Genomic DNA, 57,671 nt, shown 5'->3' on the forward strand with positions numbered 1-57,671 from the left:
TGCCAGAACGCGTCCCCCGGACAGCACGAGTGCCTCGGCTTCCGGGGTGTTCGGATCGAGCGTGCGTACCCGCCCGGTGATGATCGTGTTGGTCAAAGCTGTCCTCCGCTGCCAACCAGTTGTGTTCACTGCTGCGCACACCGTACCTCAAAATTTCTCCAAACGGAGAAGTTTTTGATTTCCGGTCGCCAGTACGATGACCCCATGACGACGCCCATGCGCGAGCCGCGGATGGCCCGGGGGGCCGCCCGCCGCGAGGCCCTGCTGGAGGCCGCGATCCGACTACTGGCCCGCGAAGGCGCCCGCGCCGTGACCCACCGCGCCGTCGCCGCGGAGGCGGGAACCACCCACGGCAATGCCCGCTACTACTTCGGCACCCTCGACCAACTGCTCGACGAAGCCCTGCGCCAACTGGCCGCCCGGCAGATCGACGAGGTCCGCGCCCTGGTCGACAGCCTGCCCGACGTAGATGTCCCCCAACGAATTACGCGGCTCACCCGGTACATCGCCGGCACCCTGACAGGCGACCGCGATTCCAGCATTGCCCGTTACGAGTTCTTCCTGGAAGTCGCCCGCCGCCCCAACCTCCGGGCCAGCCTCGACGAATGGGGAGCCACCCAGCGCGCCGCCTTCGCCGGCGAACTCCGCGGCGCCGGAGCCGCCGACCCCGAGGCCGCCGCCGCCGACCTCCTCAACCTCGTCAACGGCCTGATCCTCGAGCAACTCGCCCTGCCCACCGACGATTTCGAATCCGCCCGCCTCCGACCGGCCATCGCCCGCTTCTTCCCCTGAGCTGCCATAACCGGGCGGCTGTGGAGGATCATTCGATCTCCGAGGGTGGACCTGCAGGTCAGTCAGGGGTAGCCGCGTTCGCGGAGCTGGCCTCAGTCGGCCTGAACGAAGCCGCCACCAGCGAACACTATGGCTCTTGTACCACAACGGTTTACGATCTCGCAGGCAACGGAAAGAGCTAGATCCTCCGCACCACCGGAGGCGTGCAATTCGTGCGCGGGCGAAGAGGGCCCGATAGTCGGCATCCATATGGTCGGCGAAGCCCGAGTGGCAGTCGCCTGAGAAGCCCTCCCCATCGACTCGCCACCTTCATCCACGCCCACCCACCCAGAACGAAGCCATGCTCGCCCTAGCCTGCCGGCCACTGCACAGCCGCACGCAGGACAGCCAAGTGACACCTGCTTCCGGCAGGTCGAAAACTACTGCGGCGAAGGGAGACCCGCCCATGAGGGCAAAACAGCGACCGCCAGCACAGGACCCGCGGTTCGTCGCCCGCCGACACCTTCAGACACTCGGCCGGGCGCGGTCGTGATGCTGATCTGCCACGTGCGGTGGGATGGAATGCAAGGTCAGAGATAAGGGTATGCGTGGCGTGCGATGTAGACCTGGTCCTGACCGACAACCATCGACACTGAGTTGAACTATTGATTCAGTGTCTGTACCCCAGTTCACTTTTCTGTCGGTAGATATACTGCGTTGAGCAGTATCGATTTGTCTACCCGAGAGCGCGTCGCGGCCCCTCCGATTGACAACCTCGACTCAGCCCCACTACTCTCGCCCGCTGTCAGATCACGCTGCCGAGAGTGTTTCCGGGCTCCGACACGCGTTTTCCCCCAGTTGCTTTCCTGTCGCCAGTCACTTCCATGCAGTCGGCACCGTTCCGGTGCTCGACTCACGGCACGACTCGAGCAAGGAAAAGTGTTGAAGTATCCGATCTCTGCCAGGCAATGCGGGCTGTCCTCACGGATTCGACTGTCCTGCAACAGGAGTGCACGATGCACCAAGGCGTAGAAGCGCACGTCGACCCACCCGATCTCAGGACGCGCTACCGCGCTCTCTTGCGATTTCGACCGCCCACTAGCATACGGATCAGGGTGCTCGCGATCGCGCTCGTTCCAAGCATTATCTTGCTCATCACCGGCGGCTTGGTGGTGGCGTCCTTGGCACTCCAGGCACAAGCGGCGCACGACTGGTCGGAGTATCAAGGCAAGGGCACCGAGCCCATCCTGCGATACATCACTGCGACCCAAGACGAACGGACCGTCAGCCTGATGGCGCTGGCGGGATCCCAGTCTGCCGTTGCAGAACTGCCGAATCTACGTAATCAGACCACGGTATCGGTTGCCGACCTGGGCCGCGCACTGGCTGGACTGCAGCACATCAATGCCAGCTCCATCGCGCAATCCAGCGCCAGTGTCAACGACCTGTCACAGCAGTTGCAGCTTATGAGACAGTCCATAGACACGAAGAGTACCGACGCTGGAAAGATCGACAACTTCTACTCCCGGATGGTGGCAGTAGTCTCCAACGGCCTCTTGGAGGGCGCCGCACGCAACGCGCCCAGCTACGAGAGTGTCACGCAGCAAAACACCATTGCGGCGATGCTGCAAGTCGCTGACCTTCACTCCCGCGCGGTTGGTTTGGCAGCTTTCGCGGCGGTCCAGGGCAATCCGGATCCAGCCCAGCAACGCAGGATTGTCGCCCTCGACGGTGCTTTCGAAGAACAGGCCAACACCGTCCTCGCTCAGCTGCCCGAGCAGACCGCGAACTCCTATCACGAACTGTCCCGCGACCGCCAATGGCAGCTGGCTGCCCTTGGCCGCGCAGATCTGGCGGAGTCCGGCACGCTGTCGATGCCGTATCAAGATTGGTTGACCGCTGAAAAGGCGGTCGACGCGGGATTGCTCGGATTGCTGCGCGACTTCAGCGCGTACACCTTCAAGGCGGCCGATACCGCTGCCACCAATGCGTTCACACGATCGATCGTCGGTGGGGCGGCGTTGGCCGCCCTGACGTTGGCGGCACTATGGGTGGCCGCCGCTCTCGCGAATCGGCTCGTTACCAGACTCCGGAATCTACGTTCACGCAGTCTTGAGCTTGCCGAGGAGACGCTGCCGGCGCTGATGCATCGGATTCAGAAAGGTGAGGACGTCGATATCGAAGCCGAGACAACGGCTTTCGATACCCGCCGGGACGAAATCGGTCAGGTTGCCACAGCATTCATCAGTGCGCAACGCACAGCTCTCGCCGCGGCTGTCGACGAAGCCCGCACACGATCCGGGTTCGGCCGGGTCTTCCTCGACATCGCCAATCGCAACCAAGCTGTGGTACGCAGGCAACTTCAGGTGCTGGATGCCGCCGAGTCCAAGGAGAACGATCCTGAGCAGCTGCAACACCTGTTCGACCTGGATCATCTCACCACGCGCGCTCGAAGAAACGCCGAAAACCTCCTCATCCTGGGTGGCGGCGAGGCAGCTCGGCGATGGCGACACCCCGTCTCACTCGAAGAGCTCGTCCGCAGTGCGGTTTCCGAGACCGAACACCTAGCCCGGGTAGGTGGGGTGCGCGTACCGGAGATCTGGGTAGAAGGCCGAGCTGTCGCGGATCTCATCCACCTGCTTGCCGAGCTCATCGACAATGCGACCGGGTTTTCCCCGCCGGAGGCGCCGGTATCCGTGTACGGCAACATCGTTGGGCGCGGAGTAGCAATCGAGATCGAGGATCAGGGTCTCGGCATTCGATTCGAGGAACGTGAGCGCCTCAACGAGCTACTGCGGAATCCGCCGGACTTCCACGAGATGGCCTTGGCGGGCCGGCGCAACCTCGGTCTCTTCGTTGTCGGGCGGCTTGCGCGCCGGCAATCTCTCGCCGTCAGCTTGCAGGAATCCGCTTACGGTGGGGTCAAGGCCATAGTTTTGATCCCCGAAGAGTTGCTGGGCGAATCGCCCAGCCGAACAACTCCTGTCGAGGCCCCCAAGATCGCCGCAGTCGATGGTGGACGCAGCCGAGTCCGACCTACCCACGCAACCAGGCGATCTGGAGTCCGCGACGATGGCGCTGCCTCAACATCGACCTCGTCCTGGGACATCTCCGGCACATCGACAGTTGTGGTGAACGACAAGGGATTTGCCCCCTCATTCCCGGCTGGCGGCCTGACTTCCACTGGCGCTGCCGTCACCGAAGGCCGCCTAGGGCTGCCTCGGCGGCAACGACAGAAGCACCTGAAGCATGAGTTGAGGGTCGATGGTCAGAAGGCGACACCTGTTGACCAGACCGCCCACCCGGTCCGACGGACCCCGGATGCCGCACGGGGTGCGATGTCTTCATTCCAGCGCGGAACACGACAGGGCCGTGCCTCCTTCCCAGGCTCCACCGACTGAAACGAGCAATGAACGATGAACGATGAAAACCCCGCTCGGCTCGCCTCGCACAGTTTGGACTGGCTGCTCGATGGGCTCGTCGACCGTGTCCCGGGCGCCGAGAACGCCGTGGCTCTTTCGACAGACGGCCTCCCTCTCGCCGCATCCCGTGCACTCGATCGTGAACAGACCGAGCATCTGGCGGCGATGGCATCAGCCCTCTACAGCTTGGGCCGCGGAGTCGGTTCGCGATTCGGAAAAGGCAATCTGCAGCAAACCGTGGTCGAACTCGACCAGGGCTACCTCGTCGTCACGTCTGCGGGTTTCGGCACCTGCCTGGCGCTTCTCGCGGATTTGAACGCCGATCTCGGCATGATTGCCTACGAGATGAACGTCATCGTGGGACAGGTTCGCGACCAACTCTCGACCGGAACTCGCGTGCCCTCGTCCGGCAATTCCCTTCGGACACAAAACCACCCATGAACGACAACAACATCGATTTCTGGCAGGAAGACGAGGATCCTGGTCCTCTGATCAGACCGTTCGCAGTCACCCGAGGCAGGGCCGGCTCAGGATCGCACAACCTTGACCTGCTCACGCTGGTTGTCACCGTGGGCTCGGAGACAGACGCTGTCACATTGGAGCGCGAGTACGGCGCCATCGTCCACATGTGCCAGGGCCGACCACTATCCATCGCGGAGATCGCCGCTCATTTGAATCTATTGGTCGCTGCAGTGAAAGTACTCATCAGCGATTTGATCAACTCGGGGTATGTCATCGTGAGATCTCCTGTCACAACAGGCAATCGCCCCGATTCCCTTCTCCTACAGGCGGTACTCGATGGCGTTCGCAAGCTCTGACCCTTTCGGTTCTACCTGGCTGCAGACGGTTCAAGTGGCAAAACTTCTGATCGCAGGTGGGTTCGGTGCCGGAAAGACCACAATGGTCGGTGCCGTCAGCGAGATCATGCCGCTCCGTACCGAGGAGCAACTTACCGACCTGAGCGTCGGCGTTGACGATCTCGCCGGTGTCGAGAACAAGACGACCACGACAGTGGCCTTGGATTTCGGTCGCATCACGCTCAGCTCACAGGTAGTCCTGTATCTTTTCGGAACGCCTGGCCAGGACCGGTTCTGGTTCATGTGGGACGAACTTGCCACGGGTGCGCTGGGCGCAGTCGTTCTCGCCGATACCAGACGCTTGGAGGATTGCTTCGCACCGGTGGACTATTTCGAATCCCGCGAGCTACCTTTCATCGTCGCGGTCAACTGCTTCGACAACGCCGATGTCTACTATGAGGAAGAGGTTCGCGTCGCGCTCGATCTGCCGCCGGAGGTGCCTGTGGTGCTGTGCGACGCCCGCAGCCGGGAATCTGTCAAGAACGCACTAATTTGTTTGCTCGAGTACGTTCTGTCGGCAGGTGCGAAATACGCCTAAGAACTCCTGACAGGTTCGGTGGAGTGGCAGTGAGTTTGGTTGCCGTGCACGATGTTTCATCATGGCAGCGCCGTGGATCGTGGACGACCGGTTGTGGGCAGTGATCGAACCGCTTCTGCCGCTGCGACCGCCGGGAACGCCGGGAACGCCGGGAATGCTGGGAATGCTGGGACCAGACCGGATGGACGACCGGCTGGTGCTGCAAGGGATCTTGTTGGTGCTGATCACCGGCATCGGATGGGAAGACCTGCCCCAGGAGCTGGGGTTCGGGTTCGGCATGACCTGCTGGCGGCAAGTCCCCGACGGGCAAACCGCCGGTGTATTCGAGGCCCTGCACGAAACCGTGCTCTCCCGTTGCCATTCCGCGAGGTTGATCGATTTCGACCGGGTCATCGGCGACGGCTCGCACGTACGGGCGAAAAAAGGGGGGCGCCGACACCGACCCGAGTCCGGTCGACCGCCGCAAAACCGGGTCGAAACACCACGCCCTGACCTGCAGCAACGGGCTCCAGCTCGCGGTGACGCTGTCGGGAGCCAACGTCAACGACCACCTGATGCTGGCCGAGTTGCTCGACCGGGTCCGGCCCCTGCGCGGACGGGCGGGCCGGCCACGTCATCGGATCACCATCCTGATCGCGGACAAGGGCTACGACTACCCACGTGTGTATGACCTACTGCAGCAAAGACATATCCGCGGCTACATCCCCCGCCGCGGCACCCGCGACAAGGTCACCGCGGGACGCTGGATCGTAGAGCAAACCCTGGCGCTGCTCCACCAGTACCGGCGCCTGGCCGTGCGCTGGGAACGCCGCACCGACATCCATCACGGATTCCTCGACCTCGCTGCCGCACTCATCTGCTGGCGAAGACTCCGCAACCGAACCCGATAGGAGCACTAAGCCTCGATCCGTGGATGTGCCCGGTGCGGAGGGTGTGCCGAAAATGGGAAAAGTGCCTTCCGAGCTGCGATGATTGATGTTCTCACGCAACAATCGAATAGCAGATCGGGAAGACACTTTCAGTGCGATTGTTCCACACCTTCGCCGGGGATTCGGCGCGGTTCGACGATGACAACCTCGTGTCGGTGGCTGGGCTGGTCCCGGTGATGGCGCTGGCCGAACAAACCGGCTTGACCAGCATGTTGGCCGACAAGGTGAGGATCGAGGCGCCCCGGATCAGGGCCGGGTCGGCCAACTCGGCACCGAAACTGGCGACGTTGATCGCGGGGATGTGTGCGGGTGTGGACAGCATCGACGACATCGACCTGTTGCGCAGCGGCGGGATGACCGAACTGTTCGACGGAGTGTATGCGCCCTCGACGGTGGGGATCCTGTTGCGGGAGTTCACCTTCGGACACGCCAAGCAATTGGAGTCGGTGATGCGTGAGCATCTGCTCGCGCTCATCGCGCGGGCCGGTCTGCTGCCCGGCGCCGAGGCGAGGGCGTTCGTGGACATCGACTCACTGCTGCGGCCGGTCTACGGCCATCAGAAGCAGGGTGCCTCCTACGGGCATACCAAGATTGCGGGGAAACAGGTTCTGCGCAAAGGGCTTTCACCACTGGCAGCCACGATCAGCACCGATCTCGCCGCTCCGGTTGTGGCGGGTATGCGGTTGCGGGCGGGGAAAGCCGGGTCCGGCAAGGGGGCTGCGACGATGGTCACCGCGGCGATCGGCACCGCCCGCGCAGCCGGCGCCACCTGGGAGATCCTGGTGCGTGGCGATTCGGCCTACGGCACTCGCAAGGTCGTGCGCGCCGCCATCCGGGCCGGTGCCCGGTTCTCGCTGGTGCTGACCAAGAACACCTCCGTCGCCAAGGCCATCGCCGCGATCGGCGAGGACGCCTGGACCCCGGTGAAATACCCGGGCGCGGTGCGTGATCCCGACACCGGTGAATGGACCTCCGATGCGGAGGTCGCCGAAATCCCTTACACCGCTTTCGCTTCCACCAAGGACGCGACTACCGCCCGACTGATCGTGCGCCGCATCAAAGACGCCCGTTACCCCGACGCGCTGTTCCCGGTCTGGCGGTATCACCCGTTCTTCACCAACTCCGAAGAACCGGCCGGCGACGCCGACATCACCCACCGCCGCCACGCGATCATCGAGACCGTGTTCTCGGACTTGATCGATGGTCCACTGGCCCACATCCCTTCCGGGCGTTTCGCCGCCAACTCCGCATGGGTGCTTTGCGCCGCGATCGCCCACAACCTGCTCCACGCCGCCGGAACCCTCGCCGGCGGCTCACACAACCGCGCCCGCGGCGCCACCCTGCGCCGCAAACTCCTCAACGTCCCCGCACGACTCGCGCGACCCCAACGCCGCCCCCTGCTGCACCTACCCGCCCGCTGGCCCTGGACCGATTCCTGGCTTGCCTTGTGGCACAACACTATCGGCTACACGCCACCACCAGCCATCACCGCCTGACCACCCGCCCAACCAGGGCCCGAACCGACACCACAGTGGAAAAGCTGGGCAGACCAGCAACTACCACCTGCCCGAAACCACACTGGTCCGCGCGCCTGCGGCGCGCGGACCACCAACAAAACCCATCCACGGATTGAGGCTAAGCGTGACTGCTCTCGTCACTGGCCCTCACGGGCCTTTCAACGCCGGATCGCCGCCTCCAGCCTGCACAATACGCTCAGGGGACCGTCGTGCGAGTTGAGTTGTACGGCAGGTCGGTGATCTTCAGCAGCAACATCGACACGCGGCCGTCATCGGCGGCACCAGCCCCAAAAGCATCGTGACAAGCGGAGTGGCACAGTTGATCTCGATCCGGCCGAAATGAATGCCATTGCCTTCATTAGGCTCGTGTATCACTACATCGGTTCAACCGGACGGCCACAATTCATGGCACACAAGGTCGTCGTCGAACTGGTGGACGACTATGACGGCAAGTTCACTGCCGAGGAGACAGTGGCGTTTGCTGTCGATGGCGTGAATAATGAGATCGACCTGTCCACATTGAATGCTGCTGCGCTGCGAAGTGTATTCGAGCGATGGACTTCACACGCCCGTAAGGTCGGGCGAACCTCGAGGGCCAAGGCAGCCGGAGGAACTCGGACTGCCGTTGATCGGGCGCAGACGCAAGCTGTCCGTCGCTGGGCCCACAACAAGGGTTGGAAGTGTCCAGCCGGGGACGAGTCTCAGCCGAGATTCTCGAGGCGTACGACGAGGCTGGAAAGTAGCAGCCGGTTGTTCAAGGCTTCCGATGTTCAGGGTTTGCGGCCGATTCCGGCCCAGTACCAGGCGCTTTCGGCGTCGGCGACGGCCGTGGGGCGGTCGGTAAGTTCAGGTCGCCATGCGGCGACGGGAACGAGTCCCGGCTCGACCAGGCTTGTCCCCGCGAACAGGTCGACGGTGGCGGATTTGCTGCGGGGTTCGAATACGATACCGGATGATCTTCGAATGCGAGGCGCGTATCGCCTGCCCCGCCGCCTCCTCACTGATCCCCGCCGTTTCTCGCAGCCTCCGCAATCGCGTGCCGAGCACCCGCCGCGACAGCGCCGGATCCTCCTCCGGGACGACACGATTGTCCTGTGACGTTCCGCCGGTAACGTACTCCTGGATCAATGCCACTCCCATCGGCATGTGCGCTGTCGCTTCTCCGATTGTGCCACAGTCGATTACGGCGCACCTTTTGCACTGTTCAGGTGTCTATGCACGTGCATGTGCGTATGCTTTCTGCGGGCGTAATCCGTGTTCCCAATCGGGGCTCAGTGGAAGCAAACAGCACCAAAAGGAGATTCGCCTCAGGCCCATCTGCGAAGCTCAGGATCGACGATGTGATCCAGATTGACGGATTACCTGTGGTGCATCACAGAATTGTAGAACTGCGCGTCACCGGATTGAGCCATGCCGCTTACGCGATCGAACGCGAGCTCGACGCCGCGCGTTTCGCCGGCCCGGCGAGGGGTTCTCGAACGCCACTCCGCATGATCAGGCGGGTTGACCGTAATGCGTCGCACTCATACCCGCAAATTCATGGCGATTGCCGAAGTCACGGGACCCCCTGATTCGATCCACGCGGACCGAAATCCTGGGGTCAGGTCACCGATGCTGGAGCCCACTGGTCGGTCGAGGACTGTTTCCAGACCGCGAAAACCGCGGTCGGTCTCGACCATTACCAGGTCCGCCGCTACGACGCCTGGTACCAGCACACCAACTTGGCGATGCCGCCCACACCTACCTCGCTGTCATCGCCGCTATCGCCCCAAAAGCGTTGGCAGCGGCAACATCTCGCTCATCCTCGGAGAAATCCGCTGTCTCCTGGCACACCTGATCACCCACCGCCCCGATCGTGCCGCCATCTGGCGGTGGTCGACCTGGTGCCGACGCCACCAATACCGGGCCGAACAAGCCCCACTACCTGCGACGATACCGACTACATCACGAAGTGCGGATCGCGAGAGAGCCGAAGCCGGGTGTGACTCCCAGATCCTGAGACATCTCGGGTCGTCTTTGTAGGCACAGCGAGGTGCGCAACCAATTCCGGCTTCCCGCAGCTGCCGCAAGTACAGCAAAGTCTCAAAGCGCTGACCAAGCTCCTGTCCGAACAGACCGGATTCGTTAGGGAGAACTGTTGTAGTCAATCCCCATGACCAGATGGACATTCGGAAGGCGCTCCGTTCTGCGGCGGAAGCAGCTGAAGACCTGCTCTCGTTCTACTTCGCCGACCACGGCGTCTGGATCCCCGTCAGCGGCGGGCTCACCTACTGCACCTACAGGTTCGACGACTCCGAGTGGTCCACGCTGAAATTCGATCTAGTCAGCCATCGTGAGGATTTGTGCGTTGCTGCTGTTGCAACCGTCGAGGATGACGATCCTTGTCCTGGCGCCGGATTCGAGCATTGACTTGCTGGCGCCGATCCAAACCTGGCACTCAAGGATGTCGCGCTGATCGACGGCAGCTACGTACTGACTGCCACCGACTCGAACCGAAGATTTGCGAATGCCGAAGGAGCCAACGGATGCACAGTATTCACCGGAGCACTTATTGACGTCCTCCAGGATCCTCAACCCGACGATCCCACGTTCCTAACCATCGACATGGTGTACCGCCGACTATGCACCATATTGACGGGCCTCCCAACTCCACAGGCCACAGGCACAAACACCGCGGGCGTATTTTCTCTCGCTCGCAATCCTCTTTGGCGCAATCCACCGCAGCTTGGCTGAGGCAGCAGCGAAAGAGAACACCCGCCGGTCGGCCGCATCCGACATGTGCAAGAGATTGCCCCGTTACCTTCCTCGTAGCTCCTGAACGGAGCTACGGTCGCCAGGCCCGGTATGACTTCTGGCCCCTGTCTCACGCATGATCCGGGGGGTGGTGTCGCCGGGTCTGGTGGCGTCGACGGACCGCTGATGGGGACAGGGCCGCTGGTAGGTCTCTTCGTAACGTGGGTGCCGGGCGTTGACGCTTGATCGGCGGCCGTCCGGAGTGCGCCGACGTGACGAGGAAATGGCAAGTGACACAGGCGTACGCCGTGTTCTGCGGCATTGATGTGGGAAAAGGCGAGCACCACGCAGTCGGTCTCGACCCGAGCGGCACACGGTTGTTCGACAAGGCGCTACCCAACGACGAGTCCCGCCTGCGGGCGGTGTTCGACCAACTCGCCGGGCGCGGACCGCTGTTGATCGTGGTCGATCAGCCCAACACCATCGGCGCGCTGCCGGTCACCGTCGCCCGCGCCTGCGGCCACGACGTGGCCTACCTGCCCGGCCTGTCGATGCGCCGCATCGCCGACCTTTATCCGGGCCAGGCCAAGACCGATGCCCGCGATGCGCACATCATCGCCGACGCGGCCCGCACCATGCCACACACCCTGCGGCGAGTCGATATCGGCGACGAAACCCTCACCGAGCTCGGCGTTCTCGTCGGTTTCGATGACGATCTCGCCGAAGAGGCGACGCGCACCAGCAACCGCATCCGCGGCCTGCTGACCAGTGTCCATCCCGCTCTCGAGCGGGTCCTGGGTCCTCGCGTCGCGCACCCGGCGGTGCTGGAAATCCTCTCGCGCTGCGGCGGACCCGAAGGAATCCGCGCGGCGGGCAGACGCAAGCTCACCTCGATCGCCACCAAGCACGCGCCCCGCATGGGCGCCCGTCTGGTCGAGGAGATCTTGGCTGCGCTGCCTGCACAAACCGTGACCGCTCCCGGGACCAAAGCCGCTGAAACCGTGCTGCCGAGACTCGCCGACTCGCTGAAAGCGGTTCTGCTGCAACGCAAACAGATCGCCGAGGACATCGAGAGGATGTTCGATGATCACCCTCTTGCCAAGGTCCTGACCTCGATGCCCGGCATCGGAGTCAGGACCGGAGCCCGCATCCTGCTCGAAGTCGGCGACGGCACCGCCTTCGCCACCGCCGGCCACCTGGCCTCCTACGCGGGTATCGCCCCGATCACCCACCGCTCCGGCAGCTCGATCCGCGGCGAGCACCCCGCCCGCTCAGGCAACCACAAACTCAAACGCGCCCTGTTCCTCTCGGCCTTCGCAGCCCTACACGACCCGGCCAGCCGCCACTACTACGACAGGAAAAGAGCCGAGGGCAAAAAACACAACGCGGCCCTCATCTGCCTGGCCCGCCGCCGCTGCGACGTCCTCTACGCCATGCTCCACAGCAAGCAGCCCTACCGGGCTGCCGCTTGACGAAAGACATAGGGACACCCCCCCGATGACCAATGGCACCCGACCGGCACGCGCTCTACACCTGGACCGCCCAACAAGCCTCCGTCCGAACATGTCATGGGCGAGAAAGCCGGCAGTGGGATGCTGCGCCCAGGCGTCGACGGTCATCTGCGCGGGCTCCTTCGCGTTGCGGGCGCCCTCCATCATGCCCGCGCACCCACCGGACCGGTGAGCGAACCGATCAACGCCGTGTCGTGGGTCGCAGCCCGGAAGCGGGGATGGTCGAGCACATCGTGCAGGAATTCCGCCGTGGTGGCGACACCGCCGCCCCGAATCCGAGTCTCGGCCAGCGCGCGCCGCATGCGGTCGATGGCACCGGCACGGTCCGGAGCCCACACCACGACCTTGGCCAGCAACGAATCATAGTGTGGCGGAATCGAATAGCCCGGCGAGATGTGGCTGTCGACCCGGACGAACTGGCCGCCCGGCAGCACGCACTCGGTGAGAGTGCCCGGGGCCGGGGCGAATTCCCGCTCCGGATCCTCGGCATTGACCCGGCATTCCAGGGCCACGCCGCGCGGATTGCCGCCGGACTCGACGGTCAGCCGCTCCCCCGCCGCGATCCGCAACTGCTCGGCCACCAGGTCGATGCCGGTGATCATCTCGGTGACCGGATGTTCCACCTGTAGACGGCAGTTCACCTCCATGAAGTAGAATTGCCCGTCGCCGTCGAGCAGGAATTCCACCGTGCCCGCACCGACGTACCCGGCTGCCTCCGCGCCGCGCACGGCCGCCGCGCCGATCCGCTCGGCCAGCTCGTCCGAGAGTCCGGGGGCAGGCGCCTCCTCCACCAGCTTCTGGTGCCGGCGCTGTAGCGAGCAGTCGCGCAGGCCCAGATGCACCACCCGACCGTGCATGTCAGCCAGGATCTGGGCTTCCACGTGGCGGGCCGGTTCGAGGTAGCGCTCGACGTAGAGACGGCCGTCGCCGAAGACGGCAGTCGCGTCGGCGCGGGTCTGCTGCCAGGCGGCGGCGAAGTCGCCCGGATCGCGTGCCACCCGCATGCCGCGCCCGCCGCCGCCCGCGACGGCCTTGAGGATCACGGGATATCCGATGTCCCTGGCCAGGTCCCGGGCCTCGTCGACGGTATCGACCGGGTCACGGCTGCCGGGCAGCAGCGGCAGGCCCGCGTCGGCCATCAGGGCACGGGCGGTGGACTTGTCGCCCAGCCGGGCCATCACCGCGGCCGGGGCGCCGACGAACACCAGCCCCTCAGCCTCGCAGATCTCGGCGAAATCGGGGTTCTCCGAGAGGAATCCGTAGCCGGGGTGGACGGCGTCGGCGCCGGTGGCCCTAGCTGCCTCGATGATCGCGGGCACGTACAGGTAACTGCGCTTGGACGGGCTGGTTCCGATCTGCACCGACTCGTCAGCCATCCGCACCGCGAGCGAGTCCCGGTCGGCAGCCGAATGCACGGCGACGGTGGCGATTCCGAGTTCGGCGCAGGTGCGGATGATCCGAACCGCGATCTCGCCCCGATTGGCCACCAGCAGCTTGCGAATGGGCCGGGTCACCCCGGCGACCGGGGTCACCGCAGCACCTCGAAGACGATGAGCGGCTGGCCGTGCTCCACGGATTCGCCATCCTCGACCAGGAATTCGGCCACCACACCCTCGCGGGCCGCAGTCACCGGGATCATCAGTTTCATGGCCTCGACGATGGCGACCTGCTGGCCGAAGCGGACGGGATCGCCCTCGATGACGAAGGGGGCCGCACCCGGCTCGGAGGCGCGGTAGAAGACGCCGACGGTCTCGGCAGTGAGGGTGAATGTCGCAGCGCTCGAGTCGCTTCCGTGCGTGGGGATGGGGGCCGCCGGCGTGGCGGCGGCCGCGTCGGCGGCCTGCGCGAGGGCCGATGCGACCACCGGCGAGCTCTCGGCCTGGCCGCCGTCCCAGCTGACCCGCAGCACGACCGGGCCGTTGGCCACGGTCACCGAGGAAGGCGCCGGTGCGATGCCCGCCCGCACGGTCAACGCGTGCCGGGCCAGCACTGCCAAGCTGTGATCGGCCTCAGCGGCGCTCACTGCGCGCCCGCCGGCGGTGGTGTGCGCGGAGGTGCGGTCGGCGTCGGCGGACGACAGGGTGGTGATACCGTTGTCGGTCATCTGTTCTCCTCGAGGTCGTTGCGTGGCACACCGAAAGCCCGGAAACGGGCGTGCCGGTGGGCGATCAGATCGTCGGCGGACCAGGTGCGCAGCTCGTGCACGGCGGCACGCAGGGCGCGGCTCAGCAGGGCGGTGGCGGCGGCCGGATCGCGGTCCGCCCCGCCCTGAGGTTCGGGCACCACCGCGTCGGCGATACCGAGTTCCAGCAGAGAGGCGGCGTCCACCTTCAGTGCCCGGGCCGCGCGCGGCGCTGCCGCGGCGTCCTGCCAGAGGATGGAGGCGCAGCCCTCGGCGCTGATCACCGAGTAGACGGCGTTCTCGCACACCAGGACCCGGTCGGCGACGGCCAGGGCCAGGGCTCCCCCGCTGCCGCTTTCACCGGTGATCGCCGCGACCACCGGAACCGCCAGTCCGGCGAGCAGTTTCAGGTTCTCGGCGATGGCAACCGCCTGACCCTGCTCCTCGGCGGTGATCCCCGGGTACGCGCCCGCGGTGTCCACCAAGGTGACCACGGGCAGTCCGAGCTTGGCGGCCAGCCGCAGCACGCGCGCGGCCTTGCGGTAGCCGGCCGGAGTGGGCATGCCGAAGTTGCGCTGGACCAATTCGGGTGCGGTGTGGCCCTTCTGAGTGCCCGCGACCACGACCGGCACCCCGTCCAGCCGGGCCAGGCCGGTGACCATGGCCGGGCAGTCGGCGCTCATCCGGTCCCCGTGCAGTTCGAGGAATTCCTCGAACGCGCCGGCCAGATGGTCGAGGGTGGTGGGCCGGTCGAGCCGGCGAGCGGTCCGCACCCGCTCCCACGGGTCGCCGGTAGGCAGCGCGGACGGGTCGGTCAGCACCGCATCGGTGTCGACAGCACGGGTGCGGTCGGCGACCGGGCGCACCGTCATGCCGACCAGGCGGATCAGCCGGTCGCGCAGCGCCGAACGGTGGCAGATCATGTCGACGATGCCGTGCTCGAGGAGGAACTCGGCGGTCTGGAAACCGGCAGGCAGGGTCTGGCCGATGGTCTGGGCGATGACGCGCGGGCCCGCGAAGCCCAGGCGCGCACCGGGTTCGGCGATGATGACGTCGGTCGAGGTGGCGTAGGAGGCCGCCACGCCGCCATAGGTCGGGTCGGTGATGACCGAGACGGTCAGCACGCCCGCGTCGTCCAGCTGTCGCAGGGCGCGGCTGGTCTTGGCCATCTGCATGAGGGCGACGATGCCCTCCTGCATGCGCGCCCCACCGGAGGCCGGGACCAGGATCAGCGGGCGGCGTTCGGCCAGCGCGGCTTCCGCCGCCGCTGTCACCGCCTCACCGACCGCGCTGCCCAGGCTGCCGCCCAGGAAGCGGAAGTCCATGGCCGCCACCACGACCCGGACGCCGCCGAGCGTGCCGCGCACGCACAGCACCGCGTCGGACAGACCGGTCTTGCGGCGCGCGTCGTCGAGCCGCTCCGGATAGGGCCGAGCGTCGATGAACCCCAGCGGATCCCGCACCGTCTCGGCGTAGTCGATCGGGGTGGCCGAGTCCGGGTCGAGCAGCAGGTCGACGCGCTGCTGCGCGGTCAGCATGCCGTGGCTGTCGCACTCCGGGCACACCCGGTCGGCACGCTCGTAGCGCTTGACGTAGATCATGGCCGCGCAGCCCGGGCACAGCATCCACGCTGTGCCCGCGGCCCGGCCGGTCTCGAGTATGGTCATCGCTCCTCCATCGGGCGAGGCACGTACCGGCTGACTGCGGCGGGGAGCCGCACGCCGGCGGTGCGCAACTGGGCGACCCGGGTGACATAGGCCGCGCCGGTCAGCAACTGGCCCGCGATATCGGCCACCGACCGGTTGCCGGGTTCGGCCAGATACGTGTCGGCCGCCCAGGTGTTGAACGCGCCCATGGCCGGGCCGCACCAGATCTGATAGTCGGCCACCCGTTCGGCCTCACCGCGGATGCTCCAGCCCGAGGACAGGCCGAGGTACCAGCGGAAGATCAACGCCATCCGCGCCTTCGGATCCCGTTCGGCCGAGACCAGCTGCGCCGGATCGCGTTCGGTGAAGAAGGCGACGCAGTCCTGCCACACCATCTGCATCGGACGGCGGAACAGGGTGGCCTCCAGATCGGTGCGGACCTCGGCGGGGATGGCGTCGATGCCGTCGTAGGCCCGGTAGAGGTCATAGAGGCGCTGTGCGCGGGTGGCGAACATGGTGCCGCGCCGCAGCACCTGCACCTGGACACCGAGTTCGAACATGTCCGAGGACGGTGCCATCACGCAGTCCGCGAACTGCGCGGTGGCCAGCAGCCGCTTGGTGGCCTCGCACTGATGCGCCTCGCGCGCGGCCTGATTCACCGAACCGGTGACGATGTAGGCGGCGCCCATGGCGAAGGCGGTCGCCGCGACGTCGGGGGTGCCGATGCCGCCGGCCGCGCCGATCCGAACCGTCGCGGCGGCCGGCACGGTGACTGCGATGCGGTCGCGGGCGGCGATGAGCTCGGGCAGCAGTACCACCAGCGGGCGGCGGTCGGTGTGACCGCCGGAATCGGCCTCCGCGGTGATGTCGTCGGCCATCGGCACCCGGGTGACCAGATCGCCCTGGGCGGCGGTGATGCGACCGCTCTCGACCAGCTGCGTCACCAGTCGCTGCGGCGCGGGCCGCAGGAACAGCTCGGCCACCTCGACGCGCGATACCTTGGCGATGATCCGGTGCCCGATCTCGATGCCGCCCTGCGGATTCACCGCGAGCCCGGCTGCCCGGTAGCGCACCACCTCGGCGGTGAGGTCCATGAACGCCGAGGCCTCCACGCACCGCACGTCGTGGCGCAGGCAGGCGTCCACGATGGCGCGTTCCAGGGCGGGCTCGGTCGGGCTGTGGATCAGGTTGCAGGCGAAAGTTTTTCCCTTCAGCCGGGTGGACAGCTCGGCCAGTGCGGCATCCACTCCGGCGGGCGGCACCCCGGCGGCGCCGTAGCTGGCCAGGTAGCCCGCCTCGGCCATGGCGATAACCAGTTCGGGCGAGGCGATGCCGTTGGCCATGGCCCCGGCAGCGTAAGCGGCTCGCACACCGTGGGCAGCGCGGAAGGTGCTGTCGCCCAGTCGTTCCGGGGGCAGGGGCCCCACTGCGGCGAGGATCTGCCCGCGCGCGGCCAGTCCCTCGTCGGCGGTGGCGGCGACGCGACCGTCGTACTGGATGATCCAGCACGGCCGGTTCAGATCGCTCAAGAGCGCGGCGATCTCCTCGGCCGTGTCGGCGGCCGGATTCCGGAGGGTGGTCACGACAGCGCCTTTCGGTCGGCGAGTTCGATGGCCAGGTCGATCAGCTCGTAGATGCGCAGGCCCGGCTTCCACAGTGAGCCGTCCACCACCACGGTCGCGCTGTGTGGCCCGCGATGCACCGACTTGATGTGTGCCTCGAGCTCGACGGTACCGTCGGTGGGCAGGAACTGGCCGCGGTAGCGCCAGCTAAAGGCGATGTCGCGGGGAATCCGGAACACCGGATCGGCGATGCCGTCGGCGAATCCGGCGTCGAGCATCCACTCCTGCACGGCGTGGATCACCGACTCGACACCCAGCGAGCCCGGGATCACCGGGTCCAGGTGGAAGTGCCGGGCGAAGAACCAGTCCTGTGGATCGATAGTGCGCAGCGAACGCAGGTAGCCCGCACCGTAATTACCGCCGCCGTCGACCACCTCGACGCGGTCGATGAGCGCCAGCTTGCGACGCGAGCAGGCCGGCGACGCGGGATCGGCGCGGCGCGCGGCCACATCGATGACCCGCGGGGCGGCCTCCGGATGCTCCGACAGCCAGCTGGGCATGTACTTTCCGGCGTCGAGGCCGGTCTGGTTGCCCAGCGCCTGATCGCTGAAGTAGCCGAACATGGTCTCGCCGCGATAGAACGGCTCACCGTCGACGCTGAGGGTGTAGTCGAAGGTCTGCAGCGAGGACCCCGACATGATGGTGGTCGACAGCAGTCGCGAGGACTGCTGGATCGTCTTGCCGCGCAAGTCGATCTGCCGCAGGACGGTTGCGGTGCCGCCCAGGTTGCGCAGGCTCAGGGTGGTGCCGCGCTGGGTCAGCGTCGGCCCCGCGTAGTAGCCCATGAGCAGCGCCGCCTGCAGGGAGGTCTCCATGTAGACGAAGTGCGGCATGGAGTCGTTGGCGGTGTCCCCGTAGTACCAGGAATCGGCCGGTGAATCGTATTCGGTGTCGTACGAGGCGGATTCGAGGTTGCCGCGTTCACCGTGGAAACGCAGCACCCGGTCCACCAGCAACAGGCCGCCGGTCGGCAGGCGGGTCGCCCGCGCCCCGGTGTACTCGGCGAATTCCGGGCCCATGGCGATGGCCTGGTCGCCGCGCGCCAGGTGCGCCATGTGGAACTCGTTGAGCAGAATCCGCGGCACCGCCTGGCCCGGGCCGACCTCGGCGCCGAGCCGCTCGGCGACCATCACGGTGACGGCCGGGCACGCGCCACCGTCGAGGGTGGCAGTCGCCTGCAGGAACGGGCGGGGCACCAGATCGAGCCGGTCCACCACCAGATCCACGATGCCGCTGCCGAATCCGACCTCGGTCTCGCCGACGCCGCCGGTGAGCGTGCTGCCCGACAGACACAGCGGCATCCCGGTGTGCAGGGCGAACACCTCCGCCGCCTGCAGGGCTGCGGCGCGCGGATCGCCGTCGAACCGCGCCACCACCCGGCCGTTGCCGATGCCGCCGTACACCTCGATCGACTCGACCTCGGTGAGGGTGAGTGGCGTGGTGGCAGCCAGCCGGGCGGTCACCTCCACCCCGGTACGCTGATGCGTGCGGCCGAACACCACGCTCATCTCCCCGGTGGCCAGCTGTTCGAGCGCGGCCCGGTCCAGTCGCGACACCGCGGTGCGGGCCAGGGGCTTGAACGCGCCCTCGGGGGCGAGGAACACCGGTGTGCGCGGCCCCATCGGTGCGACCGGAACCTGGCGCCCACCAGCAGAAACCGATGCTGCGACTGCTTCCCGTACACCGTGGGTGGTGTCCTCGGCGCCCATGGTCGCCGCACGCGCCCGTCGCCACACCGCGCGCTGCAGCGCCGTCTGTGCGGTCAGGGCCGAGCGGTGTGCCTCGATGGCGCCTGCCCGGATAGCGGCGATCGCGTCCGCTGCGATCGGATGGACCGGCCCTGCACCGGTCTGCGGTGCGGGCACCGGGTCCATCACCGAGTTCGACTGCGGTGCAACCGATGTCAGCAGCTTCGGCGCGGATGGAATCGCCGCCGGAGTGGGTGCTGCCCCGAGCTGCGGCCGGGTGCCCGTCGGATCGAAGGCGATGCCGTCGAACTCGAGAACTGTCATGCCGTCCACCCCCTCACCGAGGTCTGGAACTTCTCCGTCAGATCGGGTGTCGTGAGCACGGCGACATCCGAGAACCGTTGCAGCACCGTGCCGTCGAGGGCCAGTGCGGTCGAGTCGATCAGGGCTTCCATCCGGCTCACCCGGGGATTGTCGACGACCACCAGGAAGGGCTCGCCCGCCGGCAGCGCACGGTGGTAGTCGATCCGGCCGACGCTCAGCGGCAGGCAGGCCGCGCCGAGCAATCGGTGTCCCAGTACCAGAGGGGACTGCAGGAGCAGGTCGGCCTGGACCGGATCGTGCAGCCGACTCGCGAAGCTGCCGTGCGCCACCGGATCCGCGCTCAGCGCGCATTCGAGGACGATGGACTCGTCGCTGGCCGACCGCACCGTGCGCAGCCCCTGCAGGGCGGGCCCGTGGAACTGGATGCCGTCGCGGTAGACGTAGCTCGCGTCGCTGCCGGGACCGGCCGGAACCTGCTGCCGAGCAGCGGGTTCCGGTTCGTCGCCGAGCAGCAGGGTGGCGCGGAATCGGGCGGTCCCGTCGCTGAACACGGTGGCCCGCACCGCGATCCGGTCGTCGACCGGATCCACGGGCTCGAGTTCCACCTCGATACTCGGGACCGGATGGTCGAATACCAGGCCCTTGAGCACCTGGAAGCCGCGCACTCCCACCACGATCCGCCCCGGCCGGGTACGTTCGGCGAGGTTTACCATAGCGCCCAGCCCGAAGGTGGCGGGCAGCACGATGTGTTCACCGATGCGGTGGGCCTCGATCACCGGCTCGGTCACCAGCTCCGCGATCCCGCGGCAGGCCCGCACCGGTGCGCGCTCCGTACTCGTCGCCGACAGGGCGGTGGCGGAACCGATCAGCAGCACCGGTTCGCGACGGCGGGCGGCGGAGAACTGCGCGGTGAACGCGGCGGCGCCGGCGGCTGGGGCCAACAGCGGCACCCCGCGGGACCGGAAGTGTTCCCGCAGTTCGGGAGTCACCATGCCGCCGGCCCAGGCACCCCAGTCGAGGGCGGTGACCCGGCGGTCCGGATCCTGGGCGCCCCACGCGACCGCGAAGCGGCCCAGCGCCTCGTTGGCCGTCGCGTAGTCGGCCTGCCCGGTGTTGCCGAAAAGTCCAGCCACCGAGGTGAACAGCACTAGGTGGCGCGGGTCGCCCGCGGCGTCGAGGACGGCGGCCAGCCCGGCCAGCTTGGGTCCGAGCACCCGGCCGATGGATTCGGCCGTCTTGTCGGGGATCAGCGAGTCCGCCAACACGCCCGCACCGTGCACGACGCCGGTGATGACGCCGGGCCGGGTGTGGTCGGTGGCCGCCGGATCCGCGTCACGCCAGGGGGCGAGCGCGGCTTTCAGCGCCCGGGTGTCGGTCGCGTCGACCGCCAGGTAGGTCGCCCGGTCGCCGAGTTGAGCCAGGGTGGCGCGGATTTCGCGCACCGCCTGGATCCGACCGCAGGCGCGGTCGATGCCGCGTGGTGTGACCCCGGTCCCAGCCAGCGCACGCACCGCGGCCGGTTTGAGGTCGGAGTCGGCGACCTCGGCCGCCCACTCCGGGTCCTCGTCCAGCTCGGTGCGGCCCAGCAACACGAAGCGGCAGGCGCTGGTGCGGGCCAGTTCCAGCACACACGTCGCGGTGACGCCGCGCGCACCGCCGGTCACCACCAGGGTGTCCGCCTCGGTCAGCAGGAAGTGACCGAAATCGGTTCCGGCACGAATGATTTCGACGGTGCGGGCGTCGCCGTGGCGGCTCGGCACCAGGGTGCGGCGAGCGCCGGTGGCGTCGACGCCGACCTCGGTCGTGTCGACCGCGGCATCGCAGAGTTCCTCGAGCACGACCTCGGCCAGCCGGTGCGGCACCACCGCCGGGTCGATATCCAAGGCCCGGCAGAATAACGCGGGCTGTTCCGCGGCAAGGGTTTTCACCAGTCCGCCCAGGCCGCCCAGCAGAGCCGCCACCGGTTCCGCGTCACCGCGGAATCCGAGGTGCCCATCGAGCCGGGTGATGGTCGCGAACCCGGCCCGGCCGGTCGCCGCCCGCAGCCGGGGCAGCACCTGCCCGGCCACCAGGATGGCGCCGCTCAGGATGGCCTGCGCCTGAACCCATTCGGTCGCCACACCGGCGACCACCACGCAGGCGTCGACCGGACCGGTGCCGGTGACCGCGTCGGAACCGGACGCCCGGCGCACCGACCAGCTGCGGGCCCGCAGCAGTTCCTCGATGGCCTCACAGTCGGTTTCGGCCGACTCGTCCAGGCACACCAGTACGGCGTGCCCGGCCGGGCGGTAGGGATCCACGGCCGGATCCACCGCCGGCAGCTCGACGAGTTCGACTACGTGCCGCAGCGTTTCGGCCGCGGCCTCAGCTTTTGGGCGGACATCACCCCCGGCCAGCTCGCCCACGATCTGATCGAGGGTGCGCAGCCTGCCCAGCTGTTCCGGTCCCAGCACCGGTAGCTCCGGGAACCGTTCCTGCAGAGCGCCGATCACCTGGACCCGCTTGATCGAATCCACCCCCAGATCCGCCTCCAGATCCATGGTGGTGTCGACCATCTCGACCGGGTAACCGGTTTTGTCGGCGACCACTTCACGCAGCGCCTGCCGCACCACGTCCGCGGACAGCGCCGCGGCGGCCGGCTGCTCGACGGCAGCCGCGGCCTGCGACACCGGAACACTCAGGGGCGCAATCGGTTCCGGTTGCTCCGGGGTGACCGGAGCGGCCACCGCGACCGGAGCCACCAGGTCGGGCGCGCGTGCCGCCAGGGCGGCCGGAGCGGCCTGCGTCAGCGCGGGGCCGCTCACGGCCGATTCGACGTAGACCGGGATCGACGGGGCGCGGGTCACCCCGGACCCGCCCTCCAGCTCGGCCAGCTGTACCACCACAGTACCGGCGCGGGAATGGCTTTCGCTGATGGCGACGCCGTGGTCCTTGACCGCCTCGATGGCGCGGACCAGCAGTTCGTCGACCTGTCCGTGGCGCAGCGCGCCCGCCAGATCGCGGGCCAGTTCGAGCTGGCCGTCCAGGTAGTGGCGGTGGGTGTGCAGGTGCTGCACGAGCGCGCTGTCCAGGGCGCCCGGCGCGGGAATGCGGTACTGCGGTTCCGCGGTCACGGGGTTCTCCAGGATACTGGGGGCATGGGTGCCGTTGACGTGATGACCGTTGTCGGTCGGGGCGGCTGGGGCCGGAGCCACAGGGGCCGCCGCTGTGGCGGGAGCGGGGGCCTGTGCGGCGGCGGCACGGGCCGCGACCGAGAGCTGGTAGCTGTCCGACAGCGCGTCGGCGTAGGCCCTGCGGCGGGTTTCGGGAACGTACTCCGGGGCCGAGATACTCACCGCCATAGCGGGTTTGGCGGCGGGCGCTGTGGGCTCGGCAGCGCTGTGGCGGTTGATGCCGCGCAGGTCGAAACCGAGCACGACCAGGCGCACCGCGGCCCGTTTGAGCGCCAGATCGCCGTTGCCGATCGGACCGGAGTCCGTGGCGATAGCGATGATCTCGTCGCCGAAGGTGCGCCGCGCCAGTGAGGTCAGCACCTGCTTGGGACCGAATTCGACGAACACGGTGCAGCCGTCGGCCCGCATGGCGGTGAGCGCGTCGTAGAACTCGACCGGATTGCTCAGCTGGGCGGTCAGCGTGGCCCGGTTGGCCTCGAGGTCCGCGCCGTAGGACGCGCCGCGGGTGTCGGCGTAGACGGTCGCGTCGGGCGGCCCGATCTCCACCTCGGCGACCGCCGCGCCGAACGCCTCCACCGCATGGCCCACGTACGGGGTGTGGAACGCGCCGGAGACCGGCAACGGCCGTGTGATCCAGCCCTTTTCGGTGAACAGTGAGGTGGCGGCGGCGACCGCCTCGGTGCCGCCGCCGACCACCACCTGATCGGGGGCGTTGTGGTTGCAGATCCACACGTCCTCGACCTCGGCGATGACCTGCTCGATCTTCTCACGGGCGGCGCCGACGGCCACCATGGTTCCCGCCTCGACACCCTCGGGGACGGTCATGGCCTCGCCGCGTGCGCGCGCCAGGGCGAAGAAGTCCTCGGTGGCCACCGCACCGGCGGCCCACAGCGCGGTGAGCTCACCGAAGCTGTGCCCCAGGTAGCCGTCGGCCTTGAAGCCGTACTCGCTGAGCACCCGGAATTGCCCAGCCGACAATGCGCCGATGGCGGGCTGCGCGAATTCCGTGCGGCGCAGCGCGTCGTCCTGCTCGGCACGAGTCTCGTCGTCGAAGGCCGGCGGCGGGAAGACCACCGCGCCCAGTCGCTCCGCAGCCTCGGCGAAGGTGGCGTTGGCGGCGTCGAACGCCCCGCCCACCGGCGGATTGTTCAGTGCCGCATCGGCGCCCATGTCGACGTATTGGCTGCCCTGTCCGGCGAACAGCGCGCCCACCTTGCGGTCGGGCAGCGCCGCAACGCGGAAGTACACGCCCTCGGGGTGGTCCCACTGCGGCGCTTCGGGATTGCGCACCAGCTCGTCGACCACCAGCGCCCGCAGCTCCGCGGCCGAGTCGTCGTCGAGCGAGACGAAGCCGACGCGTGCGTGCTGCTCCGGAATGTCACCGCCGTCTGTGGCCTCGGCGCCGCGGACCGCGTCGATCAGGCCCGCCACGTCCGGCGCGTGCCACAGGTGCGCGCGGGGCGTGCGATGCAGCAGCGGGGGCCGCTCGCCGTCGGCTTCCTCGAGCACCAGATGGAAGTTGGTGCCGCCGAAGCCCATTGCCGAGGCCGCGGCCCGGCGCACGGGACGCTGAGGATCCAGGATCCACGGGCGGGTGCGCGAGTTCACGTAGAACGGCGCGGCGCGGGAGGCGATCTCGGCATTGGGCGCGTCGACATTGATCGTGCCCGGCAGCACCTTCTGGTGCAGCGCCAGCGCCAGTTTCATGACGCTGGCGGTGCCCGCCGCGCCCTTGGTATGTCCGATCTGGGACTTCACGCTGCCCAGCGCCGCGAACCGGGTCTCCGGAGTCGCCTCGGACAGCAGCCCTTTCAGGGCGGTCAGCTCGGTCTTGTCACCGACTGCGGTGCCGGTGGCGTGCGCCTCGATGAGCGAGATATCGGCCGGCGAGCAGTCGGCGTCGGCGTAGGCGCGGTCGAGGGCCACCCGCTGGCCCTCGGCCACCGGCGCGTAGATGCTCTTGGCCCGCCCGTCACTGGACGAACCCAGGCCGCGGATCACCGCGTAGATGCGGTTCCCGTCACGACGGGCGTCTTCGAGCCGGCGCAGCGCCAGCATCGAAATGCCCTCGCCCAGTATCGTTCCGTCGGCGCCGGCACCGAACGGGCTGATCCGCCCGCCGTGCGAGAGCGCGCCGACCTTGCTGAAGCACATGTAGATGAAGATGGTGTTCTCGGTGTCCACGCCACCGGTGATCATCAGATCGGCACGGCCGTCGCGCAGTTCCGCGATCGCCGTGCGGATCGCCGCGAGCGAGGCCGCGCAGGCCGCGTCGACGGTGCAGTTCATGCCGCCCAGCCCGAGCCGGTTGGCGACCCGGCCCGCGACCACGTTGGCGAGCAGGCCCGGGAACGAATTCTCTTCCCACGGAGCGAAAGCCGCGACGAAACGGTCCGCGATGGCGTCGGCGTCACCGTCGGACAGGCCCACCGAACGCGCGGCCTCCTTCAGCACCGGCGTCGAGAGCCGGGCCGCGAGGGGATGCATGAGCGGGACCGGACCGGTGGTTCCCAGCACCACGCCGGTGCGCGCCGGGTCGTACCAGGACGACCCGGTCGCGCCCGCGTCGGACAGCAGATCGCGCGCCACTCCGAGGCTGAGCGTCTGCATGGTGCTCGTCACCTCGAGCTGGTTGGGCGGCAGCCCGAACTCCAGCGGATCGAAGTCGACATCGGGCAGGAACGCCCCACGTCGCGAGTAGGTCTTGTCGGGCGTCGCCGGGTCGGCGTCGTAGTAGTCGTCCAGGCTCCATCGGGAGGCAGGCACCTCCTCGGTGCAGTCGACACCGTCGACAATGTTCTGCCAGTACTCTCGATGATTGCGTGCCTTGGGCAGCAGGCCCGACATCCCGACGATGGCAATCGGGTCGCGCGCCAAGCGTCTGTCGTCCGTCACGGAAGATCCTCTCGAACCAATGGTGTGGTGAGCCGTGTCGCTCAGGCGGCGACGTTGGTGGCGGTGGTGGACGCGATGAGTTCGGCCGCGGCGGCGGCGAACAGACGATGACCGGACGGGCTCGGGTGCAGCCCGTCCTCGGTCCAGGTGCCGGCCAGCTCCCATTCGGAGCGGACCGAAAGATCCAGCAGCAGGACGCCGTGGGCGGCCGTGACCCGGGCCATGACCGCGTTGGCGAACGCGAACCGCTCGCGCAGCAGGCCCCGGAAGTTCTCCGGAACCGGCAGACGTGCGGGGATATCCGGGTAGTCGGCGGTGAAAACCGTTGCGCCCGTATCACACAGCGTGCGGAACAGGGCATTCAGGTTGTCCTCGAACGCCTCCGGATCGAAGGCGCTGACCAGATCGTTCACCCCAGCGACCACGCCATACAACTCGGCGCGCCCGGCCTGCGGCAGCTGCTGGCGCAGGACGTCACCGGTGTTCGCGCCGTGCACGCCCAGATTGCGGATCGCACCGGGGCGCAACCCGAGCTGGCCGCCCAGGCGCGCCACCCAGCCGCGGTAGCCGCCGGACGGGGCCGGGTCGCCGCGACCTTCGGTGAAGCTGTCGCCCAGGGCGATCAGGCCCGGGGTCCTCATAGCGACGCCTCGGCCTTGGAGACGTGGCGCGCCGCCGCCGGGAAGCCGACCAGCTCGTACAGCTCGGCCAGTTCCTGCTCACCGAAGAACTTCTCCGGCGGGTACAGCCCGGCGATCAGGCCGAAGAACTTCTTGATGTAGTCCGGGCTCATGCTGGTCGCCCGGAACACCGAGTCGTAGTACGGGGTCAGGGTCAGCTCGGAGATGCTCAGGGTTAGCTCGTAGGTGCTGGCGCTCTGGGCGTCACGCTCGCGCTGGTACTCGGGCAGGGTCTCCTCGAAAGGCCGTCCGCCCGACAGACTCTCATCGGCCAGGCCGGCCAGCAGCTGGGCGTACTTGAAAGAGTCGGTGATGCCCCAGCCGGTGAACGGGTCCTTGTGGTAACCGGCATCGCCGACCAGCGCCCAGCCTGGACCGAAGGACTGACGGCGGTAGTTGTCGGGATACAGCATTGGCCGGAACGGCTCCGCGCGCTTGCCCGTATCCCGCAGGCGCGCACCGAGTTCCGGGTCGATCTGATCCACGATCTCCTGCACGCCGGCATCGGGGTCGGCGCGGAACTGGCGGAACCGGTCCCGCTTGCGCATGACCGCGACCAGGTACAGGTCGTCGTTGGTCGGCCAGGCCGCGAACTGCTGCTCACCGAAACCGGTGCGGTGGTTCATGCCCCAGTCCAGGCCCTCATAGTAGGAGTAGTAGACGAAGCACGCGGCCGCGGAACCCTCGTAGACCTGCGCGCCCACCTCCTTGGCCACGATCGAGTTGGCGCCGTCCGCGCCGACCACGAAGCGCGCCCGGAACTCCTGCTCCGGCCCGTCGTCCGCCCGACCGCGGATACCGGCCACCCGGTCGCCGTCGCGCAGCAGGCCGGTCACGGTGAAGCCCTCGATCAGCTCGGCGCCCGCCTCACCGGCGGCGTCGACCAGGATCTTGTCCAGCACGGTGCGGCGCGGGCAGTACACGGCGTCGATACCGTCGGCCGACGGATCGGCCATGCCGCGGATGTCGATGTCTGTGTAGGTGAAATTCATGTGCCGCACCGGCGGGCAACCGGTGGCCACCACGCGATCGAGCAGGCCCCAGGTCTGGAGCAGGCTCAGTCCGGCCTGGTGGATGTAGTGCGTGGAGGGCGTGTCGCTGGGGAACTGCGCGCGGTCCACCGCGAGCACCCGATAACCCTTGCGCGCCAGCAGCATGGCCAGCGGGGAACCCGACACCCGGGTACCGACAACGATGACGTCGTGCATGCTCAATTCACTTTCGCTTCGTCGAGTAGAGGAGATCGATATCGGCCGAATAGGTTTCCGCGATGGACGCGCGACGCAATTTCAGTGACGAGGTCAACAAGCCGTTGGCAACGGTGAAATCGCCTGCCACAATCCGGAACTCGCGAATTGATTCCGGGCGGGACACGAGGGAATTCGCGTCGTCCACGGCGGTCTGAATGGCGGTCGCCGGATCCTGGTCGGGGCGCTCGAGTTGCCATGCCTGCGCGCGCTCGGCGTCGAGGGTCACCAGCGCGGTGACGAAGGCCCGCCCCTCCCCCACCACCATGCAATTGCTGACCATCGGATGCAGCCGCACCCGATCCTCGAGGGGGGCGGGCGCGACGTTCTTGCCGGCGGAGGTCACCAGGATTTCCTTCTTGCGGCCCGTGATGCGCAGATGCCCCTCTTCGAGGACGCCGATGTCCCCGGTGTGTAACCAGCCCTCGTGGTCCACCGGGCGCTGATCACTGGCGGCGCCCCAGTAGCCGGGCGACACGTGCGGGCCGCTGACCAGCACCTCACCGTCGGTCGCGATCCCCACGGAGGTCCCGGGGATCGGCTTGCCGACGGTGCCGAGCCGGTTGGTCTCCGGGGCGCTGACCGTCACCGCGGTGGCCGCCTCGGTCAGGCCATAGCAGTTCAGGATGACCGTGCCAAAGCCTGCGTAGAACCCGGCGGTCGAATCGTCCAGGGACGCACCGCCGGAGATCACATAGCGCAACCTGCCGCCGAGCACGGTGGCCACCGGATCCTCCGAGGCCACCGGCCCGTCGCCGTTCTGCAACCGGAGCAGGCCCGTGACCACGGCTTCCTGCTCGGCATCCGGGGTCAACAGCGAGCGGCAGTGCTTGCGGATCTTCTCGAGCGCATAGGGAATCAGCGACAGGAAGGTGGGCCGCAGCCGTGCCAGCGCCGGCACCAGCTCCGGAATGCCTGGCAGCAGATGGGTTCTGGCGCCGCCGAACAGGCAGGCGAACAGCATGGTCTGCCCGAACACGTGCGACAACGGCAGCGCCAGCGCGGTGACCCCGTCGAAGAGCTCACCGGTCTGGCGGACCGTGTTGGCCGACGACACGTACATGTTGCGGTGGGTGATCATGCAGCCCTTGGACACTCCGGTGGTGCCGCTGGTGTAGACGATCATGGCGAGGTCCTCGGCCCGCACCGGCGCGACGTACTCATCCAGGTCGGCCCGCACCGGCCCCCGCGCCCAGGTCGAGATATCCTCGAAGGTCCAGACCACGCCGGCGCCCGCTGCGCGTAGCCGCTCCACGTCGTCTGCGGTCTCCGCCGCGGAATACGTACTGCCGCTGTCGGTCAGGATGTGCTCGATCTGGCCGGGCGAGGAGGTCGGATACACCGGCACCAGCACGGCGCCGATCGCCAGCACCGCGCAATCCAGCAGTGCCCAGTTCAGACCGGTCCGGCCCAGCACCGCCACCCGATCCCCGGCGGCCACCCGCCGGTCGAGCAGCGCGGAGGCGACCGCGCGCACCTGCCGATCCAGTTCGGCGCAGGTCAGGGGCGTGCCCTCACCGTCGGCGAGGGTTTCCCGATCGGGATGCCGGGCCGCCGCCATGGCGATCATCTCGTACAGGCCGGCCGTAACGGCCGGTTCGACACCGTTCCCGGTATCGGATCGGGCGGCGACCGGCGTCGCGGGGGTACCGGATCCGGCGTTCGTGACAGGCGTGGTCTTCGTGACGGGCGCAATGCTCACGAAACCAATTCTGGCGGGCGGCAATCATTCTTGTCGCCGCTCGACCGGCTTTCCTACCGCGCGAAAGTCATTGCCTATCGAATCGCCGCCACGGAAACCGAGCGAGGATCATCGAGTGGTGCCGGTTTCGCAGATTCGATGCAATCGAGAAATGCCTCCACCGCCGGATTCGTTTCCTCGGCCCGCCACACCGCGTACAAATCGAGAGTGGGCACGGGATCCAATAATTTGACCGCCACCGAATTGCTGCCCGGCGCACCCATTCCCATGGAAATCGCGCGCGGCAGCGAGGCGAATCCGACCAGCGGCCGCACCGACACCATGTGCGCGGTCGCGCCCGGATCGTCGGCGTGGTGGGCCACGTTGAGCGAGATCCGGCTCTGGGCGGCGCACCGGAAGATGGTGTCGTACATGGCCGGACACTGCTCGCGGGTGAACAGCACACAGTCCTGTCCCTGCAATTCCGAGAACGGTACCCCCGGCCGGTCGACCCAGCGGTGCCGCCGGCCTACCACCGCGACCAGCGGTACCCGATGCAACAGCCGCCGGTAGCGGAACTCCACTGTGCTGGGGTGGCCGTATACCAGGGCGATGTCGAGGGATCCATCCGACAGCGCGGCCAGCTGCGGTCCCGTGCGCTTCTCCCACAGCGAGACCACGATGTCGGGACGGCGTTCGGTCATGCGCAGCAGGGTCTCCGGCAGCACATGTCGGCTGGCCGGCAGATTGTATCCGATATTGAGAGTGCCTGCACGGCCCTCGGCGGTGGCCTTGGCCGCCCGCGCGGCCCGGTCCATCTGGGCGACGATCTGACGGGCCTGCACCTCGAACTCGCGCCCGGCGGCGGTCAGCCGAACCTCGTGCGAATTACGGGCGACCAATTGGACTCCGAGCGACTTCTCCAATTTCTGGAGCTGAGCACTCAGACTCGGTTGGGTAAGATGAAGGCGCTGCGCTGCGCGGCCGAAGTGCAACTCCTCGGCAATCGTGATGAACGAAAACAGATGTCGGAATTCCATGACGCGGCTCCTTCCGAGCACTAGCCAGAGTAGACCCGGCGGGTAACCGGTGATGAATCGCACTCGCACAACCGCCGCCGGTACGGTTACCTGCCAGTGAATCCGCGATGTGATTCTGCTCTCTCTGGAACAATTACGCGGCCTCAGCTTGATTTTTAACCTGTGCGGTATGGCCGGGCGCCTTTCTTGTGATGTGTCGGGCGGCTGGCGGCCCTGCCGGTGACCAGGACCAGGCCGATGCCGTGGCGAGCGGCGTGGTGCCGGTTCTTCGAGCCGGTAGGTCTGCCCGGCCCGGGCCGGGTGAGTTACGGTGCAGCGGCCGGGGACCCGGTTGTGGTGTGGATGTTACGAAACCCCCGCCGGACTCGGTCGGGTGTAAGTCGTTGTGGTGCAGCGGGTTTCTCCCATGGATGTCGCAGGTCGGCCGCCAAGGGCCGTGCCAAACCCAGCTGGGTGTAAGCCGTCAGGATCAGCCAGGTCCAGCGGTCGGCCGCATCCGGGTCCCGCAGCTGGGGGTCCAGCCGAGAGTCTGTCTGAACAGGTGGAATGTGTGCTCGATATCGAAGCGCCGCAAGAACATTCGCCAGCAACGGTCGATGTCGTCGCTGGTGGCGGCGACGTTGGACCACCACAGCCATACGGGTTTGTTGACCTCGCCGCTGGGCACGTGCTCCACGAACAATCGGATCACGGTGCCTTCGATGATCGGCATCGGCCCGTCGTATTCGACCCATGCCGAGCCGCGTTGCAACCTCGGGTACTGCCGATCCCACGCCAGCGCGGTCGCGCTCCCGTAAAGCCTTGTCCGGGTTTGTGTTCGGACATCTTCCTATCCCAGGTGGCCGAATCGCCGAACACGAACTCCCCGCCGTGGCGGGCCGATCTGCCGCCTTTCGGGTTGTGGACGTATGGCGGTGCCGGACGGCGGAACACCCGATCCGAGCGCAGTCGCACCAGGATCTGCACGGGCAGCTCCGCGAGCAACCAGGCGGTGCGGGGGCCGTCGTAACCGATGTCGGGCACGACGAGGATCTCGGGGTCGCCCTCGTGCCACTCCCAGGCAGCGATCAACCGTCCAGCCAGGTCACGAATTTGGGTAGCGGTCACCGCCGTGAGGTCGGTGCCTGGCGCGAGCCGCTGCGCATCCAGGGGTGCGGTCCATGAGCTGCGGCCGGTTTCCAGGACCATCACCATCGAATACGGCCAGCCCCGGGATCATCCGATGCTCATTCTTGCCGCGGCCGTAGGTGTGGGAGAACGCGCGATCCGGGCACGCCGCGCCGTCCGGGCGCAGCCACGGTGAGACATCCACCGCCCAGTTGTCCCGGCGCGACGCGCTGACGAGCCACACGAAGAGCCGGGCCGCGCTGTCCGCCTCGAACCTCGGGACGGCCGCATGCTCACCCGCAATTGCATGCAAAGGTATTCTCCGCCGAGCCGAACTCATCGAACGGTGCCGACCCCGACGCGCGGTCCACATGCTCGTCATCCCACGGCACCACGTACTCGACCGGCACGGTGACCTTCCGCGCCGCCTCCACGAGCCGCCTCGCCCGGACAGCCGAACACAGCGGCCGTGATCCGGGATTCGACAGCGGTCGAATAGATCCCGATCGCGGCCCCATCATGAGCCGCAGTACCCGACCGACCGCCTGTCCCCGCCCGACCTACGACAGTTCCTGCAACGCGTCCACCGTCGCCCGCCGTTCCGGCACCGCCCGCTCCGCGATGACGGAGTTGTACCCTGGCACGATCGGATAGATCGGCTCCCCGGCGCCCTGCCCGGCCCGGCGATCACACGCATCCACCCGCGAACGCCGCGCCGGTACGCGTCATCGGATCAGGCGGGCCGGAAACCCACCTGCAACGCCTCCAGTCCTCGAATCACCACGTTCGGCTTGAACGGTGGATTCTTCGAAAGCAACTCCATCGCACCGACTTTGCGCAGCAGCACGTCGAGCAGGATCTCCATCTCCAGCAGGGCCAGGGGGGCGCCCAGGCAGTAGTGGATGCCGAGGCTGAAGCCCAGGTGCTTCTTGGCGGGGTGCATGGGGTCGGAGTAGCGGGCGACGTCGGTGCGGTCCGGGTCGGGGAAGACCTCTCGTCGTGATTGGCGGAGTTGATGAGAACGACCACGCCCTCGCCGGGTTCGAAGTCGTGCCCGGCGACGGTGATCGGCCGGGTGGTGATCTGCACCGACGGTTCCAGGCGCAGCAGCTCGTCGGGCGCGGAGGCGGTGAGATCGGGCCGGTCGCGCATCGCCTGGACCTGATCGGGCGAGCGCAGCAGCCGCAGCATGCCGGCGCCTATGAGGTTGTCGGTGGTCTCGTGCCCGGCCACGAAAGTGCTGATGCAGGTGGCGAGCAGTTCCTGCTCGGTGAGCATGTCACCGCGATCCTCGACCTGCGAGAGCGCGCTGAGCAGGTCGTCGCGCGGATTCACGCGCCGCTCGTTGAGCAGTTCCCGGAAGTAGCCCATGAATCCGCGCGAGGCGGCGCTGCGCGCCTTCAGCGATTCCTCGGGCAGCGTGTAGTCGTGGTCGAACCCGCGCGCCAGGTCCTGCGACCACTGATGCACCTGTTCGTAGGCTTCCTCGGGCACGCCGATGAGCTCGCAGGCGATGATCAGTGGCAGCGGGTAGGCGATCATCTCGACCAGGTCGAATTCGCCTGCCTCCAGAGCCTTGTCGACCAGCTCCTCGCTGAGTTTCTCGATGCGCGGGCGCAGCCGGGCCACGGTGCGCGGGGTGAACCCCTTGGTGACCAGGTTGCGCAGCCGGGTGTGGTCCGGCGGCTCCATCCACAGGAAGGAGGTGGGCAGTTCTTCGGGAGCGTCCTCGGGTTCGACGGTCGGGTGCATCATTCCGGCCTCCTCGGCGTGGCTCCACGCCGTGGTGGACAGCACCGCGGCGCAGTCCTCGTACCGGGTGAGTACGTGATGCCCGAGCGGAGTCTGATGTATGGGCCGGCCTCGCGACTGGTGGCGGCGGTCGACGACCGCCAGGTCGTCGGGCTCCGGAGCCGGCAGTATCACCGGCTCGGACTCGTCGTCGGCGGAAAGCTCTGCGGTGTCGAGGAATTCGACCGCGACGGCGCGACGGTGTCGTTCACCTGAATGCCGGTACTGGTCATGGTGCCATCCTCTCTGGACTGCGATGTCCTCGAATTCGACCAGGCCAGGGTGAATTCCGGTTCGCCGCAAGCCAATCCATTCTGATCTCCGATCGGATGATCGAGATCTCACCGACCCCCGGGCCCCGTCCGTCCCGGTGCGTAGGCTCACGCAATGGCCGATATCGACGCCCCGGACCGGATCGAAACCATCGGCCCGGAATTCTTCGTCGACCGACGCAGACACTACCGCCGCTGGCGCGAGCACGGCCCGGTCCGGCGAGTTCGCTTCCCCGACACCATCGTTCGCCGGGTCATCCTCGACTGCGCGGCGGGCCGCGCTGCCCTGGCCGATCCTCGCCTCCACAAGGACGCAGCCGAAACCGACGCCCTGCTCAGCACCAAGCGCGGTACGCCGCGGTCGGACCCGAGCGCCCTGGCCCTGCTCACCCACATGCTCAATACCGATCCGCCTTCGCACACCCGCCTGCGCAAGCTGGTGCCCCGGGTGTTCACCCCGCGCCAGGTGGCGGAGCTGCGCCCCCGCATCGAGGGGATCACCGCTTCACTGCTGGACGCCCTGGAGGGCCTCACCGACCCCGATCTGTTGGGCGAGTTCGCCGAACCGCTACCGATGACAGTGATCTGCGAACTGCTCGGCATACCGCCCGAAGACCGCGCGGACTTCCAGGACTGGACCCGCGCGCTGCTCACCGTCGCCGGCCTGGAGGAGGACCTGCCCGGGCCTCGAAGGCCATGGCGGCCTACCTGACCGGGCTGATGCGTGCGAAGGCTCGGGAGCCCGCCGCCGATCTGCTCTCCGCGCTCACCGTCCCCGCCGACGACGACGGCGCCCTCACCGAGCCCGAGCTCGTCGGCATGGCCTTCCTGCTACTGGTCGCCGGGCATGACACCACCGTCAATCTCATCGCCAACGGCACCCTCGCCCTGCTCCGCAATCCGGCGTAGATGCAAGGCCTGCGCGCCGATCCGGACGCGATTCCCGACGCGGTCGAGGCAATTCTGCGCTACGACGGCCCGGTCAATCTGGCCACCGTCCGGTACACGACAGCACCGATCACTATCGCGGGAACCACCATCCCCGCAGGCGAATTCGTCTAAATCGCGCTTGCCGCCGCCAACCGCTACTCGGCCCCCGACATTCTCGATGCCGCCCAACTCCATCGGCCATCTCGCCTTCGGCCACGGCATCCACTCCTGCATCGCCCATCTGGAAGCACGGGTCGCCTTCGCCGCCTTGCTGTCCTCATTCCCGAACCTGCGCGCATCCCGCGCCGCGGAACCCTCGCCTGGCATCCGAGCACCCTCAGTCGCGGCCTGCACGGGCTCCCGGTCCTGCTGTAAACCGAAAGGCCCCGCCCGGATCGATGATCCGGACGGGGCCGTGTCCCCCGGGCGAGACTCGCCGGGTCTACACGCCTACTTCGCGGGCGTGAAGGGCTGGTTGATCGTGGTGAAGTACTGGATGGCAGCCGCGATGGCGACCGGCGCGGTCACGAAGAGCTGACCGGCGATGGTGCCCAGGAAGCCGACGGCGGCCGCACCCGCGACACAACCGGCCAGTGGGCCCGCGCCGAACAGCAGCGCCAGGGCGCCGGTCAGGGTCGCTCCCAGGGCGGCACCGGCCAGGCATCCCAGACCGGCACCGCCCAGACCGCCGACCACGGTGCCGATGGCGGCTCCGACGGAGATGGTGTCACGCATGCGACCCCAAGCCGCCTGCTCACGGTCGTAGGGGGTCTTCCAGGGGGCCTGGTCCTCGTATGGCAGGGCGACCGGCTTATACACCGCGTGCGCCTCGTCGAACTGCGGGGTCAGGGTCGCGGTGCGGTCCTTGATGTCGGCCACGATCGGGAAGACGAAGTCGTCGACCCGGAAGGAGAGCTCGGTGCCGCCGAGTACAGTGCCGTTGGCGGCCTTGATCTTGAAGATGCCGTCCTCGACCGTCATCGAACCGGCGTCGGTACGCACGATCGTGGAGGTTCCGGTGTCGGTCGCCGTGTAGTTCGTGACATCGGCGGAGTCCGCCTGGGCGGTACCGGTAACGCCGGCGCCGATGCACAGCGTGGCGGCGAGCAGCGTGCACGCCGCAGCAGTATTCCTCATCCTGGTTCTCTCTGCGTTCTTTCGCTTGGTTTTCCTTGTGCTTCTCGTGTCACAGGTCGAGCACGAGAACATCTGAGACGGCCCGCGAGACGCAGGGCATCAGGGTGCTGCCGGATTCGCGTTCGGCGGCGGTGAGCACCGAGTCCCGGTGCTGTACTTCACCTTCCAGGAAGGTGGTCTCGCAGCTGCCGCACGTGCCCTCCCGGCAGGAGGTGACGATGGCGACGCCGGTGCCCTCGAGCACGTCGACGATCGACCGGTCCGGCCCAACACGCAGCACCTGACCGCTGCGTGCCAGGCGGACCTCGAAGGCACGATCGACCTCGTTGCCGACGCGCTGTGGCGCGAACCGCTCGGTGTGCACCGTCAGACCCCGGCGCGCGCCCTCGGCCTCGACGGCGTCGAGCAGCGGAGCGGGCCCGCAGCAGTACACTGTGGCGGTGGTATCGGCGAGCAGGGCCGCCAGGGGCAGCAGCCCGGATTCGTTCTGCGGCACGAGGTGTACCCGGTCGTAGCGCGCCAGCTCGCTGGTGAAGGCCAGGTGCGCCCGGGTGCGCGCGCCATAATGCAGGCTCCACTGCGCGCCCGCCCGGGTGGCTTCGGCCAGCATGGGCAGGATCGGCGTGATCCCGATGCCGCCCGCAAGGAACAGGTACTCGTCACCGGGTTCCAGTGCGAAGTGGTTGCGCGGCACCGACACTCGCAACTCGGTGCCCGGATGCGCGGTGCGGAACAGATGCGCGGAGCCGCCCCGACCGCCGGGTTCGTGCAGGATGGCGATCCGCCAGTGCTCCCGATCGGCGGGATCGCCGCACAGCGAGTACTGCCGGACTCCGGCGCTCCCGGCGAACGCATCGATGTGGGCGCCGGGCGTCCAGTCCGGCAGCGCTCCGCCGCCGAGCGCGGCCAGCTGTAGGGCGAACACGCCCTCGGCCTCCTCACGTCGGCCGGTCACCCGGACCATCAACTCGGTCATTGCATCCCCTCGTCGGCCGTGGCGGACCCGGTATCGAACACTCGTGGACGACTCCGTGTCGAACGCTCATGGACTCGGTGTCGGGCTCAGCCTGTCCGAGACGCCGGACGGAACGCGGGTCGGTCGCGGCAGTCGATTCAACCGATAGGCATTGACGATCGCCCGCTCGGCAATCGCCGCGCCGGACCGACACTGACCCCATGAGCGCTGTGGCGGAACTGGTCGAACAGACCAGGCAGTTCGTGATTGAGCAGATCATCCCGGTGGAACGCGAGGTGGTGGTCGGCGGCCGGGTCACCGACGACGCACTGCGCCTGGACCTGCAGAAGAAGGCCAAGGACGCGGGGGTGTTCGGTCCGCTCTCCGATCCGGAGTACGGCGGGCTCGGCCTGGACACCCGGGCCCAGGCCGAGGTACTCGAAGCAGCGGGTGCGAGCCTGCTCGGCCCGCTGGCAGTGAACGCCTGGGCCCCCGACGACGGCAACATCCATCTGCTGGCCCATGTCGCCAATACTGAACAGCGGGAACGCTATCTGGCCCCGCTGGCCTCCGGTGAGGTGCGCTCGGCCATCGCGCTGACCGAGCCCGCCCCCGGCGCGGGCGCGGATCCGCGCATGCTGCGCACCACCGCCGAGGAGACCGACCACGGCTGGGTCATCAACGGCGCCAAGCACTTCACCACCGGCGCCAATGGCGCCGCCTTCACCATCTGCGTGGCCATGACCTCCGACGGCCCCACCATGTTCCTGGTCGATCAGGACAATCCGGGCCTGCGGGTGGGCCGCCGCATGCCGACCCTGGACCACACCAGTGCCCCAGGTGGCCACTGCGAGGTCGAGTTCGCCGATTGCGAGGTCCCCGACACCGCGGTGCTGGGCGAGGTCGGCCGCGGCCTGGAGCTGGCGCAGGTCCGGCTCGCGCCGTCGCGGCTGGTGTTCTGCATGAACTGGCTGGGTCTGGCCGTGCGGGCGCAGCAGCTCACCGCCGAGCACATCCGGCAGCGTCACTCCTTCGGCGTCCCCATCGCCGAACATGGCATCGCTCAGGGCCTCATCGCGGACAACGAGATCGACATCGCGGCCGCCCGCAGCCTGGTGCGCAGCGTCGCCGGCACCATCGACGCCCACGGACCGACCTCCGCGCAGGCCCGCCACGAGACCTCCATCGCGAAAACCTTCGTCTCCGAGGCGGTCTGGCGGGTGCTGGATCGCGCGGTGCAGCTACACGGAGGTCTCGGCGTCTGCGAGGACCACCTGGTGGCCCGATTCCTGGTGGAGGCCAGGGCATTCCGAATCTACGAGGGGCCCTCGGAAGTGCTGCGCTGGTCGATCGCCCGGCGGGCGCTGCGCGGTCCCCGCTGATTGCCCGGAGGGACGCTGATCGTCCAGAACACCACCAACACCGAGAACACGAAAGGAAACCAAGATGACCACACGCACCCTGGCCGGATTCGCCGCCGCCTATCCGGAACTGAACCCCGACGCCGTCGATTACGAGTACCTGCGCGCGATCTCGCAGCAGATGGTGCCCTTCGGCCGCCACGTCGGCACCCTCGTCTCCGAGATCAGCCCCGACCACGCGGTGGTGGAGATCCCGGAGGTGGACGAGGTATGCAACCACATGGGCACCGTGCACGCGGGCGCACTGTTCACCGCGGCCGATATCGCGGGCGCGGCGGCCTTCGTCGGCGCGGCCGCGCAGCGGCTGCACACGGTGGAACGGCTGGTGCTGCGCGGCGGCACCGTGTCCTACCGTAAACCGGCGCAGGGCCGCATCCGCGCGATCGCCACCGTCGACCAGCGCGAGCTCGCCGACATTTTGGCCGCCACCGCATCGGGCCGCTTCGAATTGTCCGGCAAGGTAACACTGCTCGACGGCAACGGGGTCATGGTGGCCAAGTTCACCTTCGACTACGTGTGCGACGTGACCATCGTCGAGACGGAGGCGAAATGACCGCCGACACGACCACCGGCACCCCCGGATCCCGTTCGGAATTCACCACTCTGGAAAGCTCCCGGGTCGAGACCGCCGACCGCGTCTGCTTCACCGTCCGCTTCCTGCCCGCGCAGCGGCCGGACGCGCCCGTGGTCCTGATCCTGCCCGCCATGGCGATGAAGGCCAAGAACTACTACTCGCTCGCCAAAGCCCTGCACGCCCAGGGACTTTCGGTGGCGACCTGTGACCTGCGCGCCCACGGCGAGGCCACCCCGAAGCTGGGTGAGCACACCGACTTCGGCTACCGCGAGATGATCGAGACCGATCTGCCCGCCATCGTCGCCGCGGTCGAGGGACGCTTCCCCGGCGCACCGATCCACCTGTTCGGCCACAGCCTGGGCGGCCAGCTGGCCCTGCTGTTCTCCGCCGCCGAGCCGAGCCGGATCGCAGGCGTCACGATCATCGGCACCGGCACGGTCTTCTGGTGGGCGTTCGGCCCGCGCCGCTGGTGGGAGGCGCTGAGCCAGATTCAATGGATCGGCCTGGTGTCGCGGGTGAAGGGCCACTGGCCCGGGGGCGTGCTCATTCCCGCGCCCATGCCGGGCGGCGTCATGATCGACTGGTCGGTGCATTCGCTCACCAGCTACTACCGACCCCGCGGCACCAGCCGCCGCTACAACTCGCTGCTGGCCGCCATGCGTCTGCCGGTGCTGGTCATCTCTCTGTCGGAGGACGTGCTCGGACCGAAATCCAATGTGGACTTCCTGGTTTCGCGCATGCCCGCCGCCCAGGTGAGCCGCTGGCACATCGACGAGAACTCGGCCGTCGCGAACCGCGACCACTTCCGGTGGGTCGAGGACGCGCCCGCTATCGCGGTCGGCGTGGCGGATTGGATCACGACCGGCACCGCGCCGGCCTGAAGGAGAGCTGTGGCCCGCTTGCAGATCGACGCGGTGTCGAAACGATTCGACACCGACTACGCGGTGCGCGAGGTGAGCCTCGACATCGCAGACGGTGAATTCCTGGTGCTGCTCGGCCCCAGCGGCTGTGGCAAATCCACGCTGCTGCGCATGATCGCGGGCCTGGAACAACCGTCGGAGGGCCGAATCCTCCTGGACGGCACCGACATCACCGCCGAGGTTCCACAACGGCGGGATCTGGCCATGGTGTTCCAGAGTTACGCGCTCTATCCGCATCTGACGGTCGCGAAGAACATCGGGTTCCCATTGCGCGCCCGCCGCACCCCGCGAGCGCGGATCGCCGAGCGGGTCGAGCGGGTGGCGCGGACGCTCGAACTGTCCGCGCTGCTGGACCGCCGGCCCGCCGCGCTCTCGGGCGGCCAGCGGCAGCGGGTCGCCTTGGCGCGGGCCATGGTTCGCGATCCCGGCGCGTTCCTGATGGACGAGCCGCTGTCGAATCTGGACGCCAAGCTGCGCAGCGCCACCCGCGCCGAACTCATCGCCCTGCACCGGCGGCTGGGAGCCACCTTCCTGTACGTGACCCACGACCAGGTGGAGGCCATGACCATGGCCACCCGCATCGCACTGCTCAATGCGGGCCGGGTCGAACAGGTCGGCACCCCCGAGGAGCTCTACGACCACCCGCGCACCGCGTTCGTGGCCGGGTTCCTCGGTTCGCCGCCGATGAACATCTTCCCGGCCGAGGTGGTTTCGCACGAGGGTACGTTGCGCGTGCGAACCGACGGCGTCGACGCCGCGCTCGGCATCGACGCCGAAACCCGGAGCGACGCGACGGTTCTGGCCGGTATCCGCCCCGAACGCCTGCGTATCGACCCCACCGCCACGGCAGTGCGAGGCCGGGTGACCATCGTCGAGAACCTGGGCAGCGAGGAGCTCGTGCATGTCACCGCCGGCACGGTGGAGCTGTGCGTACGGACGACCCGCCCGGCCGGTGTCCGCGTCGGCGATGACGTCGGATTGCGTTGCGACCCCGCCGATCTCCATCTGTTCCACCCCGGCTCCGGCCTACGCCTGCACTGGCAGGACCCGGCCGCCACCGCACCCGCGGACCCGGCGGCCGCCGTCGCCTGAGTCTTTCGCAACACCATTCGATGAGGAGAAGACCCGTGAAACGCACCGGCCCCGTCCTGGGCATGGTGTTCGCCGCCTGTCTCGCGCTGACCAGCTGCGGGCTGAGCGGCACCACCGCCACCGACGCCACCTCCCCGACCCAAGCTCCCGAACTGCGCCCCGACCAGCAGGTCTCGATCGTGTTCGAGTCCTACAACTACGGTCTCGCCGGCGCCTGGACCGACACTTTCAACGCCTTGATCACCGAGTTCTCCAAGAAGTACCCCAATATCAAGGTGACCGTACAGAAGCCACAGGGCAACAGCCCCAACCCGGCCACCGACACCATCTCGAGCATCCAGAACCAGATGGTGGCCGGGCATCCGCCCGATGTCGCCCAATTGGGTTTCAGCGACCTGGATTTCACGATCCACCAGCTGGGCGCGAAGCCGCTCGACACGCTGTTCGGCAAGCAGGCCGTGCAGCAGAACTTCGACGGCGACCGCTTCCACTTCCACCCGCGCGCCCGTACCCTCGACGACTGGGACGGCCACACCTACGGGGTCCCGTTCGTGTTCTCGACCCCGGTGCTCTACTACAACGCCAGCCTGTTCACCCAGGCCGGACTGGACCCGGCCAAGCCGCCGGTCACCTGGCAGCAGGTCGCCGACGACGCCAAGGCGATCACCACGAAAACCGGTGAGGGCGGCGTGTATCTGGACTGCCTGACCAAGTCCGCCAAGGACTGGTGCTTCCAGTCGATGGTGCGTTCCGACGGCGGACGGGTCATCTCCGAGGATCGCCACACCCTCACCTATGCCGACGCCCCGAGCGTCGAGGTCACCACGATGGCCCAGGATCTGGTCAACTCCGGTGCCATGCCGAAGTTGGCACAGAAGCAGGGCTACGAGGCGTTCGCGCGCGGCGAGATCGGCATGATCCTCGAGACCAGCGCCATCCAGGGCACATTCGTAGCGGGCGCCAAGGACAAGTGGGACCTGCATTCGGCCGCCATGCCGCGTTTCGGTGACAAGGCGCCGGTGCCCACTAATTCCGGTTCGGGACTGCACATCCTGACCACTGACCCGGCCAAGCAGCGCGCCGGCTGGGAGCTGATAAAATTCCTCACCAGCGAGCAGTCCTACATGAAGATCGCCCAGAACATCGGCTACCTGCCGCTGCGTTCGGAGATGGTGACCGATCCGGCCGTGCTGGGTTCGTGGGCCAGCCAGAACCCGCTGCTTGCACCGAATATCGCCCAGCTGGCCACCATGGAACCATGGGTTTCCATGCCGGGCAACGACTATCTGCAGATCCGCGACGGCATGATGGACGCCGTCGAGTCGATCGTATTTCAGGGCAAGGACGCCCGGAGCACCCTGACCGCCGCCCGCACCGAGGGCGCCAAACTGCTGCCGGCCTCATGAACGATCTGATTCTCGTCCAGCTCACCGACACCCACCTGCGCGCCGCCGGTGAGCAGGTCCTCGACGCCGTCGACACCCACGCAACGCTGCTGCGGGTCCTGGATCGGCTGCGCACCGGCGGGCAGCGCATCTCCGCGCTCCTCCTTTCCGGCGACCTCACCGACAACGGCGCGCCCGAGGCGTACCGGCGGCTGCGCGAGGCCGTCGAGCCGGTGGCGGCCGAACTCGGCGCCAAGGTGCTCTACGTGATGGGAAACCATGACGAGCGCGCCGCTTTCGGTGTGGAGCTGCTCGGCTTCGAGCCCGACGCCGTCGACACCGCCGTCCCGCACGATCGGCTCATCGAGGTCGACGGCCTGCGGCTCATCGGCCTGGACACCACCACCCCGGGCCGCCACGACGGCCGCCTCGAACCGGACCAGCTGACCTGGCTGGCCGAGCAGTTGCGCCATCCCGCTCCCCGGGGCAGCGTGCTGGTGCTGCACCATCCGCCGCTGCCCTCGGCCATCCCGGCCGCGGAGTTCCTCAAGCTGCAGAACGCGAACCAACTGGCCGAGGTGATCTGCGGCACCGACGTGCTCATGATCCTGTGCGGGCACAACCACATGACCGCGGCGTCGGTGCTGGCGGGGGTACCGGTCTGGGTCGGCCCGGCGCTGGCCTACCGCATCGACGCCATGGCGCCGGCGGGCCGGCAGCAGGGTTTCGTCGGATCCGGTTTCACCCGGCTCGATGTGGTCGGCACGTCGGTCATCGCGACTGCGGTCGAGGCGGACCCGGGCACTCGGATCTACGACAAGGCCGACACCGAGGTGCAGGAGCGGCTGGCCGCCCTCGCGGCGGAGGCCGGCTGACCGATGTTCGTCACGGTCTCAGAACAGGACACGCCGCCGGTGATCGCTGCGACACTGGCGGCGCGTCCGCACCGCGCCCTGCTGCGCCGCGCACTCCGCGGCGCCACCCCGTATCTGTATCTCGCGCCCGCGCTGTTCCTGCTGGTGGTGTGGACCTATCAGCCGCTGGTGCAGGCCCTGCAACTGTCCACCTACTCTTGGAATCTGCTCCCGACCCAGCCCATGCGGCCGGTCGGGACGGCGAATTACGCACAGCTGGTACACCTTCCGTCATTCTGGGCCTCGGTGCGCCGCACCATCTGGATGATCGCCGGGCTGCTGCCGTTCACCGTCGCGCTACCGGTGCTGATCGCGCTGGCCGGCCGGCGGGTGGGCCCGCACGCCCGGACCGTCTATCACGCGCTGATCTTCGCGCCGTTCCTGGTCGCACCCGTGGCGGTGGCCGCGGTGTGGCGCTGGCTGCTGCATCCGCGCACCGGTTTCGTGGACAGAGTCCTGGACTCGCAACGCAATTGGGTCTACGACGCGCGGACCGCGCAGTGGGTGATCGTCGGCATCACCGGCTGGCAGCTGCTCGGATTCGCCGTGCTGGTGGTGTGGGCTGGATTGGCGGGCATCAGCGGCGATTACGACGAGGCCGCCAGTGTCGACGGGGCCTCCCCCGGCCAGATCTGCTGCTGGATCACCCTGCCGCTGCTGTCCCCCACCCTGCTGTTCCTGGTGCTGACCACCGTATTGCTCAGTCCCACCTTGACTTTCCCGCTCATCGACACCATGACCCAGGGCGGCCCAGCACAGTCCACCACCAACATCTACTACCTGCTCTACGAATACGCGTTCCACAGCTTCGACGCCGGCCTGAGCGCCGCGGCGGGTGTGCTGCTGTTCCTCGGATTCGGAGTGGTGGCCGCGGGCCTGGTCTGGATCTCGGAAAAGGTTGCCTTCCACGATGACTGAAACCTCGCTGCCCGACCGGCTGCGCTCCGCCGGCGGCCACGCGCTGCTGGCGGGCACGGCCGTGGTGTGTGTCTTCCCCATCTACTGGCTCTTCGCGACCGCGCTGCGCCGCCCCGAGGACGTCACGTCACTCTCCCCGCTGCCCTGGCCACTGTCCCTGTCGAACTTCGCCGACGCCGCCCACCACCTCGACATCCCCCGTCTGATCCTCAATACCTTTGTGGTAGCGGCACTCTCGGCGTCGGGTCAGTTGCTCATCGCCCTGCTGGCCGCCTACGCCTTCGGCCTGTACACCTTCCGCTTCCAGCGGCTCCTCTACCTGGCGTTCATCGGCACCTGGCTGGTCCCGTTCCAGGTCAGCATGCTGCCCAACTACATCCTTCTGACCCGCCTGGGCCTCCTCGACACCCTGGTCGGCACCGTCCTGCCCACCCTGTGCTCGGCACTGGCAGTACTGCTCCTGCGCCAGCATCTGGCCGCCTTCCCGAAGGAGCTGGTGGCGGCGGCCCGCATCGACGGCCGCTCGTCTTGGTCGATCCTGTGGACGGTGGTGGTCCCGAACCTGCGGCCCGCATTGGCGGCGTTGGGGATTCTGCTGTTCATCAACGCCTGGAACGAGTACTTCTGGCCGGCGGTGGTCCTGCGCCGCTCCAATGCGGTGCTGCAGCTGGGCATGCGCAGCTTCATGGGAACAGAGGGTGACCAGTGGGGACCGCTGATGGCGGTCGCCGGGCTGGCGTGCCTGCCGGTGCTGCTGCTCTATCTGGTATTGCAGCGCCACATCGTGAACGCCTTCGTACGCTCAGGTCTCAAGTAGGCTCCCGATCGACACCCCCGGAATGGTTGCGGATGACCGGCGGTTGATCGTGAAATATCTTGTGAAGCAACATGTCACTATTGCTTTAAGTCGACTCTATGAACCCCACCCCTTCCATGGGTTCGCGAGCTGTCGGAATGGTCTACGCTCCGTCCGCGTGTATGGACCAGACATCGCGAAGCGCCGACATACTGCGTCGTGCGTAGGTCTCCTCCGGGTGCACTGTGATCATCTCCAGCTGCTCAACCAGCGCCCCGGCACCTCGCCGCCTTCGAAATGTTCCACACCGGGAACAATCACCGCTTCGGCATCCAAGCGCGTGGCTGGTGTTCTGCGCCTGAAATCCGTCGAAGCCCCTGTGTGCTTACAGGCTCCGAGGAGCCTCGAAGCACGCAGGGGCTTCGGCGATCCCGCGCCTCAGGCAGGCCGGCGGCCGGTCAAGCTAGCGGCTCCGCCGAAGGCCCTCATCTCTATGAGGTGGCTTGTTCGGGGCATCGTTCACCTCTCAGGACGGCCGGTTGTCGATCAGTCGCTTAGCCTTGCCGAGGGAGCGTTCGAGAGCGCTCGGCGCAAGCACTTCAACCTCGACAGTCACGCCGATCCGATTTTTGATCTTTGCACACAGCTCTGCGCCAGCAGCGCTCCATTGGTCGCTGGGCACATCGGGCCGAGCCTCCACCCGCACTGTCAACGTATCCATGCGCACCGGGCGCTCCAGAACACACTGGAACTGTGGGGCCAGCCCGGGCACGGTCAGGATGAGCTCCTCGATCTGGGTCGGGAAAAGGTTGACACCACGCAGAATAATCATGTCATCACTGCGGCCGGTGATCTTCTGCATCCTCCGCATCGACCGCGCCGTGCCAGGCAGTAGCCGGGTCAAATCTCTTGTCCGATAACGGATGACCGGCATCGCCTCCTTTGCCAGGGACGTGAAGACAAGTTCGCCTTCTTCCCCGTCGGGAAGTACCACCCCGGTATCCGGGTCGATGATCTCGGGGTAGAAATGATCTTCCCAAATATGAAGTCCATCCTTGGTTTCGACGCACTCCATGGCCACGCCCGGCCCAATTACCTCGGACAGTCCGTAGATATCGACGGCGTCGATCGCCAACTGATGCTCCAACTCTGTACGCATCTGCTCGGTCCAGGGTTCCGCACCAAAGACGCCGACCCGCAACGAAGTGGCCGCAGGGTCGATGCCCTTCTTGAGCATTGCGTCGAGGATCGTGAGCATGTACGACGGAGTGACCATGATGGCATCCGGCTGGAAGTCCTGAATGAGCTGAATTTGCCGGTCGGTCATGCCACCGGACATCGGAATCACCGTGCAGCCCAGCCGTTCCGCGCCGTAGTGCGCGCCGAGGCCTCCGGTGAAAAGGCCGTACCCGTAGGCAACATGCACCGTGTCCGAAGGGCGCACACCGGCCGCGCGAAGGCTGCGCGCGATCAAGTCGGCCCAGTTACTGACATCGTTGGCCGTGTACCCGACGACGGTGGGCTGTCCGGTGGTGCCGGACGAGGCGTGGATCCGCGAAACCTGTTCGCGGGGAACAGCAAACATTTTGAAGGGGTAGTTCGCTCGCAGTTCCGCTTTGGTAGTGAACGGGAACTTTGCCAGGTCCGACAGCTCCACCAGATCAGCGGGGTGGACGCCGACCTTGTCGAATGCCTCGCGATAATGCGGAACATTGTCGTATGCGTGCTGGACAGACCATTTCAGTCGGTCCAGCTGCAATGCCGAGATCTCATCGCGGGAAGCGAATTCGATTTCAGCGGACGGTGTTTTCGGAGAGGCGGGGGCAACGCTGCTCATGATGGCTCCGATACGAGTGGATCAAGCGTCGAAGTCGATCGTGACCGACTCGCCGAGGGGATAACTTTGACAGGTCAGGATGAAACCGTCAGAAATTTCAGTTTCTTCCAAGGCGTAATTACGACGCATGTCGACTTCGCCGGCCGTGACCTTCGCGCGGCACGTACCGCACACGCCGCCCTTGCAGGCAAATGGGAGGTCGGATCGAATCCGCTCCGCCGCGTCGAGGACATTCTGCTCCCTGGGCAAATCCCCAGTCGTGCTGCGACCGTCGAGGGTGATCGTAACGGTAGTGGTGGGGCCAGTAACGCCAGGCTCACGGTGGGTCTGTTGTTCGGGCGGTGTCTCTTCGACGAAGAACAATTCGTGGTGTATGCGATTTTTCTCGATACCGAGCTCGGTCAATACGGTCTCGGCATCGGTGACCATTCCGAAAGGACCACATAGCCAGACATCGTCGATGTCGTCGATGGGCACCAATGCAGTCAAAATGCTCAATAGCCGTTCGGCGTCGAGACGACCACTGAACAGCTCGACATCCCGCGGCTCCCGGGAGAGAACATTGATCACGTCGATTCGCGCGCCGAAACGGTCCTTCAAATCGGCGATCTCGTCAGCGAACATGACCGAACGCACGCGCCGATTTCCGTACAGCAGCACGATTTCCGCGTCCGAATTTTCCAGTAGCGACCCCGCGATCGACAGCATCGGGGTGATCCCTGAGCCTGCGGCGATCAACAGATGCCGGCCGCCTGCTCGCGGATCCGCGACAAATTTCCCGGTCGGCGCCTGGACCTCGATTCGATCGCCAGCCTTGACCTCGTTGACGAGCCAGGTCGAGAAGAGCCCGCCGGGCACCTGCCGGACACCCACGCGAGGCGCGGCTCCGACGGGTGCACAGATCGAGTACGAGCGTCGGTGCTCGGTGCCCTCGACCGCGCGCCGCAGGGTTAGAGACTGTCCCGGCTCGAATACGAACTCCTCGGTGAGGTCTCCGGGAACCTCGAAGGTAACCGCCACAGCGTCGTCGCAAAGCTGCTCGACATCGGCGACAACCAGGGACCGGAAAGGCCGGTTTCGGGCTGCGACGCGCGACCGGTCATCGCGAACGGGTGCACTCATGTCAGATTTCCTTCACGTGGTCGAACGGTTCGAGGCAGACCCGGCACCGGTACTGGGCTTTGCACAAGGTGGCGCCGAACTCGGACACCAACTGCGTCTCCCGTGATCCACAGTTCGGGCATGTCAGTCCCCGTGGGCGGGCCGTGAGGCTCAGCGGAATCGGCCCCGAGCCGCGCAGAGGTGCAGGACCGGGCAAGGAATAGCCGGCATCACGCAACTTGCGCCGTCCGTCTTCGGTGATCCAGTCACTGGTCCAAGCAGGCGACAGACTCGTGTCGACCCGAACCTCGCGGTACCCACGCTGGCGCAAGATCCGCGTGATGTCCTCGCGCATCGTCGAGATCGCCGGACAGCCGGAGTAGGTCGGCGTGATGGTGACCCTCACTCGGCTGTCCCCAGTCACCTCGACATCGCGCACGATGCCCAGATCAGCAAGAGTCAGGAGCGGCATCTCCGGATCCGGAATCGACTCCACCAGGGTCCGTGCGTCCACTGGTATGGGGGCGGCCACGGTCACCACTTCCCGTCGGGGTGGGCGCGTGCCACACATTGCATCTCGGTCAGCAGTGGTCCCAGCGCTTCGGTGTGTACGCCTTGCCGTCCCGAACGGCCCCCGACCGCTCCGATGGAACGACCTTGTGGCGCAGTGAGTTCCGCGGCATGAAGCACCTGCTCGAGCACGTGTTCGAATTCGTCTCGCAGCGTCCGCGGATCGACACCAACCCCGACTTCGGCCAAGGCCAGCTCATCTGCGGTCGGAACGAACAGTTCCGGAATGAAGGGCCAGACGAATTCGATCGCCTCGGCCATGCGCCGCTTCGACTCCTCTGTACCGCACCCCAGTGTCACCGCCCATCGGGCAGCATAATCGCGATGGTAGGTGAGCTCCTTGACGCCCTTGTGTGCCACCGCCGCCAGTACGGGATCGCGTGAGTCTCGCAGTCTGTCGAACAGCGCCAGGCGCCAAGTCGAGAAGACCAGCGACCGGATGATGGTGCGGGCGAAGTCGCCGTTGCCGACTTCGACCAAACGCACACAGCGGAACCGGTTCTCGTCACGGAAGAATGCAAGTGCGTCTTCGGCGGGCACTGGAGAGGTATCCGAGATGAGCGGTACGACCGCCGGATCCGCGGCAGCGGCTCGCGCCAGCAACAGCCTGGCCTGGCCGAGGAGATCCAGGCCGATATTCATCAGTGCGACCTCCTCCTCGAGTTCCGGCCCGCGCGTGCTCCACTCGGTGAGTCGCTGCGCCGCGATCAGTGCGTCGTCGCCCACCATCAGGCAGTAGCGAGCCAATGCGGACAGATCGACATCGGCGGGGACGGTGGTGTCGACGCCGGCAAGCGGGTCGTCGAAACTCGTTCCGAATGCCCATTGGCCGTCGCCATCCCCCTCGATGAGTCCACTGACGGCGTTATCGTGATCGATCATGGGTTCGGCCTTCACATATGAGGGACGTTGTCGGGGATGTCGTAGAACGTCGGATGGCGGTATACCTTGTCGCCGCTGGGTGCGAAGAACGGATCTTTCTCCGACGGACTGGAAGCGATGATCGACGCCGACGGCACCACCCAGATACTGACGCCCTCGTTACGGCGGGTGTACACGTCGCGCGCGTGCCGCAGCGCCATCTCGTCGTCGGCTGCATGCAACGATCCGACGTGCACGTGGTTGAGGCCGCGCTTGCCACGTACGAATACCTCGTAGAGCGGCCACTCGGCTTTGACGCGCGCCAGCTCTGCGACGGACTGCTTTTCGATCATTGCTTCACGCTCTTTCGTTCCTGTGCCGCAAAAGCGAGCGCGGCCTCCCGCACCCAGGCGCCGGCCTCATGTGCCGCGCGGCGGTTGGTGATTCGCTCGACGTTGCAGGGACCGTTGCCGCCGATGACCTCGGTGAACTCATGCCAGTCCGGTTCGCCGAAATCGTGTGCCTGGCGCTCCTCGTTCCACGCCAGATTCGGATCGGGCAACGTTACGCCCAATGCCTGGGCCTGCGGCACCGACATGTCCACGAATCGTTGACGCAGTTCATCGTTGGTGTGCCGCTTGACACGCCATGCCATCGACTGCTCAGTGTTGGGCGACTGGTCGTCGGGCGGGCCGAACATCATCAGCGCGGGCCACCACCATCGATCGACTGCGTCCTGCACCATCTGACGCTGGGCCTCAGTGCCGCTCATCATGGTCATGAGCAGCTCGTAACCCTGGCGCTGGTGGAAGGATTCTTCTTTGCAGACCCGGATCATGGCGCGGGCATAGGGACCGAAACTGCTGCGGCACAACGGAACCTGGTTACAGATCGCCGCGCCGTCGACCAGCCAGCCGATCACCCCGACATCAGCGTAGGTCAGCGTTGGGTAGTTGAAGATCGAGGAGTACTTCTGCTTGCCCTCGAGGAGTTTATCGGTCAAATCGGCGCGGTCTGCACCCAATGTTTCGGCAGCCGAGTACAGATACAGGCCATGGCCTGCCTCATCCTGCACCTTGGCCATCAGAATTGCCTTGCGCCGCAACGACGGCGCCCGGGTCAGCCAGTTGCCTTCCGGCTGCATACCGATGATCTCGGAGTGCGCATGCTGCGCGATCTGCCGAATCAGCGTCCTGCGGTAACCGTCGGGCATCCAGTCGCGCGGTTCGATGCGCTGGTCCCGGGCGATCGTATCCTCGAATACCTGCTGAAATTCCGGTAGGGGGGTTGCTGTAGTCATGTCGCCCTCTCCTCACATTGAGGTGTTCGTGCGTGTGCGGGGTGCGATCGTCCGCATCGATCTCACCGGCCTTCGAAGACCGGCTTGGTCTTGGCCAGAAATGCCTCGACGGCCGCACTGTGGTCCCTCGTGGCGCCCAGCGCTTCCTGCGCGACCCGCTCGCGTTCGAGGGCGTTCGACAGCCCCGATGCCTCAGCTCGCAGTAGCCGCTTGAGGCGCCGGTACGCCTCGGTGGGACCCTGGGCAAGGAATTGGGCCAGGTCGCGCGCGGCACCCTCCGCGTGCTCGTCGTCGACCACCCGATGGACAAGACCCCACGTGTGAGCCTCGGCCGCGGTGAATCTGTCACCCAGCAACATCAGGCCCATGGCGCGGCTGTAGCCGAGCGCCTGCACCAGCGCGTAGCTGAGACCGGAGTCGCTGGCCAGCCCGATACCTGTGAAGGCGGTCCCGAACTTGGCCCCGCTGCCTGCCACTCGGATATCACCGGCCAAGGCAAGGCCGAGCCCCGCACCGACGCATGCGCCGCGAATCGCCACAACCACCGGAACCGAGATTTCGCTAAGCGCCTCGATAAGCGGGTTGTAATGCACACCAACGGTTTTCATCGCGGTGCTGGGATCAGCGCGCAAAGCGTCGACATGCTCGCCCAAATCCTGTCCGACGCAAAAGTTCTTGCCCTCCGCGGTCAGCAGAACGGCACGGACCTCCGGGGCGGAGGCAACGGCACGGACCGCGTTGAGCAGACCCCGCTTGGTCGACGTATCGAGCGCGTTCGACGCTGCGGCCCGCGCCAGAGTAATGGTGGCCAGGCCGTCGGCGATAGTCGTGCCGACGGTGCTGTGGGTTGTGGTCACGATTGTCCTCCTGCAGGTACGGTGTCCCAGGTAAAGAACCCCTGGCCGGTCTTGCGCCCCAGTTCGCCGCGGTCGACCTTCTCGCGCAGCAGTCGTGGCGGTTCGAAGCGCGGTCCGAGGGTGGCCGCGAGGTGTTCGGCGATGGCGAGCCGAACATCGAGTCCGACCAGATCGGTGGACCGCAAGGGGCCCATCGGGTGCCTGTAGCCGAGCTCCATCGCGCGGTCGATCGAAGCCGCGTCAGCGACTCCCTCCTCGACCATCCGAATCGCCTCGATACCCAGGCAGACACCCAGCCTGCTGGTGGCGAACCCCGGTGAATCGTTGACGAGTACCTCGCTCTTGCCCAGAGCTGCAACCCAGCCCAGGACTCGCTCGACCACCTCGACGGCCGTTGACTGCGTCCGCACTACCTCCACCAGCACCGAGGCGGGCACTGGATTGAAGAAGTGCATGCCGAGAAAACGGGTCGGATCCTGAAGCGCGGCACCGAGTTCGGTGATCGACAGCGAGCTGGTGTTGCTTGCGATCACGGTTTCGGGGCCGACAGCCTTGTCGACGGCCGCCAGCACGTCGGCCTTCAGGGCCGCGCTCTCGGGAACAGCTTCGACCACTAGATCGAGATCGGCGGGCAACTCGGTGGGTGCGGCTACTGTGGTGACGCGAGCCAGGACATCATCAGGGCCGGCGGCACCAAGTTTCCCCCGCTCGGCGGCGCGGCGCAGCCCGGCGGCCACACGGTCCAATGCCGCACTCTGGTCCGCCGCCTCCGCGATGACCACATCGCTTCCGAGCGTCGCGAACACCTGCGCGATGCCCGCGCCCATTCGTCCGCCCCCTATTACGGCGACGCGTGTCGGTGCTTGTGCTTCGGTCATGCCTTCTTCTCCAGGAATGCAGTCATGCGGGCGTGTTTGTCCTCGGTCTCGAACAGCACTGCCTGCGCGATGTCGTCAGCGAACGGGTGGGATCCCGGGGCGTCGACGATCGTTTTCGTCAACCGCAGAGCCAGCGGCGCGGATACCGCGACGCGATCGAGCAACCGGTGTGCGGCCGCAACATGCGCGCCGGGGTCGGTCACTTCGAGAACCAATCCAGCATTCAGCGCGGCGCTCGCATCGAGAATGCGCCCGCCCAGCAACACCTGCTTCGCGATAGAGACTCCAACCAACAGGGGCAGCCGGTAGCTGGCGCCTGCGGCCGCCATGATTCCGAGCCCTGGCTCGGGATTGCCGAATCTCGCGGTCGATGCAGCGATCCGGATATCGCAGGCATAGGCCAGTTCAGCGCCGCCACCCAATGCATATCCGCTCACCGCCGCGACTGTCGGCAGCGGCAGCCGGCCGATGCGGTCGAAGAGATTGCGATTGATCCCGGCAAGCGCATCATCGCGAGTCCGTGCCCGCAATTGCCCGATATCTGCTCCGCCGGCGAAATGCTCACCCCGGCCGGTAAGAAGCAGCAGCTTCGGTGTTCGCTCCAGTCGGGCACAGATGTCGTGCAGTTCGACGATCATCTCCGCGGTGATGGCATTACGCTGCGCAGGGCGGTCGAGGGTTACGACGAGACGGTCGTCGAGCTCCTCGATCAGCAGCGTGGTGTAGTCGGTCATGGCGCCTCGATCAGCATGGAGACACCTTGGCCGACACCGACGCACAGGGTGGCCAGACCGCGGCGAGCGCCCTCACGCTCCATCCGACCCAGCAGTGTGAGCAGGATTCGTGCACCCGAACAGCCCAGCGGATGGCCCAGTGCGATCGCGCCGCCGTCCGCGTTCACGATCTGCTCGTCCAGCTTCAACTGCCGCATCACTGCCAGCGATTGGGCGGCGAACGCCTCGTTCAACTCGACCGCATCCAGATCCGCGATATTCCAATTCGCCCGCGCCAAAGCCTTTTCCGTCGCAGGTACCGGACCGAGACCCATCACATGCGGAGACACACCCGCGCTTGCGCTCGTTACGATTCTCGCCCGGACCGTCAGCTGATACTGCTGCACGGCTTTGCCGCTCGCGACGACCAACGCTGCTGCACCATCCGACAGCGGTGACGCGGACCCGGCCGTGACAATGCCGTTTTCTCGGAAGACCGGCTTCAGTGCGGCAAGTTTCTCGATCGTGGTGCCAGGACGCGGCACCTCATCGATGTCGAGGACGCCATCCTTGATGGCAATTCCGACAATTTCGCGTTCGAAGTGACCCGCCACGGCGGCTGCGTGGGCACGTTGCTGGCTGCGCAATGCGAAGGCGTCGCTCTCCATGCGAGTGATTCCCTCGAGCGCGGCGACCTCTTCTGCCGTCTCCCCCATCGCCAGCGTGATCTTCCGGATGCCTGGATCGGATTCGGCTGCGACCGCCTGATCAGCGGCAGTGAAGCGCCGATTGGTGAATCGCCAGCCGAGGGACGTATCAACTACCTCCCCCGGGCGGGCCCATGAGGTACCGGGCTTGGCCATCACCCACGGTGCCCGGGTCATCGATTCCACTCCGCCAGCGACGATGACGTCGGCCTCACCGGAACGAATCGTCGCCGCTGCGGTCGCAACCGCAGTAAGACCGCTGGCACAGAGTCGGTTCACCGTGTAGCCGGGCACCCTGTCGGGCAAATCGGCCAGCAGCACGGCCATCCGAGCGACATTCCGGTTGTCCTCGCCGGCCTGGTTCGCCGCACCGAGCACAACCTCATCGATAGCATCGCCCGGTACGCCCGCACGTCGCACCGCTTCGGCGACAACCAGGCCAGCCATGTCATCTGGCCGTATTCCGGCCAGGGCACCGCCATATCGGCCTTGGGGTGTTCGCGCCCCGTCGACGAGGAAGACTTCGCCCATCACCACACTCCTTGTCGGCATCTGAGGGCAATTATTAACCGAACATTCGGTAAGTATCAAGCCCCGAAAAAGGGGCTCCACGACCATCGACGCCGATGAGTCAAGATGGACGGATGACATCTGCACGCACGGCCCCCCGAACCGGACGACCGGGGAGACCCGGGTACGACCTCGATTCCCTGCTGGCCGTCGCCGTCAAGGTGTTCAACGACAAGGGCTACGACGGAACCAGCATGGAAGCGCTGGCCAATAGGCTAGGCATCACCAAATCGGCCATCTACCACCATGTTTCCGGAAAATCGGAACTGCTGGAACTCGCATTGTCGCGTGCTCTGAATGGCTTGTTCGCCGCAACCACCGAAGAGCGCGCAGTAACCGGACGCTCCATCGACCGCCTCGAATACGTGGTCCGCCGCAGCGTCGAAGTACTCGCCACCGAGCTGCCTTACGTGACACTGCTGCTACGCGTGCGGGGAAACACCGCGGTCGAGAAGCGAGCACTGACACGCCGACGCGAATTCGACGCGTTCGTCAGCGATCTGGTCCAGTCCGCCGCCGACGAGGGCGACCTTCAACAATGCGTCGACCCAGCGCTGGCCAGCCGCCTGATCTGGGGAATGATCAACTCCATCGTCGAGTGGTACCGACCACGCGGCGGCAATTCCGTCGACCAGATCGCCGACACCGTCGTCTCCATCGTCTTCTCCGGACTGCGCAACACCGATTCCAGCGTCGGCTAACTCCGCGACAGCCCGTGAGCGGGTTGACGACCAGCCCCCTCTTGACACGCAGCAAACTCTGTCGGATCGTAATTACCTACCGAATGTTCAGTTATGATCGGAGAGTTGATGAGCCATCTGCTGCAAAGCTATGTAGGCGGGCGCTGGTACTCCGCGCCCGATGAGGGCGCACCACTGCTCAGCGCCGTGGACGGCAGCGAAGTGGCACGCATCTCGTCGACCGGGCTGGACGTCGGCCACATGGTCGATTATGCGCGAACGGTCGGTGGACCGGCGCTGGCACGCTTGACCTTCCACGAGCGCGCAGCCGCGTTGAAGGCCCTGGGCTCGACACTGCTGGCCGGCAAAAACGAGTTCTACGCGCTCTCGACCGCTACCGGCGCGACCACCCGCGACTCGGCCGTCGACATCGACGGTGGTATCGGCACAGTGCTCAGCTACGCCAGCAAAGCGCGCCGCGAGTTGCCCAACGACACCGTCTACCTCGACGGGGCAGTCGAGCCGCTGGGCAAGAAGGGCACATTCGTCGGCCAGCACATCTACACCTCACGCCGGGGCGTGGCGGTGCAGATCAATGCCTTCAACTTCCCGGTCTGGGGCTTCCTGGAAAAGCTCGCACCTGCATTCATCGCCGGCGTGCCCTCAATCATCAAGCCGGCAAGCCAGACCGCATACCTCACCGAACTGGTGGTCCGCCGAATCATCGAGTCGGGCCTGCTGCCCGAGGGCTCGGTGCAGCTGCTTTGTGGCAGTGCCAATGACCTGCTAGACCATTTGTCGGGCCAGGATTCGGTGGCATTCACCGGTTCCGCCGACACCGCAGCCCTCCTGCGCGGTCACCCGAACGTCCTCAGCGAGGGTGTCCGCTTCAATGCCGAAGCCGATTCGCTCAACGCATCGATTCTCGGCCTCGACGTCGCCGCGGGCAGCACAGAGTTCGATCTCTACGTCAAGCAGCTCGTCACCGAGATGACCGCAAAGGCCGGCCAGAAGTGCACGGCGATCCGCCGCGCGTTCGTGCCCGAGGCGCTGGTCGACGACGTCGTGACGGCCGTATCCGCTCGGCTGTCAAAGGTCATCGTCGGCGCTCCCGGCGCCGAAGGCGTCACCATGGGAGCTCTGGCCAGCCTTCGGCAGCGCGAAGAGGTTCGCAAATCCGCCCGCGGCCTGTCCAAATCCGCCCGAATCGTCTTCGGGGATCTCGACGAGGTCGACGTGGTCGGCGCGGACGCCACAACTGGCGCCTTCCTCTCGCCAATTCTGCTGCGCTGCGACGACCGTGAGGCCATCGAGCCGCATGAGATCGAGGCATTTGGCCCCGTGAGCACTGTCATCGGTTACCGCGACAACGCGGATGTCATCGAACTGGCCGCGCGGGGCAAGGGCAGCCTGGTCGCCTCGTTGGTCACCGCCGATCCGGCAATCGTCCGCGAAATCGTTCTCGGCGTAGCACCCCACCATGGCCGGATCCTGGTGCTCGACAGCGAGAACGCCAAAGAGTCGACGGGACACGGCTCGCCGCTCCCGGTGCTGGTGCACGGCGGCCCGGGACGCGCGGGAGGCGGCGAGGAACTCGGCGGCATCCGCGGCGTCCTGCATCACATGCAGCGCACAGCCGTACAGGGGTCTCCGAACGTGCTGACCGCAGTGGGGCGTCGGTGGGTGGCAGGCGCTAAACGATTCACCGGCGAGGTGCACCCCTTCCGCAAGAACCTCGCTGAGCTTCGCTTGGGCGACACCATCGTCGGCGGCCCGCGTCGTGTCACACTCGCCGACATAGCGCATTTCGCTGAATTCACCGGCGACACCTTCTACGCACACACCGATCCCGAAGCCGCGACTGCCAATCCGCTCTTCGGTGGCATCGTGGCCCACGGATACCTGGTCGTATCACTGGCCGCCGGGCTGTTCGTCGATCCTGCGCCCGGGCCGGTGCTGGCCAACTTCGGTGTGGACAACCTGCGCTTTCTCACCCCGGTCAAAGCTGACGATGAGCTGACGGTAACCCTCACCGCTAAACAGATCAGCCCGCGCAACAGCGTGGACTATGGCGAGGTCCGCTGGGACGCAACCGTCACCAACCATGGTGGCGACGCGGTCGCCACATACGACGTGCTGACGCTCGTCGCTAAACCCAAGGGAGATTCCGAATGAGCCACCAGATCTCGATCTGCTACGGAAAGCCGGTCGATCCGGCCGCGTTCGACGAGTACTACTACACCAAGCACATCCCACTCGCCAACAAGGTGCCCGGCCTCGCTGACTACACCTACTCGAAGTGCACTTCGCTGGACGGCTCCGAGCCCGCGTACTACGCCGTCGCCAGACTGCAATTCGATACCGAGGACGACTTGCGCAAGGCGCTGTCCTCACCCGAGATGAGGGCGGCCGGCAATGACGTGCGCAACTTCGCCACTGGCGGCGTCACCATGTACGTCCAAAATGTGGAATCGGTTCTGGCGTAAGGATGAGGTGCGGGCTTCCTCGCGGCCCGCGGACCGCTAACTGTCGGCCACAGAGGAGGGATCCGTAGATGACCGCGATCGACGCGAGTTCATTCGAACTTGCCCATCAGATGTTCGCCGACGATCTCGCCTCCCGCACAGCGGGAGTCGAAATCGTCGAGCTCGGCAAGGGACACGCCATCGCCACGATGACCGTCACCGAAAGAATGGTCAATGGCCACGGGATCACCCATGGCGGGTACATATTCCTTTTGGCGGACACCACATTCGCCCTCGCGTGCAACAGCCACGGGCACCCAGCCGTGGGAGCTCGTGCAGATATCCGCTACATACGCCCGACTCCGCTTGGGGAGACACTGACCGCCGTCGCAGAGGAACGTGCCCGCTTCGGCCGCAACGGAATATACGACGTGACCGTCATGGATGAGCAGCGGCGCGTCGTTGCCGAGTTCCGCGGCGACAGCCGCGTCGCTCGGGCCCGCTAGGCCCAGCCAATTCCACTG

Annotated in this window: 51 protein-coding genes and 5 pseudogenes; 28 read left to right on the plus strand and 28 right to left on the minus strand. The window is 66.8% G+C overall.

What is annotated here, in order from left to right:
- Positions 1-204: 204 nt before the first annotated feature.
- From ACWEQQ_RS40170 to ACWEQQ_RS40215, 10 genes and pseudogenes are all read left to right on the plus strand, one after another.
- The gene (locus ACWEQQ_RS40170) at positions 205-792 is read left to right on the plus strand and encodes a TetR/AcrR family transcriptional regulator (protein ID WP_452351877.1); all 588 of its coding nucleotides are present in this window, start codon (positions 205-207) and stop codon (positions 790-792) included.
- Positions 793-1,886: 1,094 nt separating this feature from the next.
- On the plus strand, positions 1,887-4,172 hold the full coding sequence (locus ACWEQQ_RS40175) for a sensor histidine kinase (protein ID WP_452351878.1): 2,286 nt from the start codon (positions 1,887-1,889) through the stop codon (positions 4,170-4,172).
- Positions 4,173-4,187: 15 nt separating this feature from the next.
- Positions 4,188-4,634 (plus strand): roadblock/LC7 domain-containing protein, encoded by a 447-nt coding sequence (locus tag ACWEQQ_RS40180; RefSeq protein ID WP_452351879.1) that lies wholly within the window; start codon positions 4,188-4,190, stop codon positions 4,632-4,634.
- A complete protein-coding gene (locus ACWEQQ_RS40185) occupies positions 4,631-5,011 on the plus strand; it encodes a DUF742 domain-containing protein (protein WP_452351880.1) in 381 nt (126 codons plus the stop codon). The genes ACWEQQ_RS40180 and ACWEQQ_RS40185 overlap by 4 nt, the downstream gene beginning before the upstream one ends.
- A complete protein-coding gene (locus ACWEQQ_RS40190; RefSeq protein WP_452351881.1) occupies positions 4,992-5,588 on the plus strand; it encodes a GTP-binding protein in 597 nt (198 codons plus the stop codon). Before ACWEQQ_RS40185 ends, ACWEQQ_RS40190 begins: the two co-directional genes overlap by 20 nt.
- Positions 5,589-5,649: 61 nt before the next feature.
- A pseudogene (locus ACWEQQ_RS40195) lies at positions 5,650-5,913 on the plus strand (transposase); the annotation flags it as partial.
- Positions 5,914-5,965: 52 nt separating this feature from the next.
- Positions 5,966-6,478: an IS5 family transposase gene (locus tag ACWEQQ_RS40200; RefSeq protein ID WP_452351956.1), complete on the plus strand. Its 513-nt coding sequence runs from the start codon at positions 5,966-5,968 to the stop codon at positions 6,476-6,478.
- Between the two features lie 131 nt (positions 6,479-6,609).
- Complete coding sequence (locus tag ACWEQQ_RS40205; RefSeq protein WP_452351882.1) at positions 6,610-8,013, plus strand: IS1380 family transposase; 1,404 nt, start codon at positions 6,610-6,612, stop codon at positions 8,011-8,013.
- Positions 8,014-8,439: 426 nt separating this feature from the next.
- Positions 8,440-8,556: pseudogene (locus ACWEQQ_RS40210) on the plus strand (Lsr2 dimerization domain-containing protein); the annotation flags it as partial.
- A 158-nt stretch (positions 8,557-8,714) separates the two neighbouring features.
- A complete protein-coding gene (locus tag ACWEQQ_RS40215; RefSeq protein ID WP_452351957.1) occupies positions 8,715-8,777 on the plus strand; it encodes an Lsr2 family DNA-binding protein in 63 nt (20 codons plus the stop codon).
- Positions 8,778-8,804: 27 nt separating this feature from the next.
- Here the strand turns inward: ACWEQQ_RS40215 and ACWEQQ_RS40220 are convergent, their stop codons facing one another.
- Entirely contained in the window at positions 8,805-9,119 is a 315-nt protein-coding gene (locus ACWEQQ_RS40220; protein WP_452351958.1) for an SAM-dependent methyltransferase, read from the minus strand.
- 528 nt (positions 9,120-9,647) lie between these two features.
- On the opposite strand from ACWEQQ_RS40220, the pseudogene ACWEQQ_RS40225 reads away from it, so the two are divergent.
- The 3 genes and pseudogenes from ACWEQQ_RS40225 to ACWEQQ_RS40235 all read left to right on the plus strand — a co-directional run.
- Positions 9,648-9,871 (plus strand): annotated as a pseudogene (locus ACWEQQ_RS40225) (IS701 family transposase); the annotation flags it as partial.
- A 323-nt stretch (positions 9,872-10,194) separates the two neighbouring features.
- Entirely contained in the window at positions 10,195-10,443 is a 249-nt protein-coding gene (locus ACWEQQ_RS40230) for a hypothetical protein (protein ID WP_452351883.1), read from the plus strand.
- Between the two features lie 614 nt (positions 10,444-11,057).
- Positions 11,058-12,239 (plus strand): IS110 family transposase, encoded by a 1,182-nt coding sequence (locus ACWEQQ_RS40235; RefSeq protein ID WP_452351884.1) that lies wholly within the window; start codon positions 11,058-11,060, stop codon positions 12,237-12,239.
- A gap of 182 nt (positions 12,240-12,421) precedes the next feature.
- On the opposite strand, the gene ACWEQQ_RS40240 is transcribed toward ACWEQQ_RS40235, so the two are convergent.
- The 15 genes and pseudogenes from ACWEQQ_RS40240 to ACWEQQ_RS40310 form a co-directional block, all read right to left on the minus strand.
- Positions 12,422-13,810, minus strand: coding sequence for an acetyl-CoA carboxylase biotin carboxylase subunit (locus ACWEQQ_RS40240; protein WP_452351885.1), 1,389 nt, complete (start codon positions 13,808-13,810; stop codon positions 12,422-12,424).
- The gene (locus tag ACWEQQ_RS40245) at positions 13,807-14,382 is read right to left on the minus strand and encodes an acetyl-CoA carboxylase biotin carboxyl carrier protein (RefSeq protein WP_452351886.1); all 576 of its coding nucleotides are present in this window, start codon (positions 14,380-14,382) and stop codon (positions 13,807-13,809) included. Before ACWEQQ_RS40245 ends, ACWEQQ_RS40240 begins: the two co-directional genes overlap by 4 nt.
- Positions 14,379-16,067: an acetyl-CoA carboxylase carboxyl transferase subunit alpha gene (accA, locus tag ACWEQQ_RS40250; protein WP_452351887.1), complete on the minus strand. Its 1,689-nt coding sequence runs from the start codon at positions 16,065-16,067 to the stop codon at positions 14,379-14,381. Before accA ends, ACWEQQ_RS40245 begins: the two co-directional genes overlap by 4 nt.
- On the minus strand, positions 16,064-17,629 hold the full coding sequence (locus tag ACWEQQ_RS40255; protein ID WP_452351888.1) for a PfaD family polyunsaturated fatty acid/polyketide biosynthesis protein: 1,566 nt from the start codon (positions 17,627-17,629) through the stop codon (positions 16,064-16,066). The genes accA and ACWEQQ_RS40255 overlap by 4 nt, the downstream gene beginning before the upstream one ends.
- Positions 17,626-19,680: a beta-ketoacyl synthase gene (locus ACWEQQ_RS40260; RefSeq protein ID WP_452351889.1), complete on the minus strand. Its 2,055-nt coding sequence runs from the start codon at positions 19,678-19,680 to the stop codon at positions 17,626-17,628. The genes ACWEQQ_RS40255 and ACWEQQ_RS40260 overlap by 4 nt, the downstream gene beginning before the upstream one ends.
- Positions 19,677-25,748: a beta-ketoacyl synthase N-terminal-like domain-containing protein gene (locus ACWEQQ_RS40265; protein ID WP_452351890.1), complete on the minus strand. Its 6,072-nt coding sequence runs from the start codon at positions 25,746-25,748 to the stop codon at positions 19,677-19,679. The genes ACWEQQ_RS40260 and ACWEQQ_RS40265 overlap by 4 nt, the downstream gene beginning before the upstream one ends.
- Positions 25,749-25,789: 41 nt before the next feature.
- Positions 25,790-26,389 carry an SGNH/GDSL hydrolase family protein gene (locus tag ACWEQQ_RS40270; protein ID WP_452351891.1) on the minus strand — a complete coding sequence of 200 codons (600 nt, stop codon included), beginning with the start codon at positions 26,387-26,389 and terminating at the stop codon, positions 25,790-25,792.
- On the minus strand, positions 26,386-27,636 hold the full coding sequence (locus tag ACWEQQ_RS40275) for an NAD(P)/FAD-dependent oxidoreductase (protein WP_452351892.1): 1,251 nt from the start codon (positions 27,634-27,636) through the stop codon (positions 26,386-26,388). Before ACWEQQ_RS40275 ends, ACWEQQ_RS40270 begins: the two co-directional genes overlap by 4 nt.
- Before the next feature lie 7 nt (positions 27,637-27,643).
- Entirely contained in the window at positions 27,644-29,377 is a 1,734-nt protein-coding gene (locus ACWEQQ_RS40280; protein WP_452351893.1) for an AMP-dependent synthetase/ligase, read from the minus strand.
- Between the two features lie 74 nt (positions 29,378-29,451).
- A complete protein-coding gene (locus ACWEQQ_RS40285) occupies positions 29,452-30,396 on the minus strand; it encodes a LysR family transcriptional regulator (RefSeq protein ID WP_452351894.1) in 945 nt (314 codons plus the stop codon).
- 469 nt (positions 30,397-30,865) lie between these two features.
- Positions 30,866-31,108 (minus strand): hypothetical protein, encoded by a 243-nt coding sequence (locus ACWEQQ_RS40290; protein ID WP_452351895.1) that lies wholly within the window; start codon positions 31,106-31,108, stop codon positions 30,866-30,868.
- Positions 31,084-31,593: pseudogene (locus ACWEQQ_RS40295) on the minus strand (transposase); the annotation flags it as partial. The pseudogene ACWEQQ_RS40295 and the gene ACWEQQ_RS40290, both read right to left, overlap by 25 nt.
- 470 nt (positions 31,594-32,063) lie before the next feature.
- On the minus strand, positions 32,064-32,204 hold the full coding sequence (locus ACWEQQ_RS40300) for a hypothetical protein (protein ID WP_452351896.1): 141 nt from the start codon (positions 32,202-32,204) through the stop codon (positions 32,064-32,066).
- 32 nt (positions 32,205-32,236) lie between these two features.
- Positions 32,237-32,446, minus strand: a complete 210-nt coding sequence (locus ACWEQQ_RS40305) for a cytochrome P450 (protein WP_452351897.1) — start codon at positions 32,444-32,446, stop codon at positions 32,237-32,239.
- A gap of 263 nt (positions 32,447-32,709) precedes the next feature.
- Positions 32,710-33,258: pseudogene (locus ACWEQQ_RS40310) on the minus strand (cytochrome P450); the annotation flags it as partial.
- 423 nt (positions 33,259-33,681) lie between these two features.
- Between ACWEQQ_RS40310 and ACWEQQ_RS40315 the strand changes: the two are divergent.
- The 3 genes from ACWEQQ_RS40315 to ACWEQQ_RS40325 are packed head-to-tail and all read left to right on the plus strand — an operon-like array spanning position 33,682 to position 34,628.
- Positions 33,682-34,278 (plus strand): hypothetical protein, encoded by a 597-nt coding sequence (locus ACWEQQ_RS40315; protein WP_452351898.1) that lies wholly within the window; start codon positions 33,682-33,684, stop codon positions 34,276-34,278.
- Positions 34,279-34,286: 8 nt separating this feature from the next.
- Positions 34,287-34,475 carry a hypothetical protein gene (locus ACWEQQ_RS40320; protein WP_452351899.1) on the plus strand — a complete coding sequence of 63 codons (189 nt, stop codon included), beginning with the start codon at positions 34,287-34,289 and terminating at the stop codon, positions 34,473-34,475.
- Positions 34,476-34,628 (plus strand): hypothetical protein, encoded by a 153-nt coding sequence (locus ACWEQQ_RS40325; RefSeq protein ID WP_452351900.1) that lies wholly within the window; start codon positions 34,476-34,478, stop codon positions 34,626-34,628.
- 318 nt (positions 34,629-34,946) lie between these two features.
- On the opposite strand, the gene ACWEQQ_RS40330 is transcribed toward ACWEQQ_RS40325, so the two are convergent.
- Positions 34,947-35,633, minus strand: coding sequence for a hypothetical protein (locus tag ACWEQQ_RS40330; protein WP_452351901.1), 687 nt, complete (start codon positions 35,631-35,633; stop codon positions 34,947-34,949).
- A gap of 49 nt (positions 35,634-35,682) precedes the next feature.
- Positions 35,683-36,609: a PDR/VanB family oxidoreductase gene (locus ACWEQQ_RS40335; protein WP_452351902.1), complete on the minus strand. Its 927-nt coding sequence runs from the start codon at positions 36,607-36,609 to the stop codon at positions 35,683-35,685.
- Positions 36,610-36,809: 200 nt separating this feature from the next.
- On the opposite strand from ACWEQQ_RS40335, the gene ACWEQQ_RS40340 reads away from it, so the two are divergent.
- The 8 genes from ACWEQQ_RS40340 to ACWEQQ_RS40375 all read left to right on the plus strand — a co-directional run bounded on the left by ACWEQQ_RS40340 (position 36,810) and on the right by ACWEQQ_RS40375 (position 44,629).
- Entirely contained in the window at positions 36,810-37,970 is a 1,161-nt protein-coding gene (locus ACWEQQ_RS40340; RefSeq protein ID WP_452351903.1) for an acyl-CoA dehydrogenase family protein, read from the plus strand.
- A gap of 64 nt (positions 37,971-38,034) precedes the next feature.
- The gene (locus tag ACWEQQ_RS40345) at positions 38,035-38,562 is read left to right on the plus strand and encodes a YiiD C-terminal domain-containing protein (RefSeq protein ID WP_452351904.1); all 528 of its coding nucleotides are present in this window, start codon (positions 38,035-38,037) and stop codon (positions 38,560-38,562) included.
- Positions 38,559-39,464: an alpha/beta hydrolase family protein gene (locus ACWEQQ_RS40350; RefSeq protein ID WP_452351905.1), complete on the plus strand. Its 906-nt coding sequence runs from the start codon at positions 38,559-38,561 to the stop codon at positions 39,462-39,464. Before ACWEQQ_RS40345 ends, ACWEQQ_RS40350 begins: the two co-directional genes overlap by 4 nt.
- A gap of 9 nt (positions 39,465-39,473) precedes the next feature.
- Positions 39,474-40,595 carry an ABC transporter ATP-binding protein gene (locus ACWEQQ_RS40355; protein WP_452351906.1) on the plus strand — a complete coding sequence of 374 codons (1,122 nt, stop codon included), beginning with the start codon at positions 39,474-39,476 and terminating at the stop codon, positions 40,593-40,595.
- Positions 40,596-40,630: 35 nt separating this feature from the next.
- On the plus strand, positions 40,631-42,001 hold the full coding sequence (locus ACWEQQ_RS40360; RefSeq protein ID WP_452351907.1) for an ABC transporter substrate-binding protein: 1,371 nt from the start codon (positions 40,631-40,633) through the stop codon (positions 41,999-42,001).
- Positions 41,998-42,855 carry a metallophosphoesterase gene (locus ACWEQQ_RS40365; protein WP_452351908.1) on the plus strand — a complete coding sequence of 286 codons (858 nt, stop codon included), beginning with the start codon at positions 41,998-42,000 and terminating at the stop codon, positions 42,853-42,855. The genes ACWEQQ_RS40360 and ACWEQQ_RS40365 overlap by 4 nt, the downstream gene beginning before the upstream one ends.
- 3 nt (positions 42,856-42,858) lie before the next feature.
- The gene (locus ACWEQQ_RS40370; RefSeq protein WP_452351909.1) at positions 42,859-43,812 is read left to right on the plus strand and encodes a carbohydrate ABC transporter permease; all 954 of its coding nucleotides are present in this window, start codon (positions 42,859-42,861) and stop codon (positions 43,810-43,812) included.
- Positions 43,805-44,629, plus strand: a complete 825-nt coding sequence (locus tag ACWEQQ_RS40375; protein ID WP_452351910.1) for a carbohydrate ABC transporter permease — start codon at positions 43,805-43,807, stop codon at positions 44,627-44,629. Before ACWEQQ_RS40370 ends, ACWEQQ_RS40375 begins: the two co-directional genes overlap by 8 nt.
- A 505-nt stretch (positions 44,630-45,134) precedes the next feature.
- Here the strand turns inward: ACWEQQ_RS40375 and paaK are convergent.
- The 10 genes from paaK to ACWEQQ_RS40425 all read right to left on the minus strand — a co-directional run bounded on the left by paaK (position 45,135) and on the right by ACWEQQ_RS40425 (position 53,963).
- A complete protein-coding gene (gene paaK / locus ACWEQQ_RS40380; protein ID WP_452351911.1) occupies positions 45,135-46,445 on the minus strand; it encodes a phenylacetate--CoA ligase PaaK in 1,311 nt (436 codons plus the stop codon).
- 21 nt (positions 46,446-46,466) lie between these two features.
- Positions 46,467-47,567, minus strand: coding sequence for a 1,2-phenylacetyl-CoA epoxidase subunit PaaE (gene paaE / locus ACWEQQ_RS40385; RefSeq protein WP_452351912.1), 1,101 nt, complete (start codon positions 47,565-47,567; stop codon positions 46,467-46,469).
- A gap of 1 nt (position 47,568) precedes the next feature.
- Positions 47,569-48,078 (minus strand): 1,2-phenylacetyl-CoA epoxidase subunit PaaD, encoded by a 510-nt coding sequence (gene paaD / locus ACWEQQ_RS40390; RefSeq protein ID WP_452351959.1) that lies wholly within the window; start codon positions 48,076-48,078, stop codon positions 47,569-47,571.
- Positions 48,079-48,080: 2 nt separating this feature from the next.
- On the minus strand, positions 48,081-48,998 hold the full coding sequence (gene paaC / locus ACWEQQ_RS40395) for a 1,2-phenylacetyl-CoA epoxidase subunit PaaC (protein ID WP_452351913.1): 918 nt from the start codon (positions 48,996-48,998) through the stop codon (positions 48,081-48,083).
- A gap of 11 nt (positions 48,999-49,009) precedes the next feature.
- Positions 49,010-49,330, minus strand: coding sequence for a 1,2-phenylacetyl-CoA epoxidase subunit PaaB (gene paaB, locus ACWEQQ_RS40400; protein WP_452351914.1), 321 nt, complete (start codon positions 49,328-49,330; stop codon positions 49,010-49,012).
- Positions 49,327-50,277, minus strand: a complete 951-nt coding sequence (gene paaA / locus ACWEQQ_RS40405) for a 1,2-phenylacetyl-CoA epoxidase subunit PaaA (RefSeq protein WP_452351915.1) — start codon at positions 50,275-50,277, stop codon at positions 49,327-49,329. Before paaA ends, paaB begins: the two co-directional genes overlap by 4 nt.
- 62 nt (positions 50,278-50,339) lie before the next feature.
- Complete coding sequence (locus tag ACWEQQ_RS40410; protein ID WP_452351916.1) at positions 50,340-51,134, minus strand: enoyl-CoA hydratase/isomerase family protein; 795 nt, start codon at positions 51,132-51,134, stop codon at positions 50,340-50,342.
- The gene (locus ACWEQQ_RS40415) at positions 51,131-52,012 is read right to left on the minus strand and encodes a 3-hydroxyacyl-CoA dehydrogenase family protein (RefSeq protein WP_452351917.1); all 882 of its coding nucleotides are present in this window, start codon (positions 52,010-52,012) and stop codon (positions 51,131-51,133) included. Before ACWEQQ_RS40415 ends, ACWEQQ_RS40410 begins: the two co-directional genes overlap by 4 nt.
- Entirely contained in the window at positions 52,009-52,746 is a 738-nt protein-coding gene (locus ACWEQQ_RS40420) for an enoyl-CoA hydratase/isomerase family protein (protein WP_452351918.1), read from the minus strand. The genes ACWEQQ_RS40415 and ACWEQQ_RS40420 overlap by 4 nt, the downstream gene beginning before the upstream one ends.
- A complete protein-coding gene (locus tag ACWEQQ_RS40425; RefSeq protein WP_452351919.1) occupies positions 52,743-53,963 on the minus strand; it encodes a thiolase family protein in 1,221 nt (406 codons plus the stop codon). The genes ACWEQQ_RS40420 and ACWEQQ_RS40425 overlap by 4 nt, the downstream gene beginning before the upstream one ends.
- Before the next feature lie 113 nt (positions 53,964-54,076).
- Between ACWEQQ_RS40425 and ACWEQQ_RS40430 the strand changes: the two genes are divergently transcribed.
- From ACWEQQ_RS40430 to paaI, 4 genes are all read left to right on the plus strand, one after another.
- Complete coding sequence (locus tag ACWEQQ_RS40430) at positions 54,077-54,703, plus strand: TetR/AcrR family transcriptional regulator (RefSeq protein WP_452351920.1); 627 nt, start codon at positions 54,077-54,079, stop codon at positions 54,701-54,703.
- A gap of 108 nt (positions 54,704-54,811) precedes the next feature.
- Positions 54,812-56,857: a phenylacetic acid degradation bifunctional protein PaaZ gene (gene paaZ, locus ACWEQQ_RS40435; RefSeq protein WP_452351921.1), complete on the plus strand. Its 2,046-nt coding sequence runs from the start codon at positions 54,812-54,814 to the stop codon at positions 56,855-56,857.
- Positions 56,854-57,168, plus strand: a complete 315-nt coding sequence (locus ACWEQQ_RS40440; RefSeq protein ID WP_452351922.1) for an EthD family reductase — start codon at positions 56,854-56,856, stop codon at positions 57,166-57,168. Before paaZ ends, ACWEQQ_RS40440 begins: the two co-directional genes overlap by 4 nt.
- A gap of 68 nt (positions 57,169-57,236) precedes the next feature.
- The gene (gene paaI, locus ACWEQQ_RS40445; protein WP_452351923.1) at positions 57,237-57,653 is read left to right on the plus strand and encodes a hydroxyphenylacetyl-CoA thioesterase PaaI; all 417 of its coding nucleotides are present in this window, start codon (positions 57,237-57,239) and stop codon (positions 57,651-57,653) included.
- Positions 57,654-57,671 lie beyond the last annotated feature (18 nt).

The organism is Nocardia sp. NPDC004123 (genome assembly GCF_053603795.1).

Excerpts from the sequence above, each read along its gene's own strand:
- ACWEQQ_RS40245 (WP_452351886.1), bottom strand. The coding sequence starts at position 14,382 with ATGACCGACAACGGTATCACCACCCTGTCGTCCGCCGACGCCGACCGC.
- paaI (WP_452351923.1), top strand. The coding sequence starts at position 57,237 with ATGACCGCGATCGACGCGAGTTCATTCGAACTTGCCCATCAGATGTTC.
- ACWEQQ_RS40325 (WP_452351900.1), top strand. The coding sequence starts at position 34,476 with ATGCAAGGCCTGCGCGCCGATCCGGACGCGATTCCCGACGCGGTCGAG.
- ACWEQQ_RS40270 (WP_452351891.1), bottom strand. The coding sequence starts at position 26,389 with ATGAGGACCCCGGGCCTGATCGCCCTGGGCGACAGCTTCACCGAAGGT.
- ACWEQQ_RS40335 (WP_452351902.1), bottom strand. The coding sequence starts at position 36,609 with ATGACCGAGTTGATGGTCCGGGTGACCGGCCGACGTGAGGAGGCCGAG.
- ACWEQQ_RS40330 (WP_452351901.1), bottom strand. The coding sequence starts at position 35,633 with ATGAGGAATACTGCTGCGGCGTGCACGCTGCTCGCCGCCACGCTGTGC.
- ACWEQQ_RS40230 (WP_452351883.1), top strand. The coding sequence starts at position 10,195 with ATGGACATTCGGAAGGCGCTCCGTTCTGCGGCGGAAGCAGCTGAAGAC.
- ACWEQQ_RS40365 (WP_452351908.1), top strand. The coding sequence starts at position 41,998 with ATGAACGATCTGATTCTCGTCCAGCTCACCGACACCCACCTGCGCGCC.
- ACWEQQ_RS40285 (WP_452351894.1), bottom strand. The coding sequence starts at position 30,396 with ATGGAATTCCGACATCTGTTTTCGTTCATCACGATTGCCGAGGAGTTG.
- ACWEQQ_RS40315 (WP_452351898.1), top strand. The coding sequence starts at position 33,682 with ATGGCCGATATCGACGCCCCGGACCGGATCGAAACCATCGGCCCGGAA.
- ACWEQQ_RS40305 (WP_452351897.1), bottom strand. The coding sequence starts at position 32,446 with ATGCACCCCGCCAAGAAGCACCTGGGCTTCAGCCTCGGCATCCACTAC.
- ACWEQQ_RS40350 (WP_452351905.1), top strand. The coding sequence starts at position 38,559 with ATGACCGCCGACACGACCACCGGCACCCCCGGATCCCGTTCGGAATTC.
- ACWEQQ_RS40415 (WP_452351917.1), bottom strand. The coding sequence starts at position 52,012 with ATGACCGAAGCACAAGCACCGACACGCGTCGCCGTAATAGGGGGCGGA.
- ACWEQQ_RS40370 (WP_452351909.1), top strand. The coding sequence starts at position 42,859 with ATGTTCGTCACGGTCTCAGAACAGGACACGCCGCCGGTGATCGCTGCG.
- ACWEQQ_RS40375 (WP_452351910.1), top strand. The coding sequence starts at position 43,805 with ATGACTGAAACCTCGCTGCCCGACCGGCTGCGCTCCGCCGGCGGCCAC.
- ACWEQQ_RS40430 (WP_452351920.1), top strand. The coding sequence starts at position 54,077 with ATGACATCTGCACGCACGGCCCCCCGAACCGGACGACCGGGGAGACCC.
- ACWEQQ_RS40340 (WP_452351903.1), top strand. The coding sequence starts at position 36,810 with ATGAGCGCTGTGGCGGAACTGGTCGAACAGACCAGGCAGTTCGTGATT.
- ACWEQQ_RS40425 (WP_452351919.1), bottom strand. The coding sequence starts at position 53,963 with ATGGGCGAAGTCTTCCTCGTCGACGGGGCGCGAACACCCCAAGGCCGA.
- ACWEQQ_RS40345 (WP_452351904.1), top strand. The coding sequence starts at position 38,035 with ATGACCACACGCACCCTGGCCGGATTCGCCGCCGCCTATCCGGAACTG.
- ACWEQQ_RS40320 (WP_452351899.1), top strand. The coding sequence starts at position 34,287 with ATGCGTGCGAAGGCTCGGGAGCCCGCCGCCGATCTGCTCTCCGCGCTC.
- paaK (WP_452351911.1), bottom strand. The coding sequence starts at position 46,445 with ATGAGCAGCGTTGCCCCCGCCTCTCCGAAAACACCGTCCGCTGAAATC.
- ACWEQQ_RS40260 (WP_452351889.1), bottom strand. The coding sequence starts at position 19,680 with ATGACAGTTCTCGAGTTCGACGGCATCGCCTTCGATCCGACGGGCACC.
- ACWEQQ_RS40170 (WP_452351877.1), top strand. The coding sequence starts at position 205 with ATGACGACGCCCATGCGCGAGCCGCGGATGGCCCGGGGGGCCGCCCGC.
- ACWEQQ_RS40185 (WP_452351880.1), top strand. The coding sequence starts at position 4,631 with ATGAACGACAACAACATCGATTTCTGGCAGGAAGACGAGGATCCTGGT.
- ACWEQQ_RS40290 (WP_452351895.1), bottom strand. The coding sequence starts at position 31,108 with ATGCCGATCATCGAAGGCACCGTGATCCGATTGTTCGTGGAGCACGTG.
- ACWEQQ_RS40420 (WP_452351918.1), bottom strand. The coding sequence starts at position 52,746 with ATGACCGACTACACCACGCTGCTGATCGAGGAGCTCGACGACCGTCTC.
- ACWEQQ_RS40440 (WP_452351922.1), top strand. The coding sequence starts at position 56,854 with ATGAGCCACCAGATCTCGATCTGCTACGGAAAGCCGGTCGATCCGGCC.
- paaE (WP_452351912.1), bottom strand. The coding sequence starts at position 47,567 with ATGAGTGCACCCGTTCGCGATGACCGGTCGCGCGTCGCAGCCCGAAAC.
- ACWEQQ_RS40275 (WP_452351892.1), bottom strand. The coding sequence starts at position 27,636 with ATGCACGACGTCATCGTTGTCGGTACCCGGGTGTCGGGTTCCCCGCTG.
- ACWEQQ_RS40190 (WP_452351881.1), top strand. The coding sequence starts at position 4,992 with ATGGCGTTCGCAAGCTCTGACCCTTTCGGTTCTACCTGGCTGCAGACG.
- paaA (WP_452351915.1), bottom strand. The coding sequence starts at position 50,277 with ATGACTACAGCAACCCCCCTACCGGAATTTCAGCAGGTATTCGAGGAT.
- paaC (WP_452351913.1), bottom strand. The coding sequence starts at position 48,998 with ATGATCGATCACGATAACGCCGTCAGTGGACTCATCGAGGGGGATGGC.
- accA (WP_452351887.1), bottom strand. The coding sequence starts at position 16,067 with ATGACCATACTCGAGACCGGCCGGGCCGCGGGCACAGCGTGGATGCTG.
- paaB (WP_452351914.1), bottom strand. The coding sequence starts at position 49,330 with ATGATCGAAAAGCAGTCCGTCGCAGAGCTGGCGCGCGTCAAAGCCGAG.
- paaZ (WP_452351921.1), top strand. The coding sequence starts at position 54,812 with ATGAGCCATCTGCTGCAAAGCTATGTAGGCGGGCGCTGGTACTCCGCG.
- ACWEQQ_RS40180 (WP_452351879.1), top strand. The coding sequence starts at position 4,188 with ATGAACGATGAAAACCCCGCTCGGCTCGCCTCGCACAGTTTGGACTGG.